The organism is Longimicrobiales bacterium, from assembly GCA_029245345.1.
GTDB lineage: Bacteria > Gemmatimonadota > Gemmatimonadetes > Longimicrobiales > Gaopeijiaceae > CALFPJ01.
The window spans coordinates 115,344-173,014 of the sequence record JAQWPM010000022.1; the positions used below are offsets into that span (position 1 = coordinate 115,344).

Annotated in this window: 53 protein-coding genes (2 of these 53 cut by a window edge); 23 read left to right on the forward strand and 30 right to left on the reverse strand. The window is 61.7% G+C overall.

Going from position 1 to position 57,671, the window contains the following annotated elements; genetic code table 11:
- Positions 1 to 162: the 3' end of a multicopper oxidase family protein gene (locus P8L30_14700; protein ID MDG2241451.1), read on the forward strand. The gene continues 1,596 nt to the left of window position 1, outside the view; only the last 162 of its 1,758 coding nucleotides appear in the window; its start codon lies off the left edge, out of view; its stop codon occupies positions 160 to 162.
- Positions 163 to 184: 22 nt separating this feature from the next.
- Entirely contained in the window at positions 185 to 640 is a 456-nt protein-coding gene (locus P8L30_14705; GenBank protein ID MDG2241452.1) for a hypothetical protein, read from the forward strand.
- Between the two features lie 192 nt (positions 641 to 832).
- Here P8L30_14705 and P8L30_14710 read toward each other — a convergent pair whose 3' ends face one another.
- On the reverse strand, positions 833 to 2,716 hold the full coding sequence (locus tag P8L30_14710) for a tetratricopeptide repeat protein (protein MDG2241453.1): 1,884 nt from the start codon (positions 2,714 to 2,716) through the stop codon (positions 833 to 835).
- 108 nt (positions 2,717 to 2,824) lie between these two features.
- On the opposite strand from P8L30_14710, the gene P8L30_14715 reads away from it, so the two are divergent.
- Complete coding sequence (locus P8L30_14715; GenBank protein ID MDG2241454.1) at positions 2,825 to 4,000, forward strand: pyridoxal phosphate-dependent aminotransferase; 1,176 nt, start codon at positions 2,825 to 2,827, stop codon at positions 3,998 to 4,000.
- Between the two features lie 24 nt (positions 4,001 to 4,024).
- Here the strand turns inward: P8L30_14715 and P8L30_14720 are convergent, their stop codons facing one another.
- The 21 genes from P8L30_14720 to P8L30_14820 form a co-directional block, all read right to left on the reverse strand.
- Positions 4,025 to 5,200: a hypothetical protein gene (locus tag P8L30_14720; protein ID MDG2241455.1), complete on the reverse strand. Its 1,176-nt coding sequence runs from the start codon at positions 5,198 to 5,200 to the stop codon at positions 4,025 to 4,027.
- Positions 5,201 to 5,247: 47 nt separating this feature from the next.
- On the reverse strand, positions 5,248 to 7,272 hold the full coding sequence (locus P8L30_14725) for an Ig-like domain-containing protein (protein MDG2241456.1): 2,025 nt from the start codon (positions 7,270 to 7,272) through the stop codon (positions 5,248 to 5,250).
- 169 nt (positions 7,273 to 7,441) lie between these two features.
- The gene (locus tag P8L30_14730; protein MDG2241457.1) at positions 7,442 to 10,549 is read right to left on the reverse strand and encodes a hypothetical protein; all 3,108 of its coding nucleotides are present in this window, start codon (positions 10,547 to 10,549) and stop codon (positions 7,442 to 7,444) included.
- Positions 10,550 to 10,704: 155 nt separating this feature from the next.
- Positions 10,705 to 11,634, reverse strand: coding sequence for a TIM barrel protein (locus P8L30_14735; protein ID MDG2241458.1), 930 nt, complete (start codon positions 11,632 to 11,634; stop codon positions 10,705 to 10,707).
- Positions 11,631 to 12,602, reverse strand: coding sequence for an FAD:protein FMN transferase (locus tag P8L30_14740; protein ID MDG2241459.1), 972 nt, complete (start codon positions 12,600 to 12,602; stop codon positions 11,631 to 11,633). The genes P8L30_14735 and P8L30_14740 overlap by 4 nt, the downstream gene beginning before the upstream one ends.
- A gap of 12 nt (positions 12,603 to 12,614) precedes the next feature.
- A complete protein-coding gene (locus P8L30_14745; GenBank protein MDG2241460.1) occupies positions 12,615 to 13,913 on the reverse strand; it encodes a Gfo/Idh/MocA family oxidoreductase in 1,299 nt (432 codons plus the stop codon).
- Positions 13,914 to 13,993: 80 nt separating this feature from the next.
- Complete coding sequence (locus P8L30_14750; GenBank protein MDG2241461.1) at positions 13,994 to 14,932, reverse strand: formylglycine-generating enzyme family protein; 939 nt, start codon at positions 14,930 to 14,932, stop codon at positions 13,994 to 13,996.
- Positions 14,929 to 15,243: a hypothetical protein gene (locus P8L30_14755; protein MDG2241462.1), complete on the reverse strand. Its 315-nt coding sequence runs from the start codon at positions 15,241 to 15,243 to the stop codon at positions 14,929 to 14,931. The genes P8L30_14750 and P8L30_14755 overlap by 4 nt, the downstream gene beginning before the upstream one ends.
- Positions 15,236 to 16,246: a sugar phosphate isomerase/epimerase gene (locus P8L30_14760; protein MDG2241463.1), complete on the reverse strand. Its 1,011-nt coding sequence runs from the start codon at positions 16,244 to 16,246 to the stop codon at positions 15,236 to 15,238. Before P8L30_14760 ends, P8L30_14755 begins: the two co-directional genes overlap by 8 nt.
- Positions 16,243 to 17,388 carry a Gfo/Idh/MocA family oxidoreductase gene (locus tag P8L30_14765; GenBank protein MDG2241464.1) on the reverse strand — a complete coding sequence of 382 codons (1,146 nt, stop codon included), beginning with the start codon at positions 17,386 to 17,388 and terminating at the stop codon, positions 16,243 to 16,245. Before P8L30_14765 ends, P8L30_14760 begins: the two co-directional genes overlap by 4 nt.
- Positions 17,385 to 18,839 (reverse strand): MFS transporter, encoded by a 1,455-nt coding sequence (locus tag P8L30_14770; GenBank protein MDG2241465.1) that lies wholly within the window; start codon positions 18,837 to 18,839, stop codon positions 17,385 to 17,387. Before P8L30_14770 ends, P8L30_14765 begins: the two co-directional genes overlap by 4 nt.
- Positions 18,840 to 18,863: 24 nt before the next feature.
- Positions 18,864 to 19,559 (reverse strand): gluconate 2-dehydrogenase subunit 3 family protein, encoded by a 696-nt coding sequence (locus P8L30_14775; protein MDG2241466.1) that lies wholly within the window; start codon positions 19,557 to 19,559, stop codon positions 18,864 to 18,866.
- Positions 19,559 to 21,343, reverse strand: a complete 1,785-nt coding sequence (locus P8L30_14780) for a GMC family oxidoreductase (GenBank protein MDG2241467.1) — start codon at positions 21,341 to 21,343, stop codon at positions 19,559 to 19,561. Before P8L30_14780 ends, P8L30_14775 begins: the two co-directional genes overlap by 1 nt.
- 85 nt (positions 21,344 to 21,428) lie before the next feature.
- The gene (locus P8L30_14785) at positions 21,429 to 22,664 is read right to left on the reverse strand and encodes an amidohydrolase family protein (protein ID MDG2241468.1); all 1,236 of its coding nucleotides are present in this window, start codon (positions 22,662 to 22,664) and stop codon (positions 21,429 to 21,431) included.
- 152 nt (positions 22,665 to 22,816) lie between these two features.
- Positions 22,817 to 23,650 (reverse strand): sugar phosphate isomerase/epimerase, encoded by an 834-nt coding sequence (locus P8L30_14790; protein ID MDG2241469.1) that lies wholly within the window; start codon positions 23,648 to 23,650, stop codon positions 22,817 to 22,819.
- Positions 23,647 to 24,339 (reverse strand): DUF1080 domain-containing protein, encoded by a 693-nt coding sequence (locus tag P8L30_14795; protein ID MDG2241470.1) that lies wholly within the window; start codon positions 24,337 to 24,339, stop codon positions 23,647 to 23,649. The genes P8L30_14790 and P8L30_14795 overlap by 4 nt, the downstream gene beginning before the upstream one ends.
- Positions 24,339 to 25,829 (reverse strand): Gfo/Idh/MocA family oxidoreductase, encoded by a 1,491-nt coding sequence (locus tag P8L30_14800; GenBank protein ID MDG2241471.1) that lies wholly within the window; start codon positions 25,827 to 25,829, stop codon positions 24,339 to 24,341. Before P8L30_14800 ends, P8L30_14795 begins: the two co-directional genes overlap by 1 nt.
- Before the next feature lie 116 nt (positions 25,830 to 25,945).
- Positions 25,946 to 26,164: a hypothetical protein gene (locus tag P8L30_14805; GenBank protein MDG2241472.1), complete on the reverse strand. Its 219-nt coding sequence runs from the start codon at positions 26,162 to 26,164 to the stop codon at positions 25,946 to 25,948.
- A gap of 724 nt (positions 26,165 to 26,888) precedes the next feature.
- Complete coding sequence (locus P8L30_14810) at positions 26,889 to 27,299, reverse strand: hypothetical protein (protein ID MDG2241473.1); 411 nt, start codon at positions 27,297 to 27,299, stop codon at positions 26,889 to 26,891.
- 191 nt (positions 27,300 to 27,490) lie between these two features.
- Entirely contained in the window at positions 27,491 to 27,997 is a 507-nt protein-coding gene (locus tag P8L30_14815; protein MDG2241474.1) for a Rid family hydrolase, read from the reverse strand.
- Positions 27,997 to 29,718 carry an amidohydrolase gene (locus tag P8L30_14820; GenBank protein ID MDG2241475.1) on the reverse strand — a complete coding sequence of 574 codons (1,722 nt, stop codon included), beginning with the start codon at positions 29,716 to 29,718 and terminating at the stop codon, positions 27,997 to 27,999. Before P8L30_14820 ends, P8L30_14815 begins: the two co-directional genes overlap by 1 nt.
- Positions 29,719 to 29,892: 174 nt before the next feature.
- Here P8L30_14820 and P8L30_14825 point away from each other — a divergent pair, with 174 nt between their 5' ends.
- The 5 genes from P8L30_14825 (at position 29,893) to P8L30_14845 (ending at position 35,656) form a co-directional block, all read left to right on the forward strand.
- Positions 29,893 to 31,341: an amidohydrolase gene (locus P8L30_14825; GenBank protein ID MDG2241476.1), complete on the forward strand. Its 1,449-nt coding sequence runs from the start codon at positions 29,893 to 29,895 to the stop codon at positions 31,339 to 31,341.
- Between the two features lie 191 nt (positions 31,342 to 31,532).
- Positions 31,533 to 32,384: a tripartite tricarboxylate transporter substrate-binding protein gene (locus P8L30_14830; protein ID MDG2241477.1), complete on the forward strand. Its 852-nt coding sequence runs from the start codon at positions 31,533 to 31,535 to the stop codon at positions 32,382 to 32,384.
- Positions 32,381 to 32,845, forward strand: coding sequence for a tripartite tricarboxylate transporter TctB family protein (locus P8L30_14835; protein ID MDG2241478.1), 465 nt, complete (start codon positions 32,381 to 32,383; stop codon positions 32,843 to 32,845). Before P8L30_14830 ends, P8L30_14835 begins: the two co-directional genes overlap by 4 nt.
- Positions 32,833 to 34,326, forward strand: a complete 1,494-nt coding sequence (locus P8L30_14840; GenBank protein MDG2241479.1) for a tripartite tricarboxylate transporter permease — start codon at positions 32,833 to 32,835, stop codon at positions 34,324 to 34,326. Before P8L30_14835 ends, P8L30_14840 begins: the two co-directional genes overlap by 13 nt.
- 4 nt (positions 34,327 to 34,330) lie before the next feature.
- The gene (locus P8L30_14845) at positions 34,331 to 35,656 is read left to right on the forward strand and encodes a Zn-dependent hydrolase (protein ID MDG2241480.1); all 1,326 of its coding nucleotides are present in this window, start codon (positions 34,331 to 34,333) and stop codon (positions 35,654 to 35,656) included.
- A gap of 18 nt (positions 35,657 to 35,674) precedes the next feature.
- Here the strand turns inward: P8L30_14845 and P8L30_14850 are convergent, their stop codons facing one another.
- The 3 genes from P8L30_14850 to P8L30_14860 are packed head-to-tail and all read right to left on the reverse strand — an operon-like array spanning position 35,675 to position 39,221.
- The gene (locus tag P8L30_14850) at positions 35,675 to 37,264 is read right to left on the reverse strand and encodes a hypothetical protein (GenBank protein ID MDG2241481.1); all 1,590 of its coding nucleotides are present in this window, start codon (positions 37,262 to 37,264) and stop codon (positions 35,675 to 35,677) included.
- Between the two features lie 25 nt (positions 37,265 to 37,289).
- Positions 37,290 to 38,510, reverse strand: a complete 1,221-nt coding sequence (locus tag P8L30_14855; GenBank protein ID MDG2241482.1) for an MFS transporter — start codon at positions 38,508 to 38,510, stop codon at positions 37,290 to 37,292.
- Between the two features lie 48 nt (positions 38,511 to 38,558).
- Complete coding sequence (locus P8L30_14860; protein MDG2241483.1) at positions 38,559 to 39,221, reverse strand: hemolysin III family protein; 663 nt, start codon at positions 39,219 to 39,221, stop codon at positions 38,559 to 38,561.
- A 119-nt stretch (positions 39,222 to 39,340) separates the two neighbouring features.
- On the opposite strand from P8L30_14860, the gene P8L30_14865 reads away from it, so the two are divergent.
- The 15 genes from P8L30_14865 (at position 39,341) to P8L30_14935 (ending at position 54,753) form a co-directional block, all read left to right on the forward strand.
- On the forward strand, positions 39,341 to 40,114 hold the full coding sequence (locus tag P8L30_14865) for an SDR family NAD(P)-dependent oxidoreductase (protein MDG2241484.1): 774 nt from the start codon (positions 39,341 to 39,343) through the stop codon (positions 40,112 to 40,114).
- Between the two features lie 35 nt (positions 40,115 to 40,149).
- Entirely contained in the window at positions 40,150 to 41,358 is a 1,209-nt protein-coding gene (locus P8L30_14870) for an MFS transporter (GenBank protein MDG2241485.1), read from the forward strand.
- A gap of 87 nt (positions 41,359 to 41,445) precedes the next feature.
- On the forward strand, positions 41,446 to 42,357 hold the full coding sequence (locus tag P8L30_14875; GenBank protein MDG2241486.1) for a response regulator: 912 nt from the start codon (positions 41,446 to 41,448) through the stop codon (positions 42,355 to 42,357).
- Between the two features lie 3 nt (positions 42,358 to 42,360).
- Positions 42,361 to 43,308, forward strand: a complete 948-nt coding sequence (locus P8L30_14880; protein ID MDG2241487.1) for an acetyl-CoA carboxylase carboxyltransferase subunit alpha — start codon at positions 42,361 to 42,363, stop codon at positions 43,306 to 43,308.
- A gap of 11 nt (positions 43,309 to 43,319) precedes the next feature.
- A complete protein-coding gene (ricT, locus tag P8L30_14885) occupies positions 43,320 to 44,165 on the forward strand; it encodes a regulatory iron-sulfur-containing complex subunit RicT (protein ID MDG2241488.1) in 846 nt (281 codons plus the stop codon).
- Positions 44,162 to 45,724 carry a methionine--tRNA ligase gene (gene metG, locus P8L30_14890; GenBank protein ID MDG2241489.1) on the forward strand — a complete coding sequence of 521 codons (1,563 nt, stop codon included), beginning with the start codon at positions 44,162 to 44,164 and terminating at the stop codon, positions 45,722 to 45,724. Before ricT ends, metG begins: the two co-directional genes overlap by 4 nt.
- 83 nt (positions 45,725 to 45,807) lie before the next feature.
- Positions 45,808 to 46,740: a M23 family metallopeptidase gene (locus P8L30_14895; GenBank protein ID MDG2241490.1), complete on the forward strand. Its 933-nt coding sequence runs from the start codon at positions 45,808 to 45,810 to the stop codon at positions 46,738 to 46,740.
- A gap of 73 nt (positions 46,741 to 46,813) precedes the next feature.
- Positions 46,814 to 48,013, forward strand: coding sequence for a hypothetical protein (locus P8L30_14900; GenBank protein ID MDG2241491.1), 1,200 nt, complete (start codon positions 46,814 to 46,816; stop codon positions 48,011 to 48,013).
- Positions 48,010 to 49,221, forward strand: coding sequence for a hypothetical protein (locus P8L30_14905; GenBank protein ID MDG2241492.1), 1,212 nt, complete (start codon positions 48,010 to 48,012; stop codon positions 49,219 to 49,221). Before P8L30_14900 ends, P8L30_14905 begins: the two co-directional genes overlap by 4 nt.
- A 156-nt stretch (positions 49,222 to 49,377) precedes the next feature.
- Positions 49,378 to 50,163, forward strand: a complete 786-nt coding sequence (locus P8L30_14910; GenBank protein ID MDG2241493.1) for a hypothetical protein — start codon at positions 49,378 to 49,380, stop codon at positions 50,161 to 50,163.
- Positions 50,164 to 50,275: 112 nt separating this feature from the next.
- A complete protein-coding gene (locus tag P8L30_14915; GenBank protein MDG2241494.1) occupies positions 50,276 to 52,453 on the forward strand; it encodes a 3-hydroxyacyl-CoA dehydrogenase NAD-binding domain-containing protein in 2,178 nt (725 codons plus the stop codon).
- An 11-nt stretch (positions 52,454 to 52,464) separates the two neighbouring features.
- A complete protein-coding gene (locus P8L30_14920) occupies positions 52,465 to 53,058 on the forward strand; it encodes a nucleotidyltransferase family protein (protein ID MDG2241495.1) in 594 nt (197 codons plus the stop codon).
- A complete protein-coding gene (locus P8L30_14925; GenBank protein ID MDG2241496.1) occupies positions 53,055 to 53,891 on the forward strand; it encodes an XdhC family protein in 837 nt (278 codons plus the stop codon). The genes P8L30_14920 and P8L30_14925 overlap by 4 nt, the downstream gene beginning before the upstream one ends.
- On the forward strand, positions 53,888 to 54,226 hold the full coding sequence (locus tag P8L30_14930; GenBank protein MDG2241497.1) for an XdhC family protein: 339 nt from the start codon (positions 53,888 to 53,890) through the stop codon (positions 54,224 to 54,226). Before P8L30_14925 ends, P8L30_14930 begins: the two co-directional genes overlap by 4 nt.
- Positions 54,223 to 54,753, forward strand: a complete 531-nt coding sequence (locus tag P8L30_14935) for a DUF402 domain-containing protein (protein MDG2241498.1) — start codon at positions 54,223 to 54,225, stop codon at positions 54,751 to 54,753. Before P8L30_14930 ends, P8L30_14935 begins: the two co-directional genes overlap by 4 nt.
- 70 nt (positions 54,754 to 54,823) lie before the next feature.
- Here P8L30_14935 and P8L30_14940 read toward each other — a convergent pair whose 3' ends face one another.
- From P8L30_14940 to P8L30_14960, 5 genes are all read right to left on the reverse strand, one after another.
- A complete protein-coding gene (locus P8L30_14940) occupies positions 54,824 to 55,021 on the reverse strand; it encodes a hypothetical protein (GenBank protein MDG2241499.1) in 198 nt (65 codons plus the stop codon).
- The gene (locus P8L30_14945; GenBank protein MDG2241500.1) at positions 55,018 to 55,506 is read right to left on the reverse strand and encodes a vitamin K epoxide reductase family protein; all 489 of its coding nucleotides are present in this window, start codon (positions 55,504 to 55,506) and stop codon (positions 55,018 to 55,020) included. Before P8L30_14945 ends, P8L30_14940 begins: the two co-directional genes overlap by 4 nt.
- 4 nt (positions 55,507 to 55,510) lie before the next feature.
- On the reverse strand, positions 55,511 to 56,257 hold the full coding sequence (locus P8L30_14950; protein MDG2241501.1) for a thioredoxin domain-containing protein: 747 nt from the start codon (positions 56,255 to 56,257) through the stop codon (positions 55,511 to 55,513).
- A gap of 150 nt (positions 56,258 to 56,407) precedes the next feature.
- Positions 56,408 to 57,091: a haloacid dehalogenase-like hydrolase gene (locus P8L30_14955; protein ID MDG2241502.1), complete on the reverse strand. Its 684-nt coding sequence runs from the start codon at positions 57,089 to 57,091 to the stop codon at positions 56,408 to 56,410.
- Positions 57,091 to 57,671 carry the 3' portion of a threonine/serine dehydratase gene (locus tag P8L30_14960; GenBank protein MDG2241503.1) on the reverse strand. Its footprint extends 397 nt past the window's final position, so only the last 581 of its 978 coding nucleotides appear in the window; its start codon lies off the right edge, out of view — the gene reads right to left on this strand; the stop codon is at positions 57,091 to 57,093. Before P8L30_14960 ends, P8L30_14955 begins: the two co-directional genes overlap by 1 nt.

Genomic DNA, 57,671 nt, shown 5'->3' on the forward strand with positions numbered 1-57,671 from the left:
AGTGACAACCTGGTGTGGAAAGACACGGCGATCGTGCCAGTGGGGTCGACCATGGACTTCCTGGTCGAGATGTCGAACCCGGGCGAATGGATGGTGCACTGCCACATCGCCGAGCACTTGCACGCCGGAATGATGTTCAGCTTCACCGTCGAAGCATCATGACCGAGATCGTGACCCACCGCCCATGACGAGCACCAAGGTGAAGTTCGCGATCGGAATCGTAGTCACGATTAGTACGGCCGCGATCATGTATTTCGGCGCCCAGCGCATCCTTGAGCAACAGCGGCTACGGCAGGAAATCACCAGGCTACGGGACGGCATCTATCGCTCCCGAGTCGCAGCCGACCGGTGCCGGCGCTCGGTGGCGAGTGGCGAGGGTGAGCTGCAAGCCTTCGACGCGCGCATCGGCGAGATGCGCGCCCGTGTCGACAGCTTCGAGGCGCTAGATCCACGCGGTGTGCCCGGGTCCGAGTACGACAGCTACATGAAGCACTTCGACGCGCATAACGACTCAGTGTCGGTCTGGGAGGGTCGTGAACAACGGCTCCGTACTCAGGACGCCGCGTGTCGCGAGGTCATCGTGAAGCACAACTCCCTCGGCGACTCGCTTAAGACGATCCTGGACGGACTGGGGTCATAGGGAGCGGACTCACCTTACGGACGGACCCTCCGGATCACACAATCGCAACCGTAAGCCTGTCCTGCGCGGAGGCTTGGGAAGGCGGTCCAAAACCGAGTGCGCCAACCACGACAGACAAGAGTGTCCACCGCACCGGACGGTGAGAGCGGTCGGCCCGAGACCGTCGGGAGCGAGTGGTCTCGTACGTTCTGTTCACCGTGACACCGGGGCCGCCCCTTCGACGGCCCCCGCAGGGTCACGCGCTGCCAATTCCGCCGCAAACGCTTCGATTTGCGCGCGCTCCTCGTCCGATCCGGCCCGATCCCGGGCGGCGTCCAGCGCCTCCATCGCCGCGATCGCGTCCCCGGCCAGCGTCTCCAACTCCGCGAGGGCGGTCCACTGCTGCCAGACATCCTCCCCTCGTGCGATAAGCTCACGCCGCTCGGCCGCTGCCTCGTCCCACCGCTCCAGCTGAGTCAGAGCACCGGCGCGGAGATGGTGGCTAACAACATTCTCCGGCTGAAGTCGGACAGCGACACGCAACGCGTTCTCCGCGTTTTCCCAGTCGGCCATTCGGGAATAGACGACGCCGAGGAGCGCAGGAGCTGTGCCGAAATCAGGGGCCTCGGCACGAACCTGTTCCAGCAACCTCGCAGCCCCCGTCAGGTTACCGCCCCCCATGAGCTTACGCGCAATCTGCGTGGTGAGGCCGTAGTGGGCACCGAGGTTCGAGATCGCCTCCCGGTACGCTCGTAACGCTTCCTTCTGCTTGCCCTGCGCCATGTAGATGTCGCCCATCAGCCACTGCGAACGCCCGGAGTGGGGATACTCGGCAATGAGCGTCTCGAACATCGTGCCGTCGTCCTTCCACGTCGGCGTACGCGTCCAGGATCTGAAGCCCATGAGGATGACGACGGCACTAATCGCGACTAGGCCCACTTCACGCCGCCGCCGCACGAGCATAACCAAGAGCCACGCGAGCCCAGCAGCCGCTCCCACGGAGGGCAGGTATAGGGTCCGCTCCGCGAGCAGAACACCAGAAAGGAAGACCACGTTGGCCACGGGCGACACGGCAATGAGAAACCACACGACACCGAACCCGACGAGGCGGCCTGACTCCGACTTTGGGTTCAGGTCCTGCTGTCGCCAAAAGACCAACGCACCACCCAGCAGAGCTAACGCCAGGACGGCCCCGGCTGTGTTGAGCGCATGCCAAGAGATCGAAATCGGAATCACCGATGGCGAATAGTCCGACGCCAGGTCCAGCGGGAAGACCATCAAACGGACGTAGTGGCTCCATACCTCGGACAACGTCCAGATCCTCGGGATCTCACGGAGCAGTCCACCCCCGAGCGCAGCCTCGGGACTCGCGATCGAGCCGAGAATGGAAGCGCGAGCGGTGAGCATGACAGCTGCCACTGCGGCCAGCGCCGCGTAGCTCCTCCAGCTTTCCCGGAGATAACGAGGCACGTCTCCGAACCCGATGCGGTGCCTTGCCGCATCCGACAGAAGCACCAGAGCCGGTAAGGTCACCGCGCTCTCTTTGGACCCGAAAGCGAGGGCATAGAGTCCCCCAACTGCCAGCGCACGACGCCAGGTACTCGGTCCGCTCAGGTAGACGAGTAGTGAAAGCAGCACAAAGAGGGTCGCCATCACCTCGGCTCCGCCGACCACGTTCGCCACAGCCTCCACGTGAACGGGATGTACCGCGAACAGAAGGCCCGCCGTCAGGGCGATCGGAACGGTCGCCAATTGGCCTATTACTAGGACGACGAGGGCGGCCACTACCGCGTGCCCGGCAACGTTTACGGCGTGGTACAGAAGTGGGTTCTCCCCTGCGATGGCATACTCCAACCCGAGAACCAGCGTCGTTGTAGGCCTCCACAACCCGAGCTGCACTTCTTCATCGTGCCCATGCCAATAAGGCTTGAAGACCGCACCCGGGAGCGTCTCCAGGCTCTGGAGATCCGTATTCTCCAGAATGATATGCGCGTCGTCGTACGCGAAGCCGTTCCCGAGGGAATTCGCGTAGACAGCCAGGGCGAGGAGGCCGGCAACGAGTGCTGCTTTGCGCACATCGCTCAGAAGAGATGTCATGACCACAACATACAGCGCCAACTCCAAATGCGACGCTTGCTCCTTGCTGTGAACCCGACAACCTTCCGGCCTTCACACCATGGCATTCTCACCGGAGTCGTTCGTTTCATGTCGCTACTCAAGTACGTCCGCCCCATGGGCATCTACGAAACCCTATACGCCTTCTTGGAGGCGTTCGGCACGTACATGGGCGAGCCCGGCACCCACCCGTGGAGCCAGGGGTTTCCACGCACGGTGCAACTCCCCGGCGGCCCACCCATGCCGACCTCTGTGGACATCGACTCCACACACCTCATGTACCCTAAGGCGTGGGGACTCCCTGCACTGCGTGAGGCGATTTCCGGATACTACAACCACGCGTATGGGTGCGACCTTGATCCGGAGAACGTCATCGTCTTCGCCGGGGGGCGCCCGGCCATCATCGCTTCGCTTCTCTTCCTCGACCCGGACATCACGGTCCGCATCGCATCCACAGAGTACACGCCTTACTACGACATGCTGGAACGGTTGGGGAAACGCTATGAACTGGTAGACAGCAACGTCGAGAACGGCTTCGCACCATCGGTCGCCGACTACATGGCAGGTGAAGGCCGGTCGATGGTCGTGCTGAGCAACCCGTGTAACCCGACCGGTATCACGCGATCTGAAGAGGATCTCGCGGCACTCGTGGCCGCCGCGGAATCTGGCGACACCGGTGTCCTGGTCGACGAGGCATACGAGTTCTTCCATGACCCGCCGGTGAGCGCACTCAAGTATGTGAAGAACATCGACGAGTCCGACCTGCTGGTGATCGGGGCCGCGACCAAAGGGCTTCAGTCGCCCGGCATTCGAATCGGCTGGCTCATCGGTTCGAAAGAGCACGTCGAGATCCTGAGCAACTTCTCCTCGTTCGGAATGGGTGGAGTCTCACACCCCTCACAGCTGTATGCACTCGAGTTGTTGGAGAAGGACCGTGTCGCCATGGCACGTCAGGCGGTGCCTGCCTTCTACAAGGAGCAGCGAGATCGTTACGGTGATGCGTTCAGCAAGCTGGGCCTGGAGCTCTTCTCAGGAGACGGGGGCTTCTACCATTGGTGCAGGCTCCCTAACGGGCTGACCGCAGCGGAGCTCAACGACCGACTCTTCCCCCTCGGTGCCGCAGTACTCATGGGCACGGACTGTGACATGGCCCGGCGCGGCGACGCGTCCCCGTTGCGGAACTTCTTCCGATTCTCGTTCGGCCCGCTGGATCCGAACGACTTCGCCGAAGACATCTCGCTCATGGAGCGCGCGCTGAAGGGCTGAAGCAGGCTAGATCGCCGAGGATTGCTACGACCCCGCTGGTTCGATCTTCCAGAACCCGATTCCGCCGGGCTGGTAGTGCAACTCTGTGGAGGCAACAATGCGCTCCTCGAGTAGATCTACTACATCGATCGTTCCGCGCGTGGCCCCTACGGCCTCATTGGTGACGAAGGCGTATCGTCCATCCGGGCTGATCACGACTCCGTGTGTTACAGGCTGGCTCGTAGCAAGCCGAGCCGTCTCCTCGCCAGACGCTACATCGTAGATTGCAACCGCCTGCTCACCCTTCAGCGTGACGACGAGCTTCGATCCGTCTGGGGTGATGTCAGCGTTGTAGGGTGCACGCCCAGCCGGCCACTTACGTAGTAGCGTCATCGACTCGGCATCGATCTCAAGCACGTCATCTCGGCCATTGCACGGCACGTAGAGGCGCGTGTCGTCCGGGGAGACGACGACCCAAGTCGGCTTGCATACACCCTCTCCGCCCATGGCGATGCCTGACATGCCGCCCATCCCACGCATTCCATCCATGCCAACCATCCCGCCGGTCTCGTCGTGCGCGATGCCCTCGTGACCGGCCGAGAGGATCATCTTCCGGGACACGCTAAGCTCCGAAATGGCGGTCTCTACCAAGCGGTCCGACATCATGCACGTCGAGTAGTGACGCATGCCGTCGTTGCTCACCCGACTCCCGTGAGGCATCACACACGTCTCGATCTGGGAGAGCTCCTGCATCACTGGCGTGAACACGGCCGACACCGAGCTCGGTATGTGATCGCCATGCAGGTTGAAGTTCACGACAAAGAGCGATGATCCGTCGGGTGTCATCGACATCGTTGCCGGAAAGAGCCCGACTACCGCCGAATCGACGAACGCATCGGTGGCGGTCTCCATTTTCCAGACTTGGCCGTACGGCTGTCCGTGCGCGATCGACACGTACCAATGCTCCCCTGACGGTGACACCGTAATGCCGTGGGCTCCGTCGAGATCCATTGGATGGAAGCCCACCTCGATCGCCTCGTCCTCGACAACCTCCTCCCCGTCGAAGCGCACCTTTGAAACGATGTCCGACGACTCGTTCGCGACGTAGACCCAATACGTAGGCGACTCCTGCGCCTGGGCCCACGCAGGAGATGTCCACATCACCGCGAGTGCGAGGACGAAGGCTCTCACGACACTTCGCAACTGGGAGCTGACGAGCATGACGACTGATCCCTTAGAACGAAGTCGCAACGAAACGTGACCGATGTCTAAAACGTGATGGGACGCGGCCTCGCGTGCTTGATCACCCAAAGCCCGCTGAACATGTCACTCACGAAGACGTGTCCCTTGAAAACCTGAGGCCCCCACGCCTGTGGCGAATTGGGCACCATGCCCTCCCCTTCACCGGCCGACGTGCGAAAGATGCCGATCTCGCGACCCTGCCTATACAAGTCACCGCGCAGCGTGCCGCTGACGTCGATCATCCGTAAGCCACCCTGGTAGTAGGCCACGTATAACGTCTCGTCTGCGACCCAAACGTTGTGCGCACCCGCCTCGGGCAGGTCGTACTTGGCGACCTCGACCGGGTTGTCGATGTCGCTGACATCGATGACGTGGATGTAGCCGCGCATGCCGTCTGCTGTCCCGATCTCATCCCCGAGGAAGACGTAGTCCCGATCCCGCCACGCGACGTGCGTGTTCCCCGCTGGATACGCGATGCTGGACACGAAGGCCGGCTCGGTTGCTGTCCCACCGTGTGTCCCAGCGCCTACATCCAGAATCACCAGTCCGTCGTCCCAATAGGACAGGTAGGCATAGCCGTCCTCAGCCCACACATCGTGGAGCGACTTGTCCGTATCACCCGGCCGGAGTTCCCAGCGACCCGCGAGCGACGGATTCGCAGGATCACTCATGTCGATGATGTTCATCGCGCTGGTGCCGTCGTTCACGGCGTACACGACGTCACCCATGATCCACACGTTGTGGATTCCGGCGGTCAGGCTATCGGTCAACTCAGCCATGACAGTCGGGTGCGCCGGATCTTCGAGATCCAGCACGACGATTCCATTGCGACGCGTGCTCGCGCCCTCGCGTGTGATGATGGCCCATGAAGCATCGTCGCTCACCTTCACATCGTTCACGACGCGTGCGTTCACGACGACGGAGTCGGTCAGAGTCGGATTGGCGGGATCCGTCACGTCCCACGCGAACATCCGCTCACCGCCACCCATGGCGTGTGTGCCCGTGTACGCGTAGTCGCGCCCATTCACGCCTTCAAAGACCCACAAGTCGCTCGTCGCCACCTGCGAAACAGGGGCGTGTGAAATCAACTCCACAGGGACCGCAGCCTCGCGTTCCACGACTTCCACGACCGCGATGGCGGTCGCGGTACCCGTCGTGGCCAGGACCCTGTACGCGCCCGGATTCTCCGCCACGAACGTCCCATCCGCGTAGACGAAGCCAGCACCTCCATCCAACCCGATAACGGCCAGGTCCATCGCGATGTCCGTCACCGCGTTGCCCCCAGCATCCAGTGCCACGATGTCGAAGTCGACGACGTCTCCGGTTCGTGCTCGCGCCGAAGCAGGCTCCATCGTGACGCTCCGAACGGGGTTCTCCATGACCGTCAGCAACGTCGAGGCAGACACCCCGTTCTCACTCATTCCGGTGAGGGTCACGCTTCCGCCAGACCGACCCGTGAGGACACCCCCCTCAGTCAGCGTCGCCACGGATGCGTCGGACGATGACCATGAGATCGAAGCGGAGGCATGCTCCGTGCCTTCGGTCGTGAGAACCCGGCCAGACATCTGCTGAGACGTCCCGGCATACACCGCATACTCGAGATCGCCGACCTCGAGATCTGAAGCCGGATAGTCCAACACGATTGCGGGCAGCGTCCCGATCTGCCGGACGCCCGAGACGCCCATCATGGAGCCCTCGGCCTCCGGCACCATCACCACGCCCATCAAAGAGCCCTCCGAAGGCTGCTCTCCAGACAGTTCGATCGTCGGACCTGCGATCGTCGAGAACCTCGGCTGAACGCCTACCTGCGCGAAGACGACCGCGACGGCGCCTTCCACCTGATTTCCATCGGCGTCGAGCAGCTGCACTGCGAGCGTGGCTGTCTCACCACGTTGCACCGTCAATTGTTCAGTACCGAAGCGGATTTCCGTGACGCGGCTGCCAGCGGCCCGCTGTTCCGGCGACGCAGGCGGGAACTGAGCGGCGACGTCCGCCGCGGCGGCGAATACGAGAGTCGCAGCCACAAGGAGGGAGGGGATGAAACGGCGCATGACGGGGACTCCACGACAAAGAACATGATCTCGGACGCCACGCGCCCGGGCAGCAATACTACCTGCCAGCATATCGACCCGGAAAGTCCGAACACACAGAAGCCCCGCCGGGACGAATCCGGACGGGGCTTCCGCTGTTGAACTCCGGCGTCTTCTGCCGGCGCCTACACTACTGCCAGATCGGAGCCGTGTCGGCTCGGCCCACCGTGAAGGTGTGCGAGAACTCCTCGCCATCGACCTTCAACGTCACCGTATACGTGCCGGGCTCGACCAGACCGTTCTGCTCGCTGCGGCCCGGGAAGAGCCCACCACCGCCACGACCGCGACGCCCTCGCCCTGCAGGCTGCGGGCGCACCGCATTCTGGATGCGTTGCTGCAGCGTGCCCCCGCCGGCCGGCGTCGCCCCAAAGCCGCGACCGCCACCACCACCGGCCTGCGCGCGACCTTCCGCGGGGCGATCCTGCCAAGCACCGCCTCCACCGCCTCCACCACGGCCACCGAAGTTGAAGCCCCCGCCACCTGCGTTGCGCAGGTTTTCAACCGCTTCAGCCACGTCCTCTTCTTCCTCGCCCTCTTCGAGCAACGAATCGACCACCACCGAGAGGCGCGCTTCGACCGCAATCGAGTCACGCATCTCAGACGGTGACAGCGGAAGCCGCGTCGAAGCCGCGTTCATGTTCCACACGGCCCTGTGGAGACCCTTCGAGCTCTGACCGTTGATCGTCGTCAGTTCTTCGCCGCTCGAGTCGGTGATCACCAACTCGGCATTCTCGTTCGAGTCCTCTCCGAGCCAGTACCTGAACTCGGCCCCGCTACCAGGGTTCGACATGGAGAAGTACGCCTGAGCGGTGAACTCACCACCCGTCCGACGTCCACCGAATTGGTAGGCCGGAGCAGGCTCGAACAGGTGCGCCGCAGAAGCCACCACACCGGCCGAGAGCTGCTGCAGCGGCTCGATGTCCACGATCCAGATCGACCGACCATGCGTACCTGCGATCAGTTCTGAATCACGCGGATGGACCTGCAAATCGTGCACGGGCACAGTCGGCAGCCCGTTTGCAAAGCTCTGCCACGAGTCGCCGCGATCCAGTGACACGTATGCGCCCACGTCCGTCCCCACGAAGAGCAGATTCGGGTTCACATGATCCTCACGGACCACATGAGCGAAATCAGGCTTGCCGGTCGGCAGGTCGCTCGAAATCGAGCTAAAGCTCTCCCCGTTGTTCTCGGAGACGAGCACATATGGGGTGAAGTCACCCCGACGGTGGTTGTCAAACGTCACGTAGAACCGATCGGCCACATGCTTCGATGGCTCGATACGGCTCACGTAGGAGCCGTCCGGAACCAAATCCGAGGTCGCTTCGGTGACGTCCACCCAGGACCCACCATCGTCTGATGAAACCCAGAGGTTCCCGTCGTCCGTACCGGCATACAGCTGACCGGCTCGGACTGGCGACTCATTCAGCGATGTGACCGTCGCGAACGTCTCTGCGCCTGTCGCATCCGGCGTGATACCACCCGTTGTCGTCGTGCTGATGCGGATCTTCTCCGCATCGCCCCGCGACATGTCCGGAGAGATCACCTCAAAGTCATCGCCCTGGTTCATCGACTTCATGACCCGGTTGCCGGCCGCATAAACCACATCCGGATTGTGCGGCGACAGGAAGAACGGAGTGTTCCAGTTGTAGCGGATCTGCATGCTGGTGGAATCCGCAGTGGCCATCTCAGTCAGCTCTGCGATCCGAGTCGAGTGCTGAGACGGCATGGGCTGCGTCGAGTCCGGCCATAGCTCTGCGATCTGGTCCTGAATCTCACGATATGAGTCGCGCCAGTTCGGACGACCGAACGACACGCGCTCACCGGTCGCCAGGTTGGAGCGACCCATGTTCCCACCCTGGGACTCCGAGTACACGATGTCCGGGTTCCGCGGATCCTGCTGCGTCACGAATCCGTCGCCACCACTCACCTGGAACCAGTCATGGTTCGTGATGCCGCCCTGAGCCTTCCGGCTCGGGCCACACCAGGAGTAGTTGTCCTGGAGTCCGCCGCACACGGTGTACGGCGTCTCCATGCCGTAGCTGATGTTGTAGAACTGGCCCTGAGCAATGTTGTTCGGGAACCAGTAGTTGCCGCCCTTGTCGAAGGAGACCCCGATGCCACCGTCGTTTCCGACGACGAAGCGTTCCGGGTCGTTCGGATCGATCCACATCGCGTGGAAGTCGACGTGGACCTGCTGCGCCGCAGCACCCGCGGTCCGTCCGCCGTCGTCCGAATAGCGGAACGACGAAAAGTAGACGCGGTCCGGGTTCATCGGGTCGACCCACACACCCGAGTAGTAGAAGGGCCGTGAGTTGTAGCTGTTCACCTTCTCCCAGGTATCGCCCTCGTCGTCCGAGCGATAAAGGCCGTTCTGGTTCGCATCCTCAGACCCTTCTTCGGGTGCGGCCTCGACCATCATGTACATCACGCGCGGGTAGCTGGGCGCGAACGCCACCATGAGCCGACCCTTGTCGGTGGTCGGGATGCCTTCGGCTTCGTGGCGCTCCCAGGTGTCTCCACCGTCGGTGCTCTTCCACAGCGCACTGCCCGGTCCACCGGACTGCAGGTAGTACGGTCCACGAACACGCTCCCAACTGGTCGCGAAGAGTACGTCGGGGTTCCGGGGGTGAATCGCGATGTCGACAAAGCCGGCACGTTCGCTGACCGACGCAACCTGCGTCCACGTGTCACCACCGTCCGACGTCTTGTAGAGGCCGCGACCGCCACCCTCACGCCACAACGGTCCGAGCCCCGCCACCCATACGACGTCCGGGTTGGTCGGGTGCACCAGGATCTTCCCAATGTGCTCGGTGTCTTCCAGGCCTTTCAGCTCCCAAGTCAGTCCAGCGTCCATGGATTTGTAAATCCCACCACCCGGTGAGATCGAGTTCCGTGAGTCTTCCTCACCGGTTCCCGCCCAGATCTGGTTCACGTCGCTCGGCGCGATCGCGAGATCGCCCATGGCCGTGACTCGCTCGTCCTGAAAGAGCGGCCGGAACGTGATCCCGTTGTTGGTCGTCTTCCAGATACCACCCGCCGCCTGAGCGACGTAGAAGGTCTTGGAAGGACCCGGGAGGCCTTCGATGTCCGTGACTCGGCCGGCCATATTGGCCGGGCCGACCGATCGCCACTCAAATCCTTCGAGCAGTGTCTCGTCGAGCGTCAGTTCCTGGGCAAACGTAGGCGCCGCCGTCAGAAGTGTCGCCACGGTGAGAAGAAAGAAACGTCGGAGCGTCATGGTGCTATCTCGCAGTGGGGTTGGGATGCGCCGCGGCGCATGGTCGTTACCGCATGGGTCTGTACATCAAAGACGTCCGCGGGGATCTGATTGTTGAGGAATCGCGCCGTATACGCCAGGGTGTGGATCTCGACGCTCGGAGACTCCCGATGGGTCTATCCCGGGTCAACCGCCCGGTACGCCTCGATCACCGCAATCTCGCCCGCCGCCTCAGGCTGCGAATTCCCATGCTCCATGCCGAGAATTCCGTCGAAGCCCTTCGCCTTGATGTGCCGGAAGACGTTGAGGTAGTTGATCTCGCCCGTGGTCGGCTCTTTCCGCCCCGGATTATCACCAATCTGGAAGTACGCGATCTCGTCCCATGCAGCGTCGATGTTCGGGATGAGATTCCCTTCGGTGATCTGCTGGTGATACAGGTCATCGAGGATCTTGCACGACGGGCTATCCACGGCCTTACAGATCTGGAACGCCTGCGGGATACCCTTCAGGAACAAGCCCGGGTGGTTCCGCGGATTCAGCGGCTCTAGGACCATGATGATGTCGTGCGGTTCCAAAATCGCTGAAGCCTGCTTGAGCGTCTCCACCACATTGGCCGTCTGATAGTCTGGATGGAGACGCAGGTCGACATGACCCGGCACCACGGTCATCCACTTCGCGTTGGATCGCTTGGCTACCTCGACGGAGGCTCTGATCTCTTCTAAGAACTCGGCACGCTTGTCGGCATTCCCGGAAGCCATGTTCGGTTCAGTCCAATGAATGGTGTGCGCCACGAAAACACCCATGCGCATGCCCAGTCGGCTCATCTCGGTGGCGATCTGTTCCTGCTCCGCTACAGGACGGTTCCGCATCTCATTGTCTTCGAGCGACCGGAAACCTTGATCTGCCATGAAGCGGAGCTCGCCCATGAGGTCACCACCACCGTGATGCCGGAACATCCCGAAATGGGGTGCAAAATCGACGCTGAAGGGTTCGCGAATGGAAGCCGAACTCGGAGCGTCCAAGGACTCGGCAGCAATCGCCTCAGCTCCAGTCGCTGCCAAAGCGCTAGCCGCCACGGTCGTCCGTACAAAGTCACGTCGTTTCATCGATGCGTTCCTTGAGATTCAAGCCTACGGGCACCCTCGACACTCGCTAGGAGGTCAGCGCCGTCTTCGGGATCCATAATAGAGAGGGCCGACGCCAGAACGTCGGCTGTCGTGCCGTTCGGGGCCAGCACTGTCACGGTCGGCACATCGACCACGCCCAACCCGGTCCTCGGGTCCACGATATGCGAGTACTTCACGCCATCGACCTCCAGGTACCGGAACCGATCCCCGGACGTCGCTACCGCCCCATGGGCCAGTAGCAGGACAGCACCGTTCGAGCCGCTGACACGCCATCCATCAGTACCGGGCGGAGCCGCGCCGGCTACCAAATCACCACCGGCGTCGATCAACGCCGCCTCGACACCGTAGCCAGCTAAGATGGCCAGCATCACATCGCCCGCGAACCCTTTTGCAATGCCGCCCAGGTCCAGTGACATGCCTGATCGCACTAACGCCACCCCACCCGAAGGCTCGACACGTAGGCCTTCGAAACCGACTCGGGACTTCGCTTCGTGGAGACGTGACGAATCTGGTAGCTCGCCTCGGCGCGCCGACCAACGCCACAGTTTCGTGAGTGGGCCTAGCGTAGGGTCGAACGCTCCGCCACTTCGTTCGGCCCAACGGACGGCCTCCGTCAGCAAGCTCGTCAGCTCAGGGCTCGCCACGTGCAACGCACCCGAACCGGCCCTCGCCGCGACTTCTGCGATTTCACTGTCATCGCGGTAGTCGCTGAAGAGCGAGTCGAGGCGGGCGAGTGCCGCGAAGGTCGAACGCGCGGCGGCGTCAGCAGCCTGAGCGCCTGAGGCGTAGAACACGATTCGGAACTCCGTCCCCATATGCACTTCGGAGAATTCGAACCGTTCAGGAGTCTGGGCGGCCAGCCCATCCGCCCCCAGCAGTCCGAACACAAATGCGAAAGCCGCGACCAGACTGGCCACGGCCCTCGCGCTGCTACGTGGAAGAATCACCAGATTCTCGCGCTAGTACGCCCGCGTGACTCCAGGAGTTGGAATCGCGTAGCGACCATGCGCGTCGGGCATCACCGGCGGGTTCGCGTCGAATGCATACGTAGTCGGCATGATACTGAGGTCCGAATTCAGTGCCTCTTCCCACTCGATCATCTGACCGGAATACGTCGCCATCCGACCGAAGATTGCGGTCATGGTGGCGGTCGCACCACGCTCGGCGTCGGCGTACTTGTACTCTCCCGCCGCGATGGCGGCGAAGAGCTCGTCATGCTCGACCTGATATGGGTTCGGGTCCCCCTCGGCATCGTGTTCGAACAACGTATGCCCGGAGTTCGACTTCAGCAGACCCGGCCTTGGTGCCGTTCCGTTCGTGCCGTGGAAGGCCTCCGAGACCCGCCGCATCGTGTCCGGCTGGTGCCGGCACTGACTGAGGACACGTGCACCACCTTCGTACTCCAACTCGACCATGTGATGATCGAAGATCTCGCCGTGGTCGATGCCGTTCCGGATCTGGCGACCACCCTGACCCTGGGCACGGACCGGATGTCCACCAATGACCCAGTTGGCGACGTCCAGGTTGTGGATATGCTGTTCCACGATGTGGTCGCCGCACAGCCAGTTGAAGTAGTACCAGTTGCGCATCTGGTACTCCATCTCCGTCTGGCCTTCTTTGCGTTCGCGGACCCACACACCTCCGTCATTCCAGTAGACCCGGCCGAGGACCACATCCCCGATCATGCCCGCGTGAATCCGATCCACCCATTCGGTATACACGGTCTGATAGTGGCGCTGCAGGCCCACAACCACGTTCAGCTTCTGCGCCTTGGCTTTCTCAGCCGCCGCAAGCACGGCACGGACCCCCGGCGCATCCGTCGCGACCGGCTTCTCCATGAAGATGTGTTTCCCCGCGTCTACAGCGGCGGCGAAATGAATCGGGCGGAACCCAGGCGGTGTGGCGATGAGAACGACGTCCACGAGCGGGATCAGCTTCTCATATGCATCGAACCCTGAGAAACGGTTGGCTTCGGGCACGTCGACCCGGGGACGGATGTCGATCCCGTCTCCCCAGTCATCGCGGTCACCCGTGAGCGTCTGATAGCTCCGTTCGACGTTGTCGGCGAACGCGTCTGCCATCGCGACGAGCTTCACGTCTTGGCTCGTGCTGAGCGCCTGGAACGCGGCGCCGGTGCCCCGGCCGCCACAACCAATGAGTCCGATCCGGAGAGCATCCGACGTAGGAGCCTGCGCCCGAAGCGGCGCTACACTGCTCAGCGATAGGCCGCCTACTGCCGCCGCGGTACTCGCTCTCATGAAGTCTCGCCTGTCCATCTCATCTCTCCCCCGCTGCGATGCGGGTGCTCATTGTTTCCGATTACCGCGCGCGCAATGTACTACGCGCCCAAAATTTCCGCCCAGTACGCGCGGATCTCATCCATCGTGTGTTCGCCTGACGGGGTCACCAACCGGAATCCCACATGTGGCGAATCGGTGTTCCACCAGCGGCTTTTCGGCATCTGTGGATCGCGTGCCTTCCATGCAGACGCCTCCGGGAATCGCTCCGCGCACCGGAGTCGATCGAGCGGATCGTCGAAGGCGCCGCCGCGGACGAGGCCACGGCCACGGGCGGGAGTCCCGTTTAGAGGATCCTGGGCACCCTCTCCTAGGGAGGCGTACGCATCGGCTGAATAACTGTCCATGACCCACTCGGCGACATTTCCTTGCAGCTCGTGGATCCCCAGACCGTCCGCGGACGCGGTCCCGGCCGCATGGTACACACCTCCGCTGTTGTTCTCGTACCAGGGCTCCCCCGCCAGCACTCCACCGCCTGCTTTGCAGGCGTACTCCCACTCTGCCTCAGTCGGGAGTCGATACAGCTGCCCGGTCTTCTCCGACAGCCACCTCGCAAAACGCAGCGCGGAGAGGCGTGTCATGCCCGTCACCGGGAAGCCATTCCCTCCCATTCCGTGTGCAGGGTCTTCGTACGGCGGGCTAGGCCGGGTGATCGCATCGGCATCGAAGAGCACATCTCCCGGCGCGGCGATGTTGTCGTCCAAGCGACGGAATCGGAAGACAGCAAAGGCGTCATAGGTGGCTTCCGTGGTGCTCATCCAGAAGGCCGACAGCCGTACCGTGCGCTGGGGGCCCTCATCGTCGTCGCGGCCGGCCTCGTTGTCTGAAGACCCGATCAAAAATGACCCGGCCGGGACGAACGCGAGATCGAACGTCACCTCAGTGCCCGGGATGCTCTCGGTCCTGAGATCTCCTGCGCTCTGCGCGCTTACTTGGGCCACGCTGACCACTGAGCACGCCAGGACCAGCGCACTTCTCACGCAGGGTCCTCCGCGGGCGGGGCGGGTTCTGGGGTGGCGGGCTCAATCGCGGAACTGGCAGCACTCGACTTCGCCAACGCAGACCTCGCTTCCGGCGCGTGCAGTTCATTGAAGAAGCTGAGATCGTCCTCGACCCGCATCAGGCGTGTGGAGACGGCTTCTAGTTCCTCGCGTACGGCATGAAGGAGGAGATCCGAGTTACCGTCGCCACTCTCGATCTCCTTATTGCGCCCGAACATGAACCAGCCCAGGCCGATCGAACTCCACACCGCAGTGAAAATGATGAGGATGAAGACTGCAAATTCACCCATTCTTACCCTCAGCAAAGGCTGCATCAAAGGCGGCACCCGAAGCTGGGAAGTCCATGGAGTGAACGAAGTCACATGCTTCCTCCGCCCCATGTTCCCGATCCATCCCCGAATCCTCCCACTCTACAGAGAGCGGGCCGTCGTACCCTACGCGGTTGAGCGCCCTTAAGATTTCCTCGAACGGCACATGCCCGCGACCAAGTGACCTGAAATCCCAGAAGCGGTCTTTGTGCCCGAACGGGAGGTGCCCCCCGAAGACCCCGGACCGCATGGGCTGATCGGAAAACCACACGTCCTTCATGTGCACGTGGTAGATACGCTCTGCGAACGAGTCGATGAATCCGACGACGTCGACTCCCTGATAGGCCAAGTGACTCGGGTCGTAGTTGAAGCCAAACGCCTCTCGATGATCGAGAGCATCCAGCGCGCGTTCCGCGGTGCTGATGTCGAATGCGATCTCCGTGGGATGCACCTCCAACGCGAACCGGACACCCACTTCATCGAACACATCGAGAATGGGGTTCCAGCGATCTGCAAAATCCTCGAACCCCTCGTCGATCATTGCGGGGGTCACCGGAGGAAACGCATACAGGAGATGCCAGATGGCACTGCCCGTGAATCCGTTCACCACCTCAACGCCCAGATTCGCGGCGGCGCGGGCGGTCAGCTTCATCTCTTCCGCAGCGCGGCCACGCACACCCTCGGAATCCCCGTCACCCCACACATGGGCAGGAAGGATCGATTCGTGCCGGTCGTCGATGATGTCGCACACGGCCTGGCCGACCAGGTGATTGCTGATCGCGAATACATCCAGTCCGTGAGACTGAAGCATCTCACGTTGAGCGACACAGTAGCTGGGATCGTCCGCGGCCCGAACCACATCAAAGTGATCGCCCCAGCAGGCCAACTCGAGGCCATCGTATCCCCACGCTGCAGCCTTCTCTGCCAGTTCAGAAAGAGGGAGATCGGCCCACTGGCCTGTGAAGAGTGTGACGGGTCTGCTCATGACGTTGCCGGTGGTGAATACGCGGCCGCAACCCACTGACCCTCTTTGTGGCTCGCGACCGCGGAGTGAATGAAATGAACTCCGTGGGCTCCGTCTTGTACGGACGGAAAATCACCGCCCGTCACACCCGATTCGATCGCGATCGCTGCATTCCGGTACACGTTGGCGAAAGCCTCTATGAAGCCCTCCGGGTGTCCGCCGGGGAGCCGAGTATGCTCAACCGCCGCCGCAGAGAGATCTCCCGCACCTCGAAACAAGACGCGCTCAGACCCATCCGGACTGATCAAACGCAGGCGGTTCGGATCCTCCTGTGACCAATCCAAGGCACCTTCGCTTCCGTAGACACGCAGGCGCAGGTGATTTCGTTCACCGGTCGCAATCTGTGAAGCGAAGAGCAGACCGCGCACACCTCCATCCAACTCCAGAAGAACCGTAGCGTCGTCATCAAGTTCACGACCCTCAACCACCGTACCGAGGTCAGCAAAGAGCCGTTGGACTTCGAGGCCGGTGACGTACCGCACGAGGTTGTGCGCGTGCGACCCGATGTCCCCGAGGACCGCAGACGGGCCGCCCTGCTCCGGGTCACTTCTCCACGACGCCTGCTTCTGCCCTTCCGCTTCAAGAAGCGTGGACAGCCATCCCTGTGAGTACTCGACCACCACCTTCCGTACCGATCCGATTTCACCAGCCTGAATCCGTGCTCGGGCCTCCTTCACCATCGGATACCCGGTGTAGTTGTGGGTCAGCGCGAATACGAGCCCGCTCTCCGCAGCGAGAGCACACAGGTGCTCCGCGTCGGCAAGAGTCGTCGTGAGCGGCTTATCACACACGACATGGATACCGTGCTCGAGAAACGTCTTGGCGATGGGATAGTGGAGATGATTCGGCGTCACGATCGCTACGACCTGAATGCGACTGTTTGCCCCCAATGCGGCCTCCGCCGTGGCCATCTGTTCATAGGAGCCGTAGACCCGATCCGGACTCAGCTCCAAATCGTCTCCCGTCTCTCGGGACTTCGTTTCGTCTGAAGAGAATGCACCCGCAACGAGTTCGTACCGTCCGTCGAGCCGAGCTGCCATTCGGTGGACCGCGCCAATGAAGGCCCCTGGGCCACCCCCTACCATGCCGAGACGGAGCTTCACCCGTCGGCCTCGATCGACTCGACCCGGTAGCCCCCGGTCCTTCGGTCACGCATATAAAGCGCTCCGAAAATCAACATGAGGATGCCACACAACGGGACCATATACCGGAAGGAGATCTTCCCTCCGTAGTTGTCCGCGGGCCCTAGAATCGCTTGCGCCTGTCCAATCAAATCCGCGTCGGCATCTGAAGCGATAATGGACCGAAGCGCATTCGCGGTAGCCGGCGCGGGAAGCAAACCGGACACTTCAAATTCCTGAACCACCCCTTCTGCGGCGCTCACCGCCGCCTGGGCATCCGGGTCTTGGCTGTTGCCCAACACCATGGCTGTGCGTTCGAGCACAACAGTGACCTCTGCAGCCGGAATCTGATCATGGGCGTACTCGTCTGCGATCCGTCCCATTTGTGGAGCAGCGACGAGTCCGACAGTCGCCATACCCACCGTTCCCATTAGGCCGAGTCCGAGCGCGCCGCTCTTCGGCACTCTCTCGGAAACAACACCCAGCATGGTCGGCCAGAAGTAACAAACGCCGAGCGCGAACACGGTCGCGGCACCGAAGACGGCGATGCCGCTCGACACATAGCTCAGCGCGAGCAACCCGACACCGGCCAGCACCGCAGAACCCAACAGCACGCCGGTTGGCGAGAGCTTGTGAACAACCGCCCCTGCCCGATACCGCATGACTGCCATGAGTCCATTGATCCAGACGAGGACCAAGATCCCGGCCATCCCGCCGGCCTCGAGCACCGCCGGCACCCAACGATTGGGGCCCAGCTCGACGGAAGCGGTCATGGTCATCGCAATCAGCATGACGAGCATGAGCGGAGTCGTGAACGCGGCCTTGAAGGCCTCACCCAAGCTCACGCCCGCTTGCACTCCCTCGGTAACCGGGAACGGCTCGCGCAACAGCAGGAAGCCATACGACAAGGTCGGGATCAACACCAACCCAATCTTGACCTGCCAGGCACCGACACCGATCGCATCGAGTCCAAAAGCAGCGAGTCCTCCAATCACCACTCCACCCGGGAACCACACATGGAACTGGTTCAGCTTTACCGTCTTGTTGTCAGGATACAGTGCCGCCACCAGAGGATTGCACGCCGCCTCGACAAGGCCATTCCCCATCGCGATCACGAGCGCGCCCGCGAATAGGGTGGAGAATCCGGTCGCGAAGATCATGACGAGAGCACCCGCCAGGTGAGCGACGAACGACATTCGCAGCAGCGCACGCATCCCGATGGAATCCGCGAGTGGAGCAAACGCCAGCTGGGAGAGTGCGAAGCCCCACAACGCAGCCCCTCCGATCCAGCCAACCTCTTCGTTGGTGAGCACGAACTCACGCTTGAGCGCGAGCATAATCGCGCCGACGGTCGCGAACGCGACGGATGTTGCGACGAGCGCGACACAGCTCCCTAAGAACAGTCGGGAGGAATTCACATTGGAGTCGGTCATTTTTGTCGGATTGAGAGGAGGGTCCTAAGCGAGCCCCAAATGCTGCAACACTTCCGTCGGCGGTGGATCCCACTGCGTGAGCGGGATGTTTCCGATGTATTCTAGGTCGGTCATCCCTTCCGTGGTCGTCCAAAAAGCGGTCGACGTGAGAAAGCGCACGCGGTCGAAGAAGCGGGCGCCCGCCTCTAGCCCGTCCGGGGTGTTGGGCAGATAGCATATGTCGTCACAGATCGCCGTCTTCTGCGCACCCGACAGATCACGGAAGCGCATTCCTTCGCCGAAACGGGTCGTGGACTCTCGATCGAGCCACACGAGTCCCCCTCGAATGAGCACACCATCTCGCTCGTTGCCGTCGTACGGGGCGCTCACCCACTCGTCGATAAAATCCTGCGCACCGACAGAACTCGCCGAGGGAGAACGGTCATCGGCGGGAATGATGACGTCACAGATCGTGGCCAGACCTTCGAGTTCGTCGTCGGTGAGCGTGCGGTCCCAAGGCACGATCGGGGCGACCAAGTCCGGGTCCCACGCGTTGCCCTTCGCCTTCGGATTCGTTGGAGGAGCTGGAGCGATGGCCACATCCAGCGATGGTTCACCGGGATCACAACCCGTGATCGTGGGGACAGCCGCCGCGATCGCCATGATCTTGAGCGCCTGCCGGCGGTCCATATCCATATTCCCAACGATAGGGAGTTCGAAGCGCTTCTTGTCCTTGGACATCAGAGGCTCCTCGACGCGAGTTGTTCGACGATGTAGTCAGAAGCCCGCCACGCGATGGCCATGATCGAAAGCGTCGGATTCTTGTCTGCATTGGACACGAATGCACCGCCATCGGTCACGAATAGATTGTCGACCTCCCAAGACTGGCAGTACTCGTTGAGCACCGAGCTCTCGGGTTCCGCACCCATGATGACGCCGCCCACTTCGTGGATGATCACACCCGGAGCGGCGATGGCGTCCGCTCCGTCCTCCTGAACCGTGCCCGTCACGTTGCCACCCATCGACTCGATGATGTCTGCGAAGGTGCGCTGCATGTGACGCGCCTGGTTCAGTTCGTGATCCGACCACTTCCAGTGGAATTGCAGTGTTGGAATGCCCCACTGGTCCACCGTCCCGCTCGGGTCGATCTCGGCGTAACAATCCTCGTTCGGGATCATCTCGCCGCGGCCGGCGAAGTACATAAAGGAGCCGTAGTAGCGACGGCAATCCTCCTTGAACTGCGTCCCGTACGAGCCGTCCGTGAAGTCCGCGAGGCCGCCCATGAAGCCGAACCCAGGAGCGCCGCGTCCACCACCGAATTCGATGTGATAGCCACGGGCGAAATCCAACTCCCCTCGGTCCTGCTGCTGATAGAGCCACCAAGGCATATACAGATGCATGGCTGATGCACCGTCGTTGTTGTGCGGTGGCATGTTCTCGAGCGCCGGGATCTGTCCACCCAGGCCGGCCCCGACGGTGTCCATGATGTACTTCCCGACGTTGCCGCTGCCGTTGCCGATACCGTCTGGGAACTGACTGCTCTTCGAATTGAGCAGGATACGCGCGGACTCACAAGCACTGGCCGCCACAATCACGACCCGCGCGCTCGCATGCTCTTCTAATCGCGTCGTTTTATCGATGTAGTGCACGCCGGTCGCCTTGCCCTGCGCGTTTACAGTGACCTCACGAACCATCGCGTCTGTGATGATGTCGAGATTCCCAGTCGCGAGCGCCGGAGGCAGCAGCACCGTGGGCGACTGAAAGTTCGCCTTGATGGAGCAGCCGCGTCCGCACGGCGTTGCGAAGAAGCAGGCGGCACGTGACCGCATGGAGTCAGCCGTGACACGTTGGGCCAACTGGTTGTTGGGCCACAGGATCTGGGACAACCTGTCCGCGTCTTGGCGTTCGGTGAGAATCGCGAGATGCGCGGGGATGACGGGGATGTCGAGGTCCTGACAATGATGCTGCGTGAGCATTTCGTTCGCGCGTGCCGCAGGTGCCGGCTGAAGCACGCCAGGCGAAGAGCTCGGCGTGTTCTCTAAGCCCTCGTTGGAGCCATAGACACCAATCAGCATCTCAGTTTTGTCGTAGTAAGGCTCAACGTCCTGGTACGACATGGGCCAATCGAAGCCGAGTCCGTCACGCTGGCGGGGCTTGTAGTCGTATTCACCCATGCGCAGGGAGATGCGGCCCCAGTGGTTGGTACGACCACCCAACATGCGTGCGCGCCACCACTGGAAATCCGTCCCTTCCGCGCTGGAGTAGGGTTCGCCCGGCACCTCCCACCCGCCGTCCACGGTTGCGTCATAGAAGCCGAAGGGCTTCTCCGGGGTGCCAGCGCCGCGCATGGGAGCATCCTTCGGCATCTGGAACATTGGCGTCTCGGTGACAGGGTCGTAGTCGCGACCCGCCTCGAGCATGAGGACCTTCACTCCGGAGCACGCCAGGACGTAGGCACACATGCCGCCCGCGGCGCCCGATCCCACGATGATGACGTCGTAGTCTTGCTGGGCCTTTTTACGCATACCGCCTCGCCATCTCGCTGATTCGGAACCCCATCTGGTCAAGATGACAACTTAGGCGTGGGGCGGCGTTACGCTACGCATTCGGCTAAGAAATCGGCCTCTGTCCGGGCCAGTCACCTCGCTGCACGATCACCTTACCGTCGCTCACAACCATCAGCACATCCTGCACGACTCCGATGTCCTCCAAAGGATTACGCTCGAGGACGATGAGGTCGGCTTGCATGCCCTGGGAGAGCGTGCCGACATCGGTCAACCCGAAGAGTTCAGCGGCCGTGGTCGTTGCCGCACGCAACGCCTCCAGTGGAGACATCCCGATACCCACCAATTCGAGGAGTTCGTGCGCCAATGTCGTCGTGCTCTCCGGTCCGTACCCCGTGTCAGTCGCGGCGACGATCTTCACACCCAACCGGTGTGCATTGGCCGCCATCTCTTGCACGCGTGGAAGCATGTGTCGCCCGCGGATGTTGAGGGGCGCGTTGTCGTAGTCCCCGCCGGGAATCGTCAGATCTCGTACGATCGCAATCGTCGGCACGAGGTAAGTCCCTCGTTCGACCATCATCCCGAGCGTCTCAGGGCTTAGGTACGTGCCATGTTCGATGCTCCGGACTCCAGCTACGACAGCGTCCCGTCCACCCGCGTCACCGTGGGCGTGTGCAGAGACTCCGATACCCCCTACCGCTGCCTCCTCGACGATCGCGCGTAACTCCGCCTGCGAGTAGAACTGCTTCCTCGGATCGGTATTGGGCAGACCGGCTCGCTCGGTGGCATTGGTCTTCACGAAGTCCACGCCGCGCGACACGAGAGCTCGGGTCATCGCCCGCACCGCAGCATCTCCCTGGATCGGCTTACCGTACAGGTCGCCGAGCTCTGGGTGATCCTGGAAGAAGGCCTCTGCGGCCGGCGGCCTCACGTGATATCCAGCTGCCAAATACTGCGGGGCCTCGAGATGTCCGGCCGCCTGTAGCTCACGCATACCCACATCGGCGTAGTGGGAAGTGCCCATGCTTCTCATGGTCGTCACCCCGGAAAGAAGCGCACGGCGAGCATCGGCCGCGTTCCCGACGTGGACGTGAGCGTCCATCAAACCCGGCGCGATATAACGCCCCATCACATCGATCACCGTGACACCCGACGCGGGCTGAGCGCCGCCCCTCGTGATGCTGACAATTTGGCCGTCGCTCATGGCCACCGTGGAGAGCGCGCTGACCTCCCCTGTCACGACGTCCACGACATGGGCGTTGGTGAGTACGAGGTCCTGCGCCGCAAGAGTGCCTACCGAGGCAAGGAGAGAGATCGCGATCAGAAGAGAGGTGCTGCGCATATCGGCCTCGGCGTGCAGTGAAGGAACTAAGGAGGGGTTTTTCGTGAGACGAAGATTAGATCCATGACCCCCGCCCAGCGAGACCAGGACGCTCCTCACGCTCCCTCTACCCCCGCGACCCGCCCCCTAAGATCCAGAGCCGCCGGATCTCGCTAGAGGCCTAACGCCTTCACGGCAGCGAAGCTTCTCCGGACACTCACCAGGGCATCTGCCGGTCGATCGTGCTCAACGAACTGGTGCGTCAAGCCAAGTGACTCCGCGTGACTCAGGATGGCCGAGAAGTCGATGACGCCATCACCCACATCGACCATTTCTCCTGAAAACGTCCGATCCTTCACATGCACACTCGTGATCCGGCCCCGATGGCGATCGAGTTCCGCCAACGCGTCAGCGCCGCCGTCCACCGCCCAGAAGATGTCCATCTGCCAATCGACGAGGGCAGGGTCCGTGTACTCCATCAGTATGTCGATCGGGCGGACGCCATCGTAACCGGGCGTGACCTCCCACTGATGGTTGTGGTAGCCGAAGCGCATCCCCGCCGCCTTCGCTGATTCACCCGCTGAGTTGAACTCGTCAGCGATCTTCCTGAGTGACTCGGAGTCGCGCTCAGAGCCCGGAAGACTCGGCACGACGATCAGCGCCTGACCGAGCTCCTGCGCCGACTCAAGCGTCGCAGACCACCGATCACGTACATCACCAATGCTCACGTGACTTGAGGCAGCTCGAAGCCCCGCATCGTCCAACTGGGTCCGCATCTGACGGCCTGCCAAACCATAGGGGCCAAAGAGCTCCACTTCGGTATACCCGATCTCCGCAACAGCGGCGAGCGTCCCGGCGGCATCGGCCGCCATCTCGGTGCGCAAAGTGTAGATCTGGACACCAACGGCATCGAGGGCGGGGCGACGAACGAGGCCCTCCCCCGCGTAGCGAGCCGCGAGGGCTGCTCCCGGGAACGCGGCCAAGAACGACCGCCTATCCAGGGTCATCTCAAGTCTCGGATCTTCACGTTTCGGTACCAGACACGGTTGCCGTGATCCTGGAATCCGATGTGGCCGCGGTCCGCCTGACCGTACGCCGGCCATTCGTTGAATTTGCTGTTCGCTACGAGTTCAGACCAACCCGCGCTGCCGAACTCGTACGCGACGATCTTCGTCCCGTTCAGCCAGTGCTCCACGGCTGAACCACGCACGACGATCTTTGCCGAATTCCATTCCCCGGCACCATTCACGATGCCACGTGGGGCCGGATAGAGACCATAATTGGATCCGGCGCTGGTCAGAGGATTCTGACCATCACGATGGGCGGCATCATCGAGTACCTGCATCTCGGGCGCGCTGTGGTAGACCCACTCTTCCCCTAGCGCGGCTCGGTAAAAGACGCCGCTGTTGCCACCGGCTTCGACCATCCATTCCAGCGAGAGTTCGAAGTCGGTGTACGCGTCGTCTGTGATGATGTCGCGCCCACCGGAGGTATGGGTCAGCATACCCCCCTCGACGGCCCAACCATCGGTCATCGGCTCACCGTCGTACCGGCGCCATCCATCGAGCGTCTGTCCATCGAAGAGCAGCTCCCATCCAGCTTCCCGCTCGGCGGCATTGAGCGTGTTGTGCGTTTGCGCAGCCGCAGGTGCACCGACCAGCAGCGCCGCCAGGATCGTGAGGAAAACTCTACGCATCAGATCGCCCATCCTTCGCGGTATTCGCGCACGAGGTACTCGTTCGCTTTTTCGGAATTGGTGACGCGCATGTTTTCGGCGTCATATCGGATCTTGAACCCTTGGCCAGTGCGGAGCGCTACGATCCCAAGGAGCATGGTCTCGGTAAGCGGAGCCGCATAGGAGAACGGGCACGTCGCTTCCCCGATGCCCTTACAGGCATTCGCCCAATTCATCTCGTGGCTGTCCTCGATGCGGAGGTAGCTCTGTGGCACCGCGGCGGCCTCTTCGTTCAGCGCCTCCGGGTAGAGTCGGGGATTCCGACCGTATGTGTTGTGCATCAAGATCCCACGTTCACCGACGAAGATCACACCACCCTCACGGTTCAATCGAACGTCATCCGGCAGGTGTTCCGGCCGCTTCGGCATAAGGCCACCGTCGTACCAGTGGAGGTCGACCTCGGGGAGCAGACCCCGACGCGGAAACTCGTAGTGCACCTTGGTCGCCATCGGGTATGAGACCGGGTTGTCTTCCGGGCCACCCCATGGCGTCGACGTGGCCTCGATCGCAGTCGGCAGGCCGAGATCGAGCGCCCACACGGGGTGGTCGATGAGGTGTGCGCCCATATCACCCAGCGCGCCGACCCCGAAGTCCGTCCAACCGCGCCAATGGAAGGGATGGTAAATCGGGTGATAGTCCACCGATTGTGCGTTAGACGCCCGATAAAGGTCCCAATCCAGCCCCGCAGGCACCGCGAAGTCTCCGTGTAGGCCCGTGGCATGAGCGGCCTGGATGGATCCGGGCCACCATGACCGGTCTGTCGAGTTCGGGTCGAAGTCCTCCGGGAATGGAGCCGGCCGCAACAATCCCTGCGACCAAATCGGTCGATTCGTCCACACGTGGACCTCGTGCACGTTCCCGATCACGCCTGCCTGAATCCACTCATTCAGAAGTCTCGCGTCGTCGCCGGAGTGTCCCTGGTTCCCCATCTGAGTCACGACACCGGTCGACTCCGCCAACTCCTGGAGGACCCGCGCTTCGTGAACTGTGTAAGTGAGCGGCTTTTGGCAGTAGACATGTTTGCCCGCACGCATCGCGGCAGCAGCGATCGCTGCGTGCGCGTGGTCAGGCGTTGCAATGAGAACCGCCTCGATGTCCGGCATCTCGTCCAACATGACTCGGAAGTCCGAGAACTTCCGGGCAGCATTGAACTGTTCCCGCCAGCGGATGCCCTTCTCGCGTGGCATCCCCTCTCCGTCGGGCTCGGCTTCTTCGGCCGCCCTGCGCGCGACGAAATCCATATCCACGTCGCAGACGGCGATGATGTTCTCCGAACCCAATTCCCGGGCGTTCCCGTTGCCCATCCCGCCAGCGCCTACGATCGCGATGTTGAGCGTGTCGCTCGGGGCCTGGTAACCGACCCCGCCCAGCACCTTCCGAGGCACGATCATGGCGCCCATCGCGAGCTTGGAACTGCTGGATACAAAGTTTCTGCGTGTTATATCCGTCATGCGCCCTATCCCCTTGTCTTGCAACGCTTTAGCATATTCGATGGCATAGGGTCAAGCGGGTTAACACCATGTCTACTGCCAACCAAAGCTCATCCATCTTCATACTACGAGTGGATCTACCCTGCGGCCACAGATCCACACATTTGGCATTTCTTCGTAGCCCTTCCGACGCCGAGTTCCTTCTTCACTTGGCTATACGTGAATCTGTGTGTTTTCAACAAATATTTCACCTTCCTTAGATCATCTGCTTTCTCCTTGGCCACAACGGCTTCCCGCTGCTTTTTCAGGTTCTCAATCTGCGTGTCTAGTTCTTCTAGCATTTTGTTATTCGCCATCCAACTAACTCCTCGGTTGATAATCATTTGTAAAAGGACAGGCGGCACCTTTATAGTGCTTACGTATTTTGCTCCAATCCAAAATATCTATATGTGGGATTGCATCCAGTTTCTAGGCGTCAGGGGCGTTGCTCTTAGGAAAAGAATGATACGGTTCTGATTTCAGAATAGGATCACTGCACCTAAGAGCTAACACGATGACTTACCCAGCACACATAAATACGAAGCGAGGACTCTGGTATATACCCAGCAAGTACCAATTTGAATCCAAGGCAGAAAAAGATGATCTAATGAGTATTACTAATCAAGTGATGCTTCTACGCTCTAAACGGCCAAGTCACCTTACTATGATTGAATTCACTCAGTCATGGAACAACGACACAATATTCACATTAGTTGAAGACGGTAGAGCAAGAATGATCTGAAAGAATGAACACACTTGGCTTTCATCATAACTTCATCCCATTTCTGTGTTATTGAAGGACCTGAATCAGGACCAAGTCAGCTATTGAAGTAGCTAGCTTATGAAAGGGGCCATGCAATCAGTTAGGGGATCCGGCATCATGTATGGAGTCTGTGAGGAGACGAGCAGAAATCAGACTAGAGATGGGCATCTGGAATCAATAAAGACTGGTGGCACCGTAAGGGTCATCGGTCCACGTTTAGATACATCAGTAAATGTCTGAACGCACTTATCGTGATGGTGGCTTAGTAAAGCAGGTCTTTATTCTTCTTTTTTCTTCCAAAAGAACTCCAGTACCCGAACCTCCAGATTGAGCGTTCTCCTTTCAACCAATTCATTCAAGGCGATCTTGAGGCCGATCGTTCCGCCCTCCCCCATCTTCCACAGGGACCGTCGGTCACCGGTTATGGATTCGGTGAACTCTCCGGCAGGAGCAGCGTGCTCGATTGCCTTCGCAGCGTCCGTGATCCTCCGCTCGGAAGCTCCGCCGATGTCCTGATACGTCAGAATCCGGCGGAGAACGTTTTCGGCGACATCACCATGCAGCTCCCAGACCTTCTCCGGCGTCCACGGATCCCACCGCTGGCAAGGGATGTCCACCCAAGACCGCACATCCTCGCCACGAATCGGATAGGTCCGCCATCCTAGGTCGTACCGGAGGGCGCGGAGCATACTTTTGCAGTACGGGCATCACGCACGTGCCAGGCAGCCCAGCCGGAGGCGAGAGCCTCCATCCCCACGGCAACCCAGAGGTCGGCAGTCCCGACAGCTTTCGTGTCGAACTGGGTTAACGCGGGCTCGCTGATCCGTATGGTGGCGTCACGACCTGGACGGGGACGGGACAATTAGGAAGTGACGCGGCGTTAGCTCCCCTCAGGAACGGCAGCGATACACTCCACTTCCACTCGCGCATCGAACGCGAGCCCGCGCACGGACATCGCTGAGCGCGCGGGCGGATCGGATGGGAAATACTCGAGATACACCTCGTTGAACGGACCATAGTCGACCATGTCCGCCAAGAAGACAGTGCATTTCACAACGTCTTCCCAGCCTACTCCTGCGGCTTCGAGACCCACATAGAGATTGTCCATAGCCAGTCGGGCTTCTGGGACGATGCCGCCCTCGATGAGCGTCGGAGGTAAGACGTTGGGCAAGGCGCCAATCGCGCCGGAGAGGAAGATGAGATTTCCGCTTCGGACCGCAGTGGAGAAAACCGGTAGCCGGGTCACTCCTTCGGGTTGAATGATCTCCTTCCGGGGCTTCGGGGCGGAAGCGGTTTCACTGTCCCGGTCGGCTCGCTCTTCCACAGTGCATCCTGCGGCGAGCAGTGCGAAAGCCATCATCCACGAAGTTGCATTCTTGAGCCGCATCAGTTCCCCCGTCGGTAACGGATCTCGCCACCTAGAATGGTCATGTCCACAAGAGCCCCGGCCATTTCTGACTCCGGCACCGTCATGATGTCTCGATCCAACACGGCGATGTCAGCGAGTTTGCCGACGGTGATCGAACCCTTGAGATCTTCCTCGAACGCCGCAAAGGCGTTGTTGATCGTGTAACTCCTCAACGCCTCCATTCGCGTCATCTTCTGGTCCGGGAAGAAGTCGTTCCCGTCTTTGTCCTGCCGGACCACGGAAGCTGCGAGCGATGCCATCGGAGAAATGTCCTCGACGGGAACGTCGGTACCGTTGTTGATGACCACACCCGCGTCCATGAACGACCGCCACAGATAGGCCCCACTCTCAGCCCGTTCCGCCCCTAGGCGTGCGAACACCCACGGCGCATCCGAGGTCGCGTGGATGCCCTGCATCGAGGCGATCACGCCGAGATCGGCAAAGCGCTGAACGTCGGCGGGGTGCACATGCTGCGCGTGCTCGATGCGCCAACGTCGGTCGGGTGAGGCGGCAGTACCGAACGCGCCTTCATAGACGTCGAGCACGACACGATTCGCACGATCGCCAATGGCGTGTGTGTTGAGCTGCCACCCCTGTTCGAACGCGATCGCGGCCGTCTCGGCAATGTCATCCGGATCTTCAACCGTAAGGCCGATGGTTTCCAGATCCTCGTATTCGTCCAGCATCCACGCACCATGGGAACCGAGGGCTCCATCGATCTGACGCTTGATAGAACGCACCGTCAGATGGTTGTCTCCGTAGCCGACCATGTAATAGTCACTGAGCCGAGCACGCATCGACTCGTTGCTCTCGTTCCGGACCATCAAGTAGAGGCGGATCGGGAGCGCACCTTCGTCCGCCAAGCGCTTGAGAGCATCGATCGTCTCGAAGTTCGGACCGGCCGAGTGGAACGTCGTCACACCTTTAGACAACGCTTCTTCACCTGCGAGTTGGACGTACCGCACGAATTCGTCCCATTGCTCTTCTTCAGAGCGTTTGGCCTTGGCTTCCGCGATGACGTCAAAAACGAGCGCATCGGCGTTTTCGCGCAGGAGTCCCGTGGCCTCACCGTTGTTGCCTCGCACGATGGTGCCACCAATCGGGTCAGCGGTGTCTTCGTCGATGCCTGCCATGTCCATGGCCATCAGGTTCGCGAACGCGGCGTGTCCACTCGCGTGCGAGAGCATGACCGGGTTCTCAGGAGACACTGCCGTCATCGAGCGATGGGTGGGCACGCCCTCGACCGATCCTGCCGGGGTCGATGCCCATTTCTCTTGGTGCCAGCCAGCCCCCTCGATCCAGGCGCCAGGAGGTGCTGACGCCACAGCTTCAGCAACAATGTCCACCATGTCCTGCCAGCTGGTGGCAACAGTCAGGTCCAGGATGGTCTTCGATTCGCCTAGGCGCACGTAGTGGCCGTGACCTTCGATAAAGCTAGGGATCGCCAGGCGGCCCTCGAGATCCACCACCTCGGTGTCCTCACCGATCATGGCATCGATTTCCGAGCTCGTACCCACCGCGATGATACGGTCTCCGCTTATCGCAACGGCCTCGGCCTCCGGGAGCGCATCGTCCACCGTGACGATCTTCCCGTTGGTCAGCACGAGGTCCACCCCGTCGCGAGAAGCCGTAGACGGGCCAGCACACGCCATCGTTCCGCAAACCAGCGCGACCATGGACCCACGGCCCATTCGTTTCATCAAAGACACTCGTCGATCCTCGGACGTCGGGTTCACCACAGCTTTCGAGCGGGCGCGTAACGTGGCCCAGCCTCCGGCGGTCCGCCATCCCAGAGGGGCGCCTCCACCCTCGCAATCGGCTCCCGCTTCGCCGTAGATTTAGTGCCTTCCTCACTTTCGTCGGAGACTCGACACATGCGTCGACTGACCCTTGCTGCCCTCGTCGCGTTCGCGGCTGCCCCCTTGGCTGCTCAAGACGCCAAACAACTCATCACGGATCACGTGATGTCCCACGCCTCCGAGTATGAAGATCTGGCAATGGAGATCTGGGATCTGGCCGAAGTGGGCTATCAGGAGCATCGGAGTTCGCAACTCCTGCAGTCCCGTCTGGCCGAGGCGGGATTCGACGTCACCCCAGGTGTAGCCGACATCCCGACGGCATTCACGGCGAGTTACGGCTCCGGCGAGCCGGTGATCGCGATCCTGGCTGAATTCGACGCGCTGCCAGGCATCACCCAGGACCGGACAGCAGAACGCAACCCGATCGACACGAAGTCGGCTGGGCATGCCTGCGGCCACCACCTCTTCGGAACAGGATCCACCGCAGCGGCACTCGCCGTGCGTGATTTCCTCGAAAGGACAGGGCAGGAAGGCACGATTCGCCTCTACGGAACACCTGCGGAAGAAGGCGGCGGCGGGAAGATCTACATGGTGCGGGCAGGACTCTTCGATGACGTCGATATCGTGCTGCACTGGCACGCGGGCGACTACAACATGGCCGACGCTGTGTCCTCGCTCGCAAACATCTCGACCAAGTTCCGCTTCAGGGGCATCAGCGCCCACGCGGCAGGAGCTCCGGAACGTGGACGCTCGGCGCTGGACGGTGTCGAGGCGATGAACCACATGGTCAACCTCATGCGCGAGCACGTCCCAGAGGCGACGCGGATGCACTACGTGACCACCTACGGCGGCGCAGCCCCCAACGTGGTCCCCGATTTTACCGAGGTCTACCATTACGTCCGGCACCCTGACGCAGCCGTGGTGCGCGAACTCTTCGAGCGACTCGTTGACACAGCGGAAGGCGCGGCGCTCGGTACCGAGACCCAGATGGAGTACGAGATCATCAACGGGGTGTACAACCTGCTCCCGAACGTGACCCTCGCGCAGGTCATCCACGCGAACCTGACCACGGTGGGTGGCGTCGAGTACACCGACGAGGAGATGCGCTTCGCTGAAGTGATCAGGGAATCGCTCCCGGAAGACGCTAGGCCGATGTCAGCCGCGTCCGAAGTGAAGCCATTCGCTGCCCCGACGGGCGCGCGCCGAGGGGGAGGCTCCACAGACGTCGGTGATGTCAGTTGGGCAGTCCCGACCGCGGGACTGCGGGCAGCCACTTGGGTCCCCGGCACGTCCTCACACTCATGGCAGGCAGTCGCCGCCGGCGGCACATCCATTGGAACGAAAGGCATGCTCGTCGCTGCCAAGACAATCGCCATGAGCGCTGTCGATCTCTTCATGAACCCGGACCTGATTCGACAGGCTCGAGCGGAGTTCGACGAGAAGCGGGGCCCGAACTACCAGCACATCTCGCTGGTGGGCGACCGGCCGCCACCACTGGACTACAGGGCCAACCCGGGGAACTAGGCGCAAACCGACCAACCGACGGAGAGGCCGAAGGCGATGACTGGGCGCGTGAACGGATGCTGACGGGCGTCCGGCGATCGGCCGGGGGGGCAACTCTCTTCGTATGTGCCACCTTTCTCGCGTGCTCCCCCATAGACAGCACCCGTGGATGGGAGTGTATCGCTCCCGCGAACGCGGGCGGCGGATGGGACATGACCTGCCGGTCCATCGCACGCGTCTTGAGAGATCTCGAGATCTCGCCCGGTGCAGTTAGGACGACGAACCTGCCGGGGGCGGGAGGAGGAGTCGCGTTCGCCCGGACGGTCGCGCAACGGAATGAGGATACCGGCCTTCTGGTGGCGGCCTCGACCTCCACAGCTCTACTCTTGGCCCAGGGGCAATACGGCAGCCTGACAGCAGACGACGTGCGGTGGGTGGGAGCCCTCGGCGCCGAATACGGCATACTCGCGGTGGCCGCCGACTCACCATGGCGAACACTGAACGATCTTATCGCCGACCTGCGAGAGGACCCATCGTCGGTAGTTGTATCAGGCGGAAGTTCCGTGACGGGACAGGACCACATGAAGGTCCTCCTCCTGGCGCACCAAGCGGGCATCGATCCCCGGACCGTCCGGTACGTACCCTTCGATGGAGGCGGCGAGGCGATGACCGCCCTGCTGGGTGGATTCGTTCATGTCTTCTCCGGTGAGGTGTCAGAGGTCGAGGGCCAGGTCGCCGCGGGCACGCTACGCGTACTCACCGTCATGTCGCCGGAACGGGTGGGCGGCGTTCTCGCGGACGTCCCGACCGCCATGGAGTCTGGACTGGACGTCACCTGGGTCACTTGGCGCGGCTACTACGTACCGGGCGGAATCAGTGATGAGGAATACCAGCGTTGGGTCGGAGTGCTGACCGATGTCGGGTTGTCTCAAGAATGGGAGGAGGCCCGTCGCACCGCCGGGATGAACCCCTACTTCTTAGTCGGAGAAACTTTCGAGGCGTTCGTGAACGTCCAAGTCGGGGAGTTCGAGGCGATGTCTCGAGAGATCGGACTCATCAAGTGACGCAGATCCCGGAAGCGATGCCCAGGAAGAGCACTCGTGTCGCGGGGGCCGTGCTGGTAATCCTCGCGGCGGCGATCGGTCTCGAAGCCACGACGTTCAACGTCGCCTTCGTGACCGACGCGATCGGGCCCAAAGCGCTGCCCATGCTGGTGGCGCTAATCCTGGGGATTGCGGCCCTGCGCATGCTCATCGTCCCCGACAGCGACGTTTCCTGGCCGGCCCAGGGGCCAGCCTTGAGGATCGTCGGCGCAGGGGTCGCGTTCATCTTGTACGCAGGGCTTCTCCCCTGGATTGGCTTCTTCACATGCACGACGGCGGTCGTGTCGATCCTGTCCTTGCTCTACGACGGGCCCCCTAGAAAAAGCCTGCTCGCCGCCGCAGCCCTCTCCGGGATCTTGTGGCTGCTTTTCGTCGTGTTGTTAGGGCTGGCGCTCCCCATCGGTGAATTATGGATGCGCTGAGCCACCTGATCTCGGGCTTCGGGGTCGCTCTTCAACCGCTGAACTTGGCCCTCGCGTTCGTCGGGACCTTCGTGGGCACGTTCGTTGGGATGCTCCCTGGCATCGGGCCAATAAACGCCATCGCGATTCTGGTCCCCGTTACCTACGCATTGGGGCTCCCACCTGCATCTGCGCTTATCCTGCTCGCCGGGATCTACTACGGCTCTCAATACGGAAACTCGATCAGCACAATTCTGCTCAACGTGCCCGGCACGGCCTCGGCCGTCGTAACTGCGATCGACGGGCACGCCATGACGAAACAGGGACGGGGCGGTCCGGCCCTGGCGATGTCCGCAATCGCCTCGTTCGTCGGCGGCACGGTCTCGATCCTTGCGTTGGTCCTGTTTGCACCGATGCTCGCCACCTGGGCGATCCGTTTCGGGCCGGCTGAGTACTTCGCCCTTATGGTCTTCGCGTTCTCGGCGCTTTCGAGCTTTGCAGGCGGGAGCTTGGTACGGGGCCTGGCATCCACCGGCTTCGGACTCTGGCTCGCCACGATCGGACTCGATCCCCAGAGCGCCATTCCACGCTACACCTTCGATTCCCTGCAGCTGCTCGATGGCATGGATTTCGTCGTCGTCACGATCGGCCTCTTCGCGATCAGCGAAGTCTTCCAGTTACTCGAGGAAACGGACCGAGGACAGGCAGCCTCAACCTCGTATGGCCGGGTGATGATCAGCGCGAAGGAACTGGCCTCCTCCGGCTGGACGATGGCGCGCGGCAGCGTGATCGGATTTCTGGTCGGCGTACTTCCAGGTGCCGGTGGTACGATCGCGTCCTTCCTCGCCTACTCGACGGAGGAACGGATCTCGGGAAGCGATGGGGACTTCGGGAACGGCGACATCCGCGGCGTGGCCGCACCGGAAGCGGCCAACAACGCAGCCGCCAACGGCGCCATGATCCCGTTGCTCACATTGGGGGTGCCGGGGAGCGGAACGACCGCCGTGCTCTTGGGTGCGCTGCTCGGTCTTGGGATCACGCCCGGCCCGCTCCTGATCACGGAAGAGCCAGAACTGTTTTGGGGGCTGGCCGCCTCCATGTACATCGGGAATCTCTTCCTTCTCCTGCTCAACCTTCCGCTCGTGGGCGTTTTTGTGAAAGCGCTGACCGCCCCGAGGTGGTTCCTCGTCCCGAGTGTGGCTGCACTGGCCTTCGTGGCGGTCTACGCCGTCAACGGCAGTAGCCTCGACCTCGTCATGATGACCGGATTCGGTGTGGTTGGATACTTGATGAGGAAGTTCGACTTTCCATTGGCCCCCGTAATCCTCGGGCTCGTTCTCGGGCCGATCATGGAGAAAAGCCTTCGGAGGGCAATGGCGCTCTCGGGCGGCGAATGGAACGTTTTGTTCGATTCTCCGATCGCCATCGCTTTGTGGGTGATGGCAATCCTCAGCCTGATCGCGCCGCTCGTGTTGAAGAGGAAGGACGTTCCCATAGGTTGAACCCATGAAACGACGAGACTTCACGCGACTGAGCGCTGCCGCGCTCACCGGCCTCACCGTACCGCACCCGCTCTGGGCAGCTGGCGGAGGGCATGAGCAACAGAGCCTCTCCATCGATCCCAGTCGGCTCACCGAACGCATGCGCACCCTCGCCTCCTTCGGACAAAACGACGCTGGGGGTATCGACCGGGTCGCCTTCAGCGACGCCAACCTCGAAGCACTCGACTGGGTCTCAGGCCTCCTGGGAGAAGCGGGTTTCTACACGCACGTGGACGTCGCCGGCAACTTAATTGGCCGAAAGGCCGGCACTAACAACACCCTCCTTCCTCTGATCTTCGGATCACACATCGACTCGGTACCGGGCGGCGGCAACTTCGACGGACAAGTCGGCTCCATGGGGTCGGTCGAAGTCGCCACGGTACTCGCTTCGGCAGGCCACACGACCCGGCACCCCATTCAGGTGGCCATCTTTTCCAATGAGGAGGGTGGAAAGACGGGGAGTCGCGCGCTTGCCGGAGAGGTAGAGCCGTTCGAGCTCGAGATTCAGACCGCGTCCGGTTACACAATCGGAGAAGGTCTGCGCCGTCTGGGGGGCGACCCCGACCGACTGGCTGAGGTACGTCGGGGCGAGGGGTCACACACAGCGTTCCTAGAACTCCATATCGAACAGGGTGCGGTCATGGACACCGATGGCTACGACATCGGTGTTGTGGAAGGCATCGTCGGCATCATGCGCTGGAACGTCACGGTGCGCGGCGCAACGAATCACGCGGGCACAACCCCGATGGACCGCCGCTCGGACGCCATGGTAGGAGCCGCCCGTTTCATTGATCTCGCCCATCGCACGGCACGTGAGATGCCGGGCCGACAGGTCGCAACGGTGGGTCGACTCGAGGCCGAACCGGGTGCGCCTAATGTGATTCCAGGCCTGGTACGCATGACGCTCGAGATCCGCGACCTGACGATGAACGGCATTCAAAACACGTTCGATTCGATTCGGTTGGGAGTAGACTCGGTCGCCGACGAGAGCTCAGTTTCATTTTCGTTCGAGCGTTTCTACACCAGCCGCGCCGCTCCCACCGACGAACGAATTCGCGACATCATCCAGAACGAGTCCTCGTCTCTCGGCTTGGATGCCCGACGCATGCCGTCAGGTGCCGGACACGACGCTCAAAGCATGGCTTTGCTCGGACCGGTCGGAATGATCTTCGTGCCATCGATCGCCGGTATCAGCCACGCCCCTGAAGAGCATACCGCGGACGAGGACATCGCGAACGGAACGCAAGTCCTCTTACGGACCTTGCTGGCCTTGGACGAGCGCGGTCTCTAACAGACGGGCTGCTCTCGTCTAACCACCCTCGTCGAACACAAAGAGCGAGTGCCCCAGCACACGGTACGGCACCCGATCTCTCAACGCTGCAAACGGGTCCCGCCCCTGCAAATACGTCCCGTGCAGATTCGTCGCCGAAACTACGGTGAAGCGCGGGGACTCCTCCGCACCGGATGTTCGGACCATGGGCAAGCGAAAAAAGCTCGGCAGTGCAACGTATTCGATTCCGTACGCCTCCGGAGGCACACTCCCAAAGTAGGAGAGCCAGACGCTCTGAACCCCCTCTTCTTCCATGAAGGCGCGGAGCTCGAGCAGTCCTTGGCCCCAATCGAGGTTGGAGTCCACCAGGGCACGATGAGCGTTGTCTCGCCCTCCAGCCCACACGCTCGAGTATGCAAGGAAATGCGGGTACACGGTCAGCACCGACACCGCCTGCAGCACAACCAGAGTCGGGATCGTCAGGCGAGCGAATCGGGTCCAGCCGCGACGTAGGTCTGCGACACCCACCGCAGCGACGACCGACAGCAGCACGACCGCCGGGAGGGCGTAGCGGAAGCCCGCGTTCAAGTCCGACCGCATCAAAAAGGCCCCGAAGACGAGCACCCCGACGACCGCGGATCGGCCTCGCCACTCCAGCGCCGCGGCGACCGAACGCCCACCCTTGTGCCATCGCCAGCCCAGAGCGGCAACCGCGATTCCCGTTGCCGCCTGGAAAGCCACTGAAGTCTTGAAGAAGAAGGCCACCGGGAAATAGTACCACCACCCATTGGCGTTGGTCTGTCCGAGCAAATAGGCAGGGGCTTCATGGCCACCGGAGGCGTGCAGCACGGTACGCCAGAAGTTGAAACGAAGCAGCGTGAGCGCGGGGTCTCCCCGGTACAGAAGGACCATCGCCACGTAGGTCGCGACTGCGCCCACACCGAGCGACACCGCTACATCCTTCCTCCATCCGGCGTCCCCGCGCCGCCCCCATGCCTCCATACCAAGCAGTATCACGAAGATCGGCCCGAGTGCGAGCGCACTCAGCTTCATGCCGAACGTTGCCGTGACCGCCAGCGCCGCGATTGACGCACTCATAGGTGAAGGCTTCCTGACCGCGACGTCCAAAGCCCATACGGCAAAGAGGAAGGCGGCAGCGAGCGGAAGGTCATTGTACGCGACCCCGCCATGGGCCATCACATCAGGAATCAGCGCCGTAAAGATGCCTGCCAACACACCCGCAACAGGTCCGGCGATCCAAAGACCAAACAGCCCGGTGCCCAGAACCACGATCGCGGCAGCACCAGACGCCACGAGCCTGGCTCGTCCGAGAACCGCATCGCGATCGTTGTTCATCCCAAAGAACAGCAAGCGGGCGTAGTTCCAGCGCTGATCGAAGTCCCAAGCCCGATCCTCCGGCGGAAACGCCTCAACCGCACCCCTCGCCGCGAGTCCATACGCATACATCGCGAGGGGTGGCTGGTCGGTGACCATGTCCCACCGGCCTTGCTCCAGACCTCGCACGCCGCCCGCCACCAGAATGATCTCGTCGAACGTGGCCGACGTCCGACCTGCGGCGAGACGGGTCAGCACCCCGGTCATCAGCGCCACCGCACAGATGACAACCACCGCGGTACGTCGTGTCAGGCCCACGTCAGGTGGTGACCGCCCTTGGGTCGTTCACACGCTGAAGCAATGCCAACCCTAGTATGAAGAGCACACTAATCGCTGCGACGGCGAGACGCTGGTTGCCGCCCGTGGTCACCGCGATGTAGCCGAACACAAACGGGCCGATCATCGAGGAACTCTTACCACACAGCGCATAGAAGCCGAACATCTCAGCCTCTTTCCCTTCCGGAATCAACGCGGCCATGAAAGCGCGACTGGCGGCCTGCACCGAGCCTAACCCGAATCCTGCTATGAACGCGAGGGCAGCGAACCACACCTTCGAATCCGGGATGAAGTAGAGGCCCACCGCGACCAGCGTCCACAGGACGAGGACTCCGCTGATGACCTTCTTCGGCCCAATACGATCGGTCGGCTTCGCGAGTGAGAACGCGCCGATCAAAGCGAAAATCTGTAGGCCGATGTACAGATAGATCCGTTCGTTGTCCGTATACCCGAACGTGGTCGAGGCCACCGTGCTCGACATGTAGATCGCCGTGAGCACTCCATCGATATAGAAGAAGAACGCGAGCAGGAATCGACTCAGCTCCTTCTCCTTGAGCACCTCGCCAACGATCTGGCGGAAGCCCGTGATTCCCCACACGGCTGCGCGCCCGACCGACATGTCCCCCTCCTCATCCTTGGGTAGGAACAAGAAGGACGGGATCGAGAAGACGATGAAGAAGAGCGCGACCATCACCCAGACCAGATCGACACTGGTCGCGATAAGCGGAATGGCGAGGAGAAGGCCGAGAGCCGATCCCACGTAGCCGATCCCAAAACCCAGCCCCGACACCCACCCCTGTTTTTCTGGCGGCGCGATGTCCGGGAGATATGCGTTGTAGAACACTAGGCAACCCTCGAAGCCCACGTTGGCAAAGACGAACACCACAAAGCCCCACGCCACCATGCCGGGGCCCAGCGTCGTGAAGAGTGCAACCCCGGTGACGCAAATCATCACGTAAAACGCCAGGAAACGCTTCCGCAGGCCGGCCCTGTCGGCAATCGCGCCCAACACCGGAGAAGTCACGGCCACAATCAAAGCAGAGAGCGAGACGGCTCGGCCCCACCACCAGTCGCCCATGCTGTCCGCGTTGCCGACCACGGTCTCGATGTAGAACACCTGGAAGACGACGCTGATGACGACGGCCGGGTAGACCGAATTGGCAAAATCGAAGAGCGCCCAGGCGCCGACCTGCTTCTTGTTCAAGCGAGCTCCCGCTCAGAGGGTCATGGGTCGCTCGACTCTAGCGACCGGTCACACCGCGTACCAGAGGACCGCGAAGAAATGACAGACCGAACCTGCCAGCACGAAGAGGTGCCAAATCAGGTGGCTGTATGGCAGCTGCTTCGCGAGATAGAAGCCTGCTCCGGCGGTATAGAATAGGCCACCGGCCACCAGCCAAAGCAGGCCTTCGACCGGCATATTGGCCATCACCGGCCGAACCGCGATGACCACCAGCCAACCCATGACCACGTACATAGCAGTCGACAGCCGAGGATAACCCGCACCGGCTTTGAGCTTCGTGCCAATTCCGATGACCGCGGCGCCCCAAACGATTCCGAACAGGGTCCATCCCCAGGCCCCGGCCAAAACCCCCAGAGTGAAGGGCGTGTAGGTACCTGCGATGAGCAGATAGATCGCCGAGTGGTCGAAAATCTGCAGGCGATCCTTCACGGGACCGACAGGGGTCGCGTGCAACCACGTGGAGGCGAGATACAGCAGGATCATCGACGCACCAAAGACGCTGCTCGCAACGATGTCGGCCGGGCCTCCATTGCGAACTGCAGCTACCACAAGAATCGGCGTCGCGGCCAAGGCCCCGAGTAGGCCAATCCCATGGCTCACGGCATTCGCGACCTCTTCCCGTTGGCTCTGAGGTGCCCCCTGAATCAACACTGCGGCCCTGCGATTCGTCATGTTGTCTTCTCGGCTTCTCAGCGATTAGGACTCCACCAATTTGTGCAGGTTGCGCCCCTCCCGCACCGCAGCGAATCTGACCACGTCATCCTACACCTGAACACCTAAAACCACTTCTCATGAATCGACTCGCCGGAAAACGCGTCCTCATTACAGGTGCCTCCGCCGGAATCGGCGAGGCCTGCGCTCGGTCCCTTGCTTCGCACGGAGCTCACCTCCTTCTCTCGGCGAGACGCCTCGAGAAGGTCGAAGCCCTCGCGACCGCGTTGAGAGAGGAATACGGCGTTGAAGCCCATGCGGCCGCCGTGGACGTCGCCGACAAGCAGGTCGTCACGGATTACGTGGCCAACCTCGTGTCAGAAGGCCTCGTCCCCGACGTTCTTATCAACAACGCTGGGAAAGCCCGCGGCTTCGACAAGTTGCACGAGGGATCGCTGGACGACTGGGACGACATGATCGACACAAACGTAAAAGGACTCCTCTATATGTCCCGCGCGATCATCCCCCTCATGGTGGAACGCGACTCCGGCCACATCATCAACATCGGGAGCATTGCCGGGAGATGGGTCTACCCAAAGGGCGCAGTCTACAATGCGACGAAGTTCGCGGTCTGGGCTCTGAACGAAGGCATGAACATCGACCTCGCTGGGACGGCACTCCGCGTTTCGAGCGTGGACCCCGGCCTTACGGAGACGGAGTTCAGCGAGGTGCGTTTCGACGGAGACACGGCGCGGGCGAGCAGTGTGTACTCGGACACCAAACCTCTTGCTGCCGAGGACATCGCTGACGCCGTCTATTACGTCGCCAACACTCCGGCACACGTCGACGTGATCAATCTCGTGATCATGCCGACGGTCCAGCGGCACGCGATGATTCTGCAGCGGGACGGCTGACCGAGGACTCTTCTCAGCGGGGTTAGCTTCTCGCGATGAAATCGCAGTCTTCCCCCTATGTGGTGGTCTTCACGCTCTGGCTGCTCGTCTTCTCATCGGCGGGCCAGACGATGATCATCTCGCCGATTCTTCCTCAGATCGGCGACGACCTCTCCATTGCGGACGCGGTGCTCGGCACCCTCGTGACGGCGTACTCTCTGATGGTCGGGCTGTTCGCGATTCTCTCGGGCCCCATATCCGACAAGTTTGGACGGCGCCGCATTCTTCTCATCGGGTGCGGCACGATGGCCGTCGCGCTCGGCCTCCATGCCTTCGTAGACAGTTACATCACGTTCCTGGCTGTTCGGGTCTTCGCGGGTATGGCGGGCGGTATGCTGAGCGGGGCAGCGGTCTCTTACATCGGGGACTATTTTCCATACGACCGGCGTGGCTGGGCCACGGGTTGGGTCATGAGTGGGGCAGCCTTCGGACAGATCTTCGGCATCCCGATGGGAATCCTCATGGCGGATCGGTGGGGCTTCCGGGCGCCGTTCTATCTGTTCGGCGTCACGATGGCTCTCACCGTCTTTCTCATCTACTTCCGGATCCCCCAGCCGGACGTACCCCGATCCGAAAACCCTCTGACCGTCCGCAAAGCCGCTTCTGACTATTGGGCCATGCTCCGTCGCCCTGAAGTGGCTTGGGCAGCGGTCGCGTACTTCGTCATGTTCTTCGGTGTGGCGGTCTTCGTGATCTATCTGCCCACTTGGCTGGAGCGGGAAATCGGGGCCACCGGCAACCAGATCGCTCTGATGTTTCTGGTCGGGGGAATCGCCAACGTTCTGACGGGGCCTCAGATCGGAAAGCTGTCAGACAAGATCGGTCGAAAGAGGATCATCTTGCTGGCCTGTGTCGGTCTTTCCGTCCTGACGCTCCTCACGGTCAAGATCGTGACCACGGTGCTGGCCGCCTACGTGTTCTTCTTCTTCACGATGGTCCTCGTAGCCATGCGGATCAGCCCGTTCTCGGCGCTCCTGACCGCCCTAGTAGAAGACGAACGTCGCGGCTCGCTCATGAGTCTTGCCGTGGCCCTCGGCCAACTCGGCTTCGCCCTTGGAGGTGCCGTGTCCGGTCCCATCTTCGCGAAGGTCGGGTTCGGTGCCAATACGGCGATCGGGGCGGTCTTTGTCCTCGCGATGGGCCTGGTGGTGTGGTTCTTCATTCCCGAGCCCCCGCCAACACAGAACCGCTTAGCACGGGGCTGACCAACACCCTGCCCCTGTCGCGGCCCTACGGTCTCCTTATCTTTTTCGGCCCCAGACATTTCTTAAGCGCCCTCGTTCGAGGACCCTGTGAGCCCCGACCCTGCCAAGACATACCGCGTCCTCCTCGTAGAGGACGCCTTCGACCAGGCTCTGCTGGTGAAAGCGTTCTTGTCGAGCACGGGCGACTACGAGGTTACGCACAGCCAAGACGGCGATCACGCGGTCGAACTCCTGCACTCACAGGAGTGGGACATCGTCATCACCGACCTCGATCTGCCGGGCACGGACGGATTCGAGGTGATTCGCCGGGCGCGCGCGAAGAGTGTAGACCTTCCGGTGCTGGCCACAACGGGGTACACGGGTTCGGAGTTCCACGAGCAGGCGCATCGTGACGGTGCGAACGACCTCCTTACGAAGCCGCTCGACAAGGAAGAATTCCTGACGCACGTCGCAGTCCTCGTCGGCTCATCCGATCCCGAGGTTGCAGCATCAACGGCGATCCTAGCGATCGGCGGGCTGGCCGGTGACGTCGAGATAGCGTGCGGCGGCACCTTGATGCAGGTGGCGTCACGGGGGCAGACGGCAGTCGTCGTTCCGCTCTGCAACGATGAACTCGATGCGCAGGGACTCGGCCTGAAAGCGTCCAAACAAGCGTGCGATTCGATGGAGGGCCAACTCGTCATCGACAAAGCGGCGTTGGACGATGGCCATCCGGCTCGTATCGAGGCGCTCCGAGTGGCCCAGTCCGTGACGGGCCCCGTTGAGCGTGTGCCTGAGTATCAGACTACCACCACTGGACTCGACCTTAAGCCGACTCATTTCGTAAAAATCGGACGGCAGATGGCGCTCAAGAATAAAGCATTGGCGACCTTCGGAGTCGCCGTATCCGGCCGTATGGACCGTACGCCCGTCATGTCAGAGGCGTACGCCCGGTACTGGGGGCGCTACCAGCAGTTCATGGAAGTCGAAGCCTTCGAAATCATCAAAGGGAAGATCTAGAGCGTGCTCGAATTCGAACGCGACATCGTCGAGATTCAAGGACAAATCGACAAACTCAACGACCTGGCGGCCCGCAAAGGCATCGACGTTTCGGACGAGGTGGTTGTGCTTCAGCGCAAGCTGAGTGATCTGCGAATCGACACGTACGCGAACCTCGTGCCCATGGACCAGGTGTTGGTCGCTCGTCACCCCAAACGCCCCTACACGCTGGACTACATTGGCCGGGCGTTTACAGACTGGATCGAGCTCCACGGAGATCGGTCCTTTCGGGACGACGAGGCCATCGTGGGTGGCTGGGCCCGACTGAAAGGCCGCACGGTGATGATCATTGGGCAACAGAAGGGCCGGGACATGAAGGCCAACCTGAAGCGCAACTTCGGCATGCCCCACCCCGAGGGGTATCGGAAGGCGCTCCGACTCATGCGTCAGGCTGAGAAGTTCGGACGGCCGATCGTCACCTTCATCGACACACCCGGAGCCTACCCGGGCATCGGTTCGGAAGAACGGGGAATCGGTGAGGCCATCGCATTCAACCTCCGCGAAATGTCTCGACTGAGAGTGCCTATAGTTTCGGCAGTCCTGGGAGAAGGAATGTCGGGTGGGGCCCTCGGCATCGGTGTGACGGATCGCATCTTGATGATGGAGCATTCCATCTACTCCGTGATTTCTCCAGAAGGGTGCGCAGCGATCCTATGGCGCTCTGCGGAGCACCGTAAAAAGGCCGCAACCGCTCTGCGCCTAACCGCCACAGACCTTGTGGAAGCCGGCGTATGTGACGAGATCGTCGCTGAACCTGCTGGCGGCGCTCATTCGGACTGGGACACAGCGGCGTCCAATTTGGAGGGAGCCCTCGATCGCCACATCGGAGAGTTGAGCGAGTTGTCCACCGACGCCTTGCTCGAGGCCCGCTGGGCGAAGTACGAGGGCATCGGCTCCTTCAGGGAAGCCTAGGGGCCGCGACCATGACCGGCTTCGCAGAGATCAGCTTCAAGGGCACGCGTAAGGAGTACTACGCATACAGCTCATTGGAGCTGCTTCCCGGCCAACACGTCATTGTCGAAGCCGACCGCGGTGAAGACCTCGGAGAGGTGACCGCCACCGGCGCGATCGCCGAGCGGAAGTGTTCTTCTTCGAACGGCGGTTGTGCCACGCCGGCTCCGGAGAAGAAGGTCATGCGCCTTGCGCGAAAGGACGAAGTGTCGCGAGCTGGGGCTCTACGCTCGGACGAGGACCGTGTGCGGGCGGAAACGCGCAAGCTGGTCACCAAGCATAAGCTCAAAATGAAGGTGACAGAGGCGGAATGGCAGTTCGATCGCAACAAGCTGATCATCTACTTCACCGCCGAGAAAAGAGTCGATTTCCGCGAACTGGTCCGAGACCTCGCTCGCAGCTTTCGCGCCCGCATAGAGCTCAAACAAATCGGGGTTCGAGACGAAGCCGCCTTGCTGGGCGGAGTCGGCCGGTGCGGTCGCGAGTTATGCTGCTCCACGTGGCTCCCGGAACTGAAGCCAGTGAGTCTCCAGTTGGCAAAGGACCAGCGGCTCTCGCTGAACCCGTCCCAGATCAGTGGCTGCTGCGGTCGACTCATGTGCTGCTTGATGTACGAGCACCGCACCTACGTGGAAGCCAGGCGGCGCTTCCCCCGAGAGGGAAAGAAGATCCGCACGGGCCAGGGAGAGGAACGTGTCATCCACATCGACATCTGGCGTGACACCGTCTCGCTTCGAGACGAAGAAGGCGAACGCCGCATAATCACCCTTGACGAGCTGAAAGCCGAACTCGGCCATAGACCGAAGGACCCATCGTGACCGAGCAGAACCGCCGCTATCTCACGACGCCGATCTACTATGCGTCGGGGGATCCCCACATCGGACACGCGTACACGACCATCCTTGCGGATGTGCTCGCGCGTTTCTCGCGGCAGAACGGCGCCGATGTGTTGTTCCTCACAGGGACAGACGAGCACGGTCCCAAGATCCAGGACGAGGCAGCACAGCGCGAGATGACTCCGCTCGAGTTGTGCGACATCATGGCCGCGGGTTTCTCTGCAGCCTGGGATCGGCTCGACATCTCCCACGATCGGTTCATCCGAACCACCGAAGACGGGCACAAGGCGGTCGTGACCGCCTTCCTCGAGCGCCTGTGGGAACGCGGACAGATCTACGAGGGCCAATACAGCGGCTGGTACTGCATCCATGAGGAACGGTACTGGACTGAGAAGGACCTCGGCCCCGAGAATGCCTGCCCCGATTGTGGTCGGCCAACTCAGTATCTCGAGGAGAAGAACTACTTCTTCAAGATGAGCGAGTACCAGGAGCGCTTGCTCGCGCATATCGAGGCGAACCCGGAGTGGATCGTTCCTGAAGAGCGAAAGAACGAGATCGTGGGATTCCTCCAACAGCCGCTGGGGGATCTCTCTATCTCCCGCCCAAAGTCGCGGGTGGGATGGGGTATCACGCTCCCGTTCGACGATGAGCACGTCGCCTACGTCTGGGTAGACGCGCTCATCAATTACCTGACGGCATCCGGCGCTATCGATCCGAGTGCCGCACCCGACGAGCGGGGCTTCGACGACGTGGCCGAGTCATGGTGGCCCTGTGACCTGCACCTAGTCGGGAAAGACATCATCACCACCCACGCTGTGTACTGGCCTACGCTACTCATGGGGGTGGGACTCCCGGTGCCCAGGCAGATCCTCGCCCATGGCTGGTGGGTCGTCGGGGACACCAAAATGTCCAAGTCGCTAGGAAACGTGATTGACCCGATGGCACTCACCGACGAGTTCGGCTCTGATGCGGTCCGGTGGTATTTGCTCAGAGAAATGCCAACCGGGTCGGACGCATCGTACACGCCGGAGCGCTTCATGACGCGCTACGAGGAGCTCCAGAAGGTTCTCGGAAACCTGGCGTCCCGCGTGATATCCATGATCGGCAAGTACCGAAATGGGGTCGTCCCAGAGGCTGCAGGAGATGGGATGGCGAAAGAGACCGCTCAAACGTTTCAGGCCGCACGTGACGCGATGGCTCGCTACAAAGTCCATGACGCGTTGAGTGCAGCCATGGAACTCGCCCGCTCTGCCAACGGATACGTGGACGAACGCCAGCCGTGGTCGCAGGCCAAGGATCCAGCAGCGTCCGGGGACCTAGACGAAACGCTCGCGACGCTGGCTCATGTCCTCGTAGCCCTATGCGCGCTCTTTCAGCCGGTCGCACCTGAACAAATGTCGAAATTGGCCCGTAGACTTGGTCTAGATGGGATCCCGACACTCGACGAAGCGCTCGCGATTCGGATGGCGGGAGCCACGGTGGAAAAGGGAGAGGGGCTTTTCCCTCGGATCGAGCCCTCTTGGGCGAAGGATCAAACTTGACGGTGTATTTGTGACCCTTCTACCTTTCCTTCCTGTAGACTCCCAGCACGACCTGTACTTGTGACCCGTTACCCAGGCGCTAGATGACCGGAGATCGTTGGACCTTCCTCGTCGTTCGCGGCGAAGGCAGTCCTGTCCGGCAGTACTCACTCTCATCGCGTGTGCTTCGCTGGGCAATCGGCGGGAGTGCTGTGATGGCGTTGGTATTGGTAGGGGCGGCGTTCACGGTCCTTTTCGATGGGTATACGCGGCTCAGTGCCCGTAATCTCGAAACGCGTAATGAATCGCTTCGCGCGGAGCTTCAGCGGTTCCAGAGTCGGGTAGACGGTCTTGAGTCCACGCTCGGCGCGGTGGCAGACAACGACGCACGCTTCCGTAGCATCGCGGGCCTCGAATCGATTGACCCGGAAGTCATGCAGGCTGGTGTCGGCGGTCCGGGACTCGGCACACCCGAGACCTACCCGCTCTGGTCGGTCGACTCGACGGCATCGAAGACGGCCTTCGCGGTCTCGTACGACCTCAACGCCCTCGAGCGACGTGCCAAACTCCTCTCCGAGAGCCTCTCGGAAGCCACGGACTCGGTACTGGCGCATCGCGACTTGCTGGAATCGACACCGTCGATCCTGCCCACGGCGGGTTGGATCAGCAGCAGCTATTCCGAATCTCGCATGCATCCCATCCATAACCGGCCGCTCCCGCATCCGGGCCTGGACATTTCAGCAATCAAGGGCACATCGATCTTGGCTGCCGCGAAGGGTCGCGTGATCCGTTCTGGATGGGTCGTGGGTTACGGACTCACGATCGAGATCGACCACGGATACGGGTATACGACGCTCTACGGTCATTCTTCGCAGCTCGTGGCCCAGCGCGGCCAGGAAGTAAGGCGTGGCGACATAATCGCTCAGGTCGGCAGCACAGGGATCGCGACCTCGGCACACCTCCATTACGAGGTGCACATGAACGGTGTCGCTCAGAACCCGGCGAACTTCATCCTACCAGATCAGGTACGAAACTGATCGACCTGACACGGCTCGCAGTCCTAAGGCGCCCTCGGGCGCCTTTTCTTTTGCCCGTCACCCACCTACTCAGATGATTCGTATCCTGACCTTCACGTTTCTCCTGGGCTCACTGCCCAGTGGGGCGACGGCTCAGGACGCCTCACCGTTTCGACCCGACTCAGTGGTTCAAGCCCCGGGCGGGCCCACGATCGTCATGGTGACAGTGAACCCGGGAGGCACCGCGGCACTGCGCTTATCCGTGCCACTCACAGAGAACGCAGCTGAGGCGGGAGCAGGGTTGGTTCTGGCTCGCCTGGCGTTGAATCGAATGGGCGGCCCCGCGCGCCAGATCGGTGCCCGCGTCCACGCGGAACGCACCCCTTGGGGCATTGCGTATCGAGTGGAAGGCGCAGAAGCGGACATCGAATACCTGACATACCTGCTGAGGTTGGCCGCACAAGAACCGGCATCCGAGCCACATGTCCGTGCAGCGATAAGAGACGAGCTCGCGTCGGACCTCAAGGCTCGAGCAGAGGCCCCGCTCGAGCGGATTCTCAGCGACCTGGTCACCGATGCTGCCCCCGCGGAAATCTCAACTGGCGGGACACTGGAGACACTCGCCGAGCTCAGAGCCGCCCGTCTTCAAGAGGTATGGAGTCGCAGCCATCGTTCCGCACGAATGTCCGTGGTCGCAGTGACGGGGCTAGATTCAGAGGTACTCCTCGCCGGCCTGGATCGGCTGGGAGCGACGGGCGACACTGCGCGTTCCTTGGGCAGCCCCCCGGCTCCCCAAGCGTCCGAAATTCCGGTTCCGGCGGCTCTACGAACCTGGCACGGCCTGGCTTGGACCGACGGCTCTAAGCTCGACCCTCATGCCGAGGTACTCGCGACGCTCATGACCGGCCACCTAGAAGCTGGCGCTTCCGAGACAGAAATGACGGTGCGTCGGCGGCAACTCTCCGACCGTTCGATGCTCGTACTAGCTGGCGGGGCCTACGCCAGAAACTCGGCAGGGATGCGAACACGTCTCCTGGATCTTCTCCCAGCCGTCAGGGCATCGATCGACGGTCCGTCCGTGACGGCCGCACGCATGCAGGTCGCACTCGCGCTCGCTCGGGCAGCAGGCGACAGCGGTGGCCTCGCCGAGCACATCGGCTGGGGCTTCGAGGCCACCGGAAACCCCTTCGCTGCGGTAGCCCACTACGACGCACTGAGTGCGGTGACAGCGAGAAGCCTGACCGAGTACATCGACACGCTGACAGGCCCCCTGACGGCATCGGTGACCCGATGAATCGCCGTCGGCCCTTCGTGTGCGCGACCTGGGCGGCCCTGGCCATCCTGATCGGGAGCTCCGCTGGGCACGCCCAACTCACGACGTATGCCGCGACAGCGACACGTGGCGTCGAAAGAGCCACCGTCGTGGCGGGCACGGTCCTCCTACCGGCCGGCTCTCGCCACGATGGAGCGACGACTGCAGGATCCGCGTGGCTCGCCGGGCACAGCATCGCAAGCCACGCGAACGCGACGCTGGCCGGATCTGGGGCGACTGTGTCGGTATCCGTCGCACGTTCCACGACCGCGTTCACCCTTACGGCGGTGCCGGAGTCCTGGGCAACCGCGTGGGCGACACTCGACACCTTGATCTTCGATGCGCCCATCGACCCCGCCACCTTCGATGTAGAGCGGCGACTGGCTACCACTCAACTGGCATTTCGGGTCGGCTCCCCAGTTACAGATTTCCAGGCGGAAGCTTTCGCGCGGTTGGCGCCACCGTCGGACCCTTGGGCACGGACACCGGTCGGAAGCCTCGAATCGCTCGGCGTCATCACCCCCGAAGACGCAGAGGCTCTGCGCGCCCAGCACTACCGACGGGGAAGCTCGGCCGTCGCGATCGTCGGGGCCGTCGACGACGTCTCGACTCCGAGCGGATCGCGTAGTTCAATTCCTGCGGCAACGCCTGCCTGGCTGAGCGGAGACCGGACGGTGCTCAAGCAGGATGTGACAAGCGCCTGGATCTCCGTCGCCTACCCGGTGCCGGCGAGCATCGACCGCACGACACTAGAGTTCCTGGTCGACATCATCCAAGACGCACTCGATCCGGTGCCTCCCGACCCGGAACGGTACAGCGTCGACGTCCGCATCGAAGAAGCGCCAGGGGGAACCACGGTCGTCGTACAAATCGCGGTCATACCAGATGCGGCAGATCGGTGGGAGGCTCGCACAGTGAACGCCGTGGCCGCCCTACCGGAGGCACCGCCTACCGGCGAGTTCTTCGACTGGGCGCGCCGCCGATTCCGCTCGAGGCGGCTCCTCGCAGAAGGGGGTGCTGAGCAAAGCAGTGCCCGAATGGCGGCCGACCTTCTTCGTGACGGAGAGGTCCGAGACCTCGACGAGAACATCTGGGCGCTGACCGAAGCCGGTGTCGCCGCCGCATTCCGTTCCTTTGGCGACGCCCGAATACTCCGACTCGGGCCAGATCTCGGACTCTCTGGGAGATAATTCACTCCGGCGAATGGTCTGTCATTGTGCGCCAGCCCCTGCCCAGGGAGCGCAACCCGGATTACTTTCTGTTCGCCCGTAAGGTTGATGCATGTTTTGGCCCACTATACCTTCGGTCGCTTGTTCCCTGAGGAAACCGATGGACGGAGTAATATTATGAGGCGATGGTCCCTTCCGTTTGCCATGAGCCTGATCCTGGTCGCAGGAGCGTGCAGCTCAGCCAGCGTCGTGGTGACGATGGAGATCGACATCGATAACCCCGATGGAGACGGCATGATTACCCGTGCCCTGTCGGACATCGAGGTCCAGATGCTCCCCTACGACCGTGATGCGGTCTTCGACTCGATGACGACCGCGTTCGGCAGTTCCGAGCCACCGGTCCCCGCCGAGCTCGTCGCGGCCCGTGGCGAGGTTCGTGCGGCGCAGGAAGAATGGCAGGTGTCGCAGAACCGGTGGAATACGATTCGCGACACATTGCAGAAGCTCAACACTGCCATGGAGCAGTACAACCGTGGCGAGGCCCGCTACGTTGCGCTCTTCCGTGAGTGGGGCGACTTCGATGCGGAACTGAGCGGAGTCGAGCGCGAGATGGAGCGGTCTTTCGACCGCTTCAACGAACTGCAGCAGGGTACGATTCGGGCTTCCGACTCCATACGCATCCTCCAGGAGAACTGGGCGGATGAAGCGTTCGTGGGCGTCGGCGAGGTATTCGTCGCGAAAGCGCGTATGGCCGGCCGCACGCCTGTCATCGACACGACCGACGCTTCCGGCATCGCACGAACCCACTTCCGCGGCATCAAGCCAGGGACGTACTGGGTGCACGCACGCTACGAACTCGCCTACACGGAGATGTATTGGAACATCGAGGTCGAGGTCGTCAAAGGTGAGCCTCAAGAGGTCCGCCTGACGCGAGCGAATGCCACAGAGCGCATGAAGATGTAGTTGGCCCGATGCCAGCAAAGGAGCCGCCCCGCCACCATCGTGTGGCGGGGCGGCTTTCTTTTGTGCATCAGACGAACAAATTGAGGTACTTCTTCAACGCCCCGAGCCGTCCGTGACCGAATCCACAGCCAACGCCCAAAGCCCATCACTCCGGATCGACTCGGACGAATTGGGTTGGATCACCTTCGACGATCCGGATCGCCCTGTGAACGTTCTGAGCGAACCCGTCATGAGGCGGCTCACCGAAACGCTCGATGAGGCCAGAGCTGCGAGTCGTGAGGGTCGGATCAAAGCGCTGGTCCTCAGCAGCGGTAAGCCGGGCTCGTTCATCGCCGGCGCCGACGTCGACGAGATCGCAGACTTGGAAGATCTGGACGAAGCCGAAATGAAGATCCTACTCGGCCAAGCCATCTTCATGCATTTGGAGACGATGCCCGTGCCGACCATCGCCGCCATCGACGGAGTCTGCGTCGGGGGTGGACTCGAGATGGCCCTGGCATGTTCCCATCGAGTCGTTTCAGACTCCAAGCGAACGCTCATTGGGCTCCCAGAGGTGATGCTCGGCTTTCTTCCAGCTTGGGGAGGCACGACGCGCCTTCCCCGGCTGGTCGGGCTGCAAGCCGCCTTGGATCTACTGTTGACTGGCAAGCAGATCGACGCCGAAAAGGCGAAGCGGATCGGCCTGGCTGACGAGGTCTTTCCAAACGGTCTGTTCGGGGAGAAGGTCCGCAGCTTCGCCCTCTCGGCCGGGACGCGACCACGCGGCTCTTCACGGAAACGGAGAACACTCCTGACTCGTGCCCTGGACGACACCCTGCCCGGACGGAGAATCGTCCTCAGCATGGCCCGAAAGAAGGTTATGGCGAGCACCGGCGGTCACTATCCGGCTCCGCTCCGCATCTTGGATCTGCTCGGAAAGCACCTTGGTGGGTCGGTCGACGCGAGCCTGGCGGCCGAAGCTCGCATCGGTGCGGCGCTCGTGGTGTCCACGATCAGCAAGAACCTGGTGCACGTGTTCCACATGCGTGAAGCCTCCCGCAAAGGCAAAGGCGTTGCCCAGAAGGACGTCGCGACGGCTAGTGTTGATACGCTCGGAGTCGTCGGAGCGGGCGTCATGGGCGGAGGAATCGCGCAGCTCGCTGCGTACCGTGGTGCTCACGTCTACATGAAGGACATCCACCACGAAGCTGTGACCGGAGGGCTGCAACACGCACGTGGGCTCTTCGACAAGGCGGTGAAGCGTAGGCGCTTGAGCCGACGCAACGCAGACCAACACATGGAGCTGATCTCTGGCGGACTCGAGTATCACGGCTTGTCAGGCGCGGACCTGATCGTTGAAGCGGTGGTGGAGCGCCTAGATGTGAAGCGCTCCGTTCTCGCCGAAACCGAAGAAAACGTCAGAGCCGAATGTATTATCGCGACGAACACGTCGTCTCTGTCCGTGAATGACATGGCTCAGGCGCTGCAGCGCCCCGAACAATTCTGTGGCATGCATTTCTTCAACCCGGTGCACCGCATGCCGCTCGTGGAAGTGATCCGCGGCGCAAGCACGAGCGACGAAGCGATCGCCACCGTGTATGCGTTTGCGCTACGACTCGGGAAGGTGCCAGTGGTCGTTGGCGACGGCCCGGGTTTTCTGGTCAACCGCGTCTTGGGCCCCTACCTGAACGAAGCGGGCTTCCTTCTCGGTGACGGCGCGTCTGTGGAACAGATCGACAAGGTCGCGAGGAAGTTCGGGATGCCTATGGGGCCGCTCCGGCTGATCGACGAGATCGGGATTGATGTCTCGGCGCATGCGGGCGCGAGCCTCCACGAGGCGCTCGGCGACCGGCTCACACCCTCTCCCGTTCTGACCGCAATCTCCTCCGTCGGGCATCTCGGCAAGAAGGGAGGTCAGGGTTTCTACACGTACGAGAAGGGTCGCGAGACCGGCGTTAGCGAGACGATCTACTCCGAACTCGGTACTGCCGCGCCAGCACAGCGCGTAAAGATGGAAGACCAAGACATTCGCATGCGCCTCATTCTACAGATGATCAACGAGGCGTCTCGCACCTTGGAAGAAGGCATCGTCCGTTCGGCTCAAGAAGTGGATCTGGCCATGATCATGGGCACCGGATTTCCGCCCTTCCGCGGAGGCCTTCTGCGCTTCGCAGATACTGTGCATCCCAGAGGCGTCCTAGATCGCCTAAAACGCTTCGAGAACGAGTGCGGTGACCGCTTCACCCCCTCACCTATCTTGGAACGTCTCGCGGCCGAGGACAGGTCTTTCTACAGGGCGTTCCCCACTTGATCGTAGGCGTTGTGCCCTGTGCAGGAGCGTCCGTGAGGATGGGCCGACCTAAGGCGCTACTCGAGATCGAGGGCCATACTTTTCTAAGCCTCGTGACAGACGCGCTTCGCGACGGCGGTTGTGATCGGGTCATTGTCGTGGTGCCAGAAGACACCCCCCTTCAGGAGGCTGCAGAAGCGGCCGGAGCTCAGGTCATTACGAATCCCGATCCGGGCGAAGGACCCATCACCTCACTTCGTCTCGCAATCCGGGAGTCGGGCCCGGATACCCAAGGCGTACTCTACCACCCGGTGGATCACCCGCTCGTGCTGAGTTCGTCAGTCGCTGCTGTGGTGCAAGCCGCAAAACCGCGCCCACTGCTTGTCGTGCCGATGTTGGGTAATCAGCGTGGACACCCCACCTACTTCGACGCCCAACTCTTCGCGGAGTTTCTCGACCCCCACCTAGAGGGCGGCGCACGGACCGTGGTCCACCGGCACCTCGACGATGCGGTGCTCCTGTCACTCGATGATGAGGGCATTCGCGCCGATATCGACACACCCGCGTTGTACGCTGAGGTCGTCGAGAGTCACACCGACAGACCGGCTGAGGCGAGGAGCCAGTGAGCCTGCACGCCGCCGACGCAGCCGCACTGCTCGTCCAGACTGCAGAGGCGGGCGGTACCGCAGCAGTCGGAGTCGTAGTCGGAGCCGGGAACAGCGACGCGACCGGCAGACGTATCGCTCTCGTTGCTTCGACCGACGGCGTCGTTGCGGTGCACGGTTCGTTGGGCCACGAAGAGATCGACGCAGAAGCTCGGGCTGTCCTTGAAGCCATGATTGCCGATCCCCGCGCCAAAGATGGCATCAGGATGGTCGGCACCAGTGACGAGAGTGTCGAGTTGTACGCCGAAGTTCGACGACCCGTCCAAGAACTCGTGGTCGTAGGCGCCGGCCACATAGCACAACCGCTCACGCACATCGGCGCACTTCTCGGCTATCGCGTGACCGTCATCGACGACCGGCCGGACTTCACGACCCGCGAACGCTTCCCCGAGGCCGAGCGAGTAATCAGCGTCGACTTCGATGACCCATTTGCGGACGTCCCACTTCACGGTCGTTCCCACGTTCTCTTAGTGACGCGTGGGCACAAGTATGACTACGCATGTCTCATACGCGCCCTCCGTATGGACCCAGCTCCAGCCTACATCGGCATGATTGGCAGTCGCAGGCGCATTCGGGCGACGTATGTCCAACTCCTCAAGGATGGGGTCGAACGAGAACTCCTCGACCGAATCCACGCCCCCGTCGGGTTAGACATCGGCGCGGAAACGCCCGAAGAGATCGCAGTAGCCGTCGCCGCTGAGTTGGTCCTGGTACACCGGGGCGGCACCGGGTCACTCCTCAAGAACCTCGAACGGGTTGCTGAACGGTTCTTCCCCGACGAGGATCCGGCATGACACACGATGATGACAAGAACCTGACCGAAGCGCTCCTGGCCGCCCGCGCCGCAGGTCGCCGCTGTGCGCTCGCCACGATCGTCGGCACCAAGGGCTCTACGCCCCGAAAGGTCGGTGCTCGCATGTTGGTCGACGCCGCACGCGGACTGGTCGGCACTGTCGGCGGAGGCTGTGGAGAGGCCGAGGTCATCGACGCCGCAATGGACGTGATGGAATCGGGTGCGCCACAGCGCGTCCGAGTGGACCTCACGGACAACTTCGTTTCTTGGAGCCCTGCGGTCTGCGGTGGAGTGATGGACGTTTTTGTGGAGTCCGTGGACCACCACAACACTTGAGCGCCCCCGAGCGCGTTCAGATCCACTACAAACGCCCACCGGACCGCGAGCAGATCTTTGACCAAGCCGTGGTCCACGAGGACGTGGACGTCATCGTCACGCTGGCCGAAGCGATGGACTTCGATCCACCCAAGCGTATCCAGGGCGAGATCGCCCTCGAGACCGGCTCTTCCGTTGTCTGGTTCACCTTCCCCGGCATGTGGCACGACATCGGCCGCTTCCACCGTGCGGACAGCACCTTCACCGGTCTGTACGCGAACGTGCTGACCCCTCCAGAGATCGACAGGCGCACCTGGCACACAACGGACCTCTACCTCGACGTGTGGCTCTCCACGACGGGCGAGGCGCTCCTGCTCGACGAGGATGAATTCCAAGAGGCCGTAGGACGCGGCCTGATCGATGAGAAGACGTCCACACGAGCACGCTGGGAAGCAGACTCAATCCTGGAGCGTGTGAAGGATGGATCTTGGCCCCCCGCCATCGTCCATGAGTGGACACTTGATCGAGCACGGGCAGCTATCAAGTGACGCTGGGGACCCTATTGGCCGGCGCCCTAGGTCACATTTTTCGGGCAGTGATCCCCGGCGGATGGAGTACTTACTCCACCAAATAGGCTGCGCACAGCCGATCCACATCCACGTGCATCTGCTTCAGCACGGCCGGATCCTCACGCATACAGTCGATGAGTCGATCGTACTCTTCCAGCGAAGCCGCTGGGACGTCGACCTCTTCGTGGTGATACGAACCTTCGTCCACGAAGAGTAGGCGGACCTTGGCCTTCTTGTCTTTGCTCACGAATCCTGCTCCCGGAGACGCGACACCTCAGGAAGAGCCGCGAAGAAAATCAACGTGATGATGATCGCAGAAGCCACGCAGTACTGGCACCACGCGTGGATCACTGCGGCTTCGAGATAGGTCAGATAGGCAGAAAACAGCGCACCGCCGGCGGCACCGCCTAAGAGCAGGCCCCCGATCAGCTTGGAATTACGTCGTCCCGGCTGAAGCCCCATGAAGGACAAGGTGAGTAGAGCCACATACCCGGCAACGCCGATCACGGAGACCGGGACCGGACCAATCGTCGCGTACTGGCTCGACTGGACCGTCGCGCAGTCTCCCACACCACAAACGATGGGACCGGTGAGTCCCAGGTTGTGCGCGAACAGGTAGAGCGCGACGAAGAAGCCAACGAGGGCCAGAACCGCGATCACCATACGATTCATGGGCGGCGCGCCCTCTGGCGCGCCGCCCATGTTTTCGGACTCGTTCAAGTCTTCGACCACCCGGTCAATTCCCGGCGGCGGCAGACTCTTCGATCGCGATCATCGCAGCTTCGATTCCTTGGAAGCTGTTGTTTCCGGCACGGCGAAGTTGGCCGTATCCCTGGACCATGATCGTCGGCGTCCCGCTCACACCAAGCTCGTATCCGAGACGGTAGTTCGCCGATACTACATCAGCATGACGGTCGCTCTTCACGCATGACTCGAAAGTCTCACCCTCGAGACCGAGGTCCTCGCCGTACCCGACGAAGGTGCCCACGACATTCTGCTGACCGGACCACGAAGACTGATTCCTGAAGAGCACCTCGTGGTACTCCCAGAATTGGCCCTGGTCTTCGGCGCACCGGGCAGACCGGGCCGCGAGAAACGCATGTGGGTGAATTTCGGTGAGCGGGAAGTCATAGAAGATGAACTGCGCTCTACCGGACTCGACCAGCCTCAACTCGACCTGAGGCTTCACGCTCAACGCAAAACCGCCACAGCCGGGGCACTGGTAGTCACCGAACTCGATGATCGTGAACGGGGCGTCTTCGTCACCCTTCGTGACGCCCTGCGCGATCTCAGCCAGAACCTCCATGTCGTCGAGGCCGTCGACTTCGACCAATTCAGTGGAGGGCGTCCCAAACGAGTTGCTGCCCACCGAATAGCCTACGGCTCCGATCCCGAGGACGGCGATCACGGCAAAAATGACATAGAATTTCTTCATATTCGAGCCACCCTCGCCTGCTTTTTTCCGTTCTTCACTTCTAGACACGCTCAACTCCCGTGTACGCCCGCTCTAGCGGGTCATGGTGCGTATGACGGCGACGCTCAACTCGCAACGCTCGCACTATAGATGCGTTCAACTCTGGAACATGTTTCCGCTCTGAGACCCAATCAAGCGACCGACTGGTTGTCCAGCTCTCTATTGGGTCAGCAAAGAGAGTACTTCATCGGTGTCCGAGAGGTCCCCGATCACGTGATCAGCCCCGGTTCGACTCAATTCCTCGAAGCTGTAGTTTCCCGTTGCGACCGCCAGGGTGCGGGTTCCCCCGGCCTGACCACAAGAGACGTCACTAGGCGTGTCTCCGACGACGATGGCGTCTCGTGGAGTCAAAGACTCCCTCCAGGTCGCTCGCGCCCGCTCGAGCGCGATGGCAGGAAGCTCATCACGCTCCTCGTGGTCCGAGCCATAACTCCCCAAGGTGAAGCGCTCCCAGAGACCCGCCGAGTCGAGCTTCAATTGAGCACCGCGCACGATGTTTCCCGTGAGAAGTGCCACACCGATATCGTCAACTTCGGCGAGGGCGTCCAATAGGGCATGGACTCCGGGCAATACCGTGACAGGATCATCGCCCAAACGTGCTTCGAGCCTCGATGTGTATCCTTCGAAGAGCGCTGGCAGACCCGTTCGTATCTGATCTCTTGCGAAGCCGTGGCCCTCCAACAGCTCACGCGCGATCTGTGGGTCCGTCTTGCCGCCGAAGCTCACATTCTCGATGTCACCGACGGTCCCGTATGTCTCCACCATCGCCTCGCAAAAGGCGCCCTTGGCCGGGCCACCCCATACGAGCGTCCCGTCGATGTCGAAGAGAATGAACCTGCGCACTACGCGAGGCCCGCCAGCAACATGGGATCGAGGTTCCCGCCGCTGACGATCACCGCGACTCGCAGTCCTTCCACATCCACGGCCTGGGACAAAAGTGCAGCGGTCGTGGCTGCTCCCGAGTACTCCACGATCAGCTTGTGTCGATTGACGAGCATTTCGGTCGCCTTCTTGATGGAGTCGTCAGTCACGGTAACGACATCGTCCATCAGGTCCCGGGCGTGTTCGTAAGTGAGTTCGCCCGCGATCACAGGACACAGGCCGTCTGCAATCGTGTCGATCTCTCCGAGCAACGCCGGGTGGCCTTCGTCCAGCGCCTTCCGCATGGACGCTGCACCCTCGGGTTCGACACCAATAACCGACGCGTGCGGGATCATGCGCTTCACCGCAGCCGCGACACCGCTCGCCAGTCCACCGCCCCCGATGGGTGCCAAAACGAGATCCACGTCATCCCAATCACGAGCGATCTCTAGCCCAACTGTGCCCTGGCCCGCAATGATGTGCCGGTGATCGAATGGAGGCACGATCACCAGACCTTCCTTCGCAGCGATCTCTTCGGCTAGTGCCCTCCGTTCCACGGAGG

Coding starts and splice junctions, on each gene's coding strand:
- P8L30_14810 (MDG2241473.1), bottom strand. CDS start 27,299: ATGCTCCGCGCCCTCCGGTACGACCTAGGATGGCGGACCTATCCGATT.
- P8L30_14720 (MDG2241455.1), bottom strand. CDS start 5,200: ATGCTCGTCAGCTCCCAGTTGCGAAGTGTCGTGAGAGCCTTCGTCCTC.
- P8L30_14790 (MDG2241469.1), bottom strand. CDS start 23,650: ATGACCCTGGATAGGCGGTCGTTCTTGGCCGCGTTCCCGGGAGCAGCC.
- P8L30_14745 (MDG2241460.1), bottom strand. CDS start 13,913: ATGAGAGCGAGTACCGCGGCGGCAGTAGGCGGCCTATCGCTGAGCAGT.
- P8L30_14755 (MDG2241462.1), bottom strand. CDS start 15,243: ATGGGTGAATTTGCAGTCTTCATCCTCATCATTTTCACTGCGGTGTGG.
- P8L30_14870 (MDG2241485.1), top strand. CDS start 40,150: ATGAAATCGCAGTCTTCCCCCTATGTGGTGGTCTTCACGCTCTGGCTG.
- P8L30_14860 (MDG2241483.1), bottom strand. CDS start 39,221: ATGACGAATCGCAGGGCCGCAGTGTTGATTCAGGGGGCACCTCAGAGC.
- P8L30_14725 (MDG2241456.1), bottom strand. CDS start 7,272: ATGCGCCGTTTCATCCCCTCCCTCCTTGTGGCTGCGACTCTCGTATTC.
- P8L30_14815 (MDG2241474.1), bottom strand. CDS start 27,997: ATGCGGCTCAAGAATGCAACTTCGTGGATGATGGCTTTCGCACTGCTC.
- P8L30_14705 (MDG2241452.1), top strand. CDS start 185: ATGACGAGCACCAAGGTGAAGTTCGCGATCGGAATCGTAGTCACGATT.
- P8L30_14735 (MDG2241458.1), bottom strand. CDS start 11,634: ATGAAACGACGTGACTTTGTACGGACGACCGTGGCGGCTAGCGCTTTG.
- P8L30_14825 (MDG2241476.1), top strand. CDS start 29,893: ATGCGTCGACTGACCCTTGCTGCCCTCGTCGCGTTCGCGGCTGCCCCC.
- P8L30_14910 (MDG2241493.1), top strand. CDS start 49,378: ATGAGGCGATGGTCCCTTCCGTTTGCCATGAGCCTGATCCTGGTCGCA.
- P8L30_14820 (MDG2241475.1), bottom strand. CDS start 29,718: ATGAAACGAATGGGCCGTGGGTCCATGGTCGCGCTGGTTTGCGGAACG.
- P8L30_14715 (MDG2241454.1), top strand. CDS start 2,825: ATGTCGCTACTCAAGTACGTCCGCCCCATGGGCATCTACGAAACCCTA.
- P8L30_14905 (MDG2241492.1), top strand. CDS start 48,010: ATGAATCGCCGTCGGCCCTTCGTGTGCGCGACCTGGGCGGCCCTGGCC.
- P8L30_14865 (MDG2241484.1), top strand. CDS start 39,341: ATGAATCGACTCGCCGGAAAACGCGTCCTCATTACAGGTGCCTCCGCC.
- P8L30_14840 (MDG2241479.1), top strand. CDS start 32,833: ATGGATGCGCTGAGCCACCTGATCTCGGGCTTCGGGGTCGCTCTTCAA.
- P8L30_14785 (MDG2241468.1), bottom strand. CDS start 22,664: ATGCGCAGCACCTCTCTTCTGATCGCGATCTCTCTCCTTGCCTCGGTA.
- ricT (MDG2241488.1), top strand. CDS start 43,320: ATGACCGGCTTCGCAGAGATCAGCTTCAAGGGCACGCGTAAGGAGTAC.
- P8L30_14805 (MDG2241472.1), bottom strand. CDS start 26,164: ATGGCGAATAACAAAATGCTAGAAGAACTAGACACGCAGATTGAGAAC.
- P8L30_14800 (MDG2241471.1), bottom strand. CDS start 25,829: ATGACGGATATAACACGCAGAAACTTTGTATCCAGCAGTTCCAAGCTC.
- P8L30_14770 (MDG2241465.1), bottom strand. CDS start 18,839: ATGACCGACTCCAATGTGAATTCCTCCCGACTGTTCTTAGGGAGCTGT.
- P8L30_14830 (MDG2241477.1), top strand. CDS start 31,533: ATGACCTGCCGGTCCATCGCACGCGTCTTGAGAGATCTCGAGATCTCG.
- P8L30_14895 (MDG2241490.1), top strand. CDS start 45,808: ATGACCGGAGATCGTTGGACCTTCCTCGTCGTTCGCGGCGAAGGCAGT.
- P8L30_14930 (MDG2241497.1), top strand. CDS start 53,888: ATGACACACGATGATGACAAGAACCTGACCGAAGCGCTCCTGGCCGCC.
- P8L30_14710 (MDG2241453.1), bottom strand. CDS start 2,716: ATGACATCTCTTCTGAGCGATGTGCGCAAAGCAGCACTCGTTGCCGGC.
- P8L30_14900 (MDG2241491.1), top strand. CDS start 46,814: ATGATTCGTATCCTGACCTTCACGTTTCTCCTGGGCTCACTGCCCAGT.
- P8L30_14845 (MDG2241480.1), top strand. CDS start 34,331: ATGAAACGACGAGACTTCACGCGACTGAGCGCTGCCGCGCTCACCGGC.
- P8L30_14795 (MDG2241470.1), bottom strand. CDS start 24,339: ATGCGTAGAGTTTTCCTCACGATCCTGGCGGCGCTGCTGGTCGGTGCA.
- P8L30_14760 (MDG2241463.1), bottom strand. CDS start 16,246: ATGAGCAGACCCGTCACACTCTTCACAGGCCAGTGGGCCGATCTCCCT.
- P8L30_14775 (MDG2241466.1), bottom strand. CDS start 19,559: ATGTCCAAGGACAAGAAGCGCTTCGAACTCCCTATCGTTGGGAATATG.
- P8L30_14780 (MDG2241467.1), bottom strand. CDS start 21,343: ATGCGTAAAAAGGCCCAGCAAGACTACGACGTCATCATCGTGGGATCG.
- P8L30_14730 (MDG2241457.1), bottom strand. CDS start 10,549: ATGACGCTCCGACGTTTCTTTCTTCTCACCGTGGCGACACTTCTGACG.